This window comes from Ensifer sp. SSB1 (genome assembly GCF_016652895.1).
Taxonomy (GTDB): Bacteria; Pseudomonadota; Alphaproteobacteria; order Rhizobiales; family Rhizobiaceae; genus Ensifer.
The window spans coordinates 1-56,085 of sequence record NZ_JAEPRP010000023.1; the positions used below are offsets into that span (position 1 = coordinate 1).

Here is a 56,085-nt window from a genome sequence, read left to right on the forward strand (position 1 = left end):
CTAAGTTCATAACGCAGACCATTGCCTGCAAGCCATTGTGCCGATGTCAGCGTCATGGTTTCCGTCTTGGCGACGGCCGCACCTTCGATGATCAACCAGACACCGGAAGAGGAGTAGTCCTTGACGCGCCCGAAGCTCTCGACCTTGACCTGGCGCGCCAGGTGAACATTGGCCGCACCGAAGGCGAAGTCCTGGGTTTCCACCCGCTCGCCGGCTGCGCCGCGAATGGCGATCGGCGCGGTGATGTCGCCGTAGCCGGGCGTGCTGTTTCGCATCGCATAGAGCACGGCGATTGCAAGCCCACAAAGGAGCAGCGTGCGGAAAGCCGATATCATTGCTCCGTCGTCTCCGCAGCTTGGCTGACCGCCAATTCAACCACCGCAGCCTCGCCGTCGTCGAACCAGTTTGGGGCGCCGTAGAGGTTATCACGTGGCTTGTAGATCTGTTTGCCGATGGACAGCGAAAGCTTGTCCGGCTCCGGACGATCCGTCGGCCACTCCCACACCGCGATCAGCTTCTCCGGCATGTTCGGGTTGACCGCGCTGGCAATCCATTTGTCCCTGGCGAGATAATAGACCGGCTTCGGCGACACGACTTCCTGCCCGTCCCTGATCGTGATCAGGTTCATGAAGGCATTGCTGGTGGCGACCGATCGGTTGTCGAGGTCGAGATCCACCATCAGGAACCGCTTCGGCTCGAATGGCTTGTTGCCGGTCGGCGGCACGGAGGCCATGGTGGCGTCGTTGATCGTCACCAGCCACCGGCCGGTATCGACCGCCTCACCCTTGGCAGCACTTACGGTGGGCGCCGGATTGGCCGCATCATAGACTGCCGTCGCAAAGGAGACTGCAGCCGCCGCCATGCCGCCGATACCGGTGACCAGCATGATCAAAAGGCGCTGCCTGATTTTCGATCGTTGCACGACCGGCATTTGTCCTCCGTCCGCCCTCGGATGTTGCAACCGGAAGATAGGGAGGTTCGCGCGGAAAATCAAAACACGCGTATCGGGGCAAGCGCGTTTGTCGGACCGTCTCAGTTCATCAGTACCTAGATCCGTTGCATCTGGATCGGCACCACCTGACGGCGCGGGTCGGTGTTGGGCGGCCCTTTTTCGAAAGTCGCGCGAATGGGCAAAGGCTCACCGTTTGCTTGCGAGGCCACCATGTGCATCTGCAACCGCTCGCCGCGGCGAACGAACTGGATACTGAAAGGCTTCCCGCCGTAGATGCCGGAAACCGTCGGCATCCACCGCCCCTTGCCGACCGCAAGCTCCACGTCGGCGAACCCTTCAATCTTCACGACGGCCTGCCAGCCCGTGTTGCTCGTGACGGTCAGCAGGTCGCCGTGTCTGACAAAACCGATATAGCACTTGCCGCAGTCCCCGGCCGTCGACGTCAGTTGTCGCCATTGCCCGGCAAAGGCATGGCCATCCGCCTGCGCGGCCACTGCAAGCGCGAGGAACATTAGGCCGGCCATGCCGACCCTGCAGAGAAACTTCACGCCTCAACTCCCTGATCGTCGCTAACCGTCTTTGAGACCGCCATAGGGCACTGCTCGTACATGCACTGATTGCACGATACATCGACAGCAACCCAGATGGAATAGCCGAGATATGGATGCCTGCCTATCGCTTCCCAGGGCCGATTTCCCCCTGCATTGGCGCTTGCCTTCTTGCCACGACGGACGACAATCGAGTGGAGCGGAAAGGGTGAAACCAGATACCGTTTCATCCGCCGTCCTCCGCTTCATGAGGGAGGCCTTTGATGCGAAAGCTGCAATCGCAAGGGGTTCATCACATCACGCTCGTCGGCGCCGACCGACAGACGTCGATCGATTTCTGGGAGGGGCTTCTTGGCATGCCCTTCATCTTCGAGCAGCCGAATCTCGACCGGGCAAGCGAAAGCCACCTCTATTTTGACCCGGGCGATGGCCGGCTGATTACCATCTTCACCGACGAGAACCGCAAGCCCGACCCCGAGCGCACGCCGACGGATATCGGCTGCGTACACCACATCGCCTTTGCCGTTTCGCGCGCGACGTTTACCCAGGCGGTGGAGCGGCTCGACGAGCGAAACATCCGGCACAGTGGCGTCAAGGATCGCGGCTTCATGGATTCGATCTATTTCGAGGATCCGCTCGGGCTGCTAGTCGAACTTGCCTCCTATCGCTTCGAGCCGCCGCCCGGCCACAGCCACGCCGAGGTCCTGATGGAGGCACACAAAGTCAGGGTCGCTCGCGGCGACTACAACATCGCCGAGGTGCACCTGGCCGACGCCATCGAGGCGCTGGTCGAGCGTACCCGGCCGACGCTGTCGCCCGACCGGGAGCCGAAGGATCCTTATCGGTCGCGATAGGCCCTTGGTGGTCCACCGCCTGTCGTTCAACGCACGCGACCGGGCCGGCGAGCGAGCCGGAACCGCAGAATCGCGGGCAAAGGGAGGAGTGACATGTCTGCAATCAAGCTCAACGTGATCAAGCCCAGCGTCAACAACATGACGGCGCGCGTCTTCCTGAGGGCAGCCAAGCTCGATTTCAACGAGCAGGATGTCTACGGCCAGACGCGCACGGCCGAGTATCTGGCGAAAGCGCCTTCGCATCTCACGCCGATGATGGAGACTGCGGACCTGCCCAAAGGCGCACTGTGGGAGAGCTGCGCGATCATGCAGTACCTCTGCAACAAGCACGGGCTCGACCAGTTCTACCCGAAGGCCCCCGAGGCCCGCGCCATGATCGACAGCGCCATGTTCTATCTGATAGGCACCTTCTATCCCTACCTCGCCCGGGCCACCTATCCGGTTTTGAACTTCCCGCTCTATCCGGGCGAAGTTGGTTGCAGCGACGCGGACGCCGAGACGAAGGAGAAGGCGCGCCGCGCAGCAGTCGAGGCGCTTGCCGAGCCGCTTGACGTCTTTCGCACCTTCTATATCGGCGACAAACCCTTCATCGGCGGGGCCAAGCCCTCCATCGCCGACATCCGGCTGGCGGCAACGCTCGAATTCCTGGCAGCGATCGACTACCCATTGCCGGGTTGGGCGAGGACCTATGTCACGAATATGGAGGAGACACTTGGCGACGCCTACACCGGGCCGGCCGCCGATGTGCGCGGCTACATCAGTTACGTGAAGGGGCAAAACTAGACGGGCCTATGCGGGCTCCATCTGCGGCCATTTCCTCATTGAACCAGGAGCACGATGCCGGTTGCGCCGAGCGCCACCGTCCACAGGCGATCGAAGTTGATCCATGTCGAGCGGAGCACCGCAAGGCCAAGCCACTCGAAGACGGCGATCGCCACCACCGCGACGACGGCCAGCATTGCTGCGCCATGAACCGCGACGGCGGCGAACGCGACCGGAAGCGAGCCTGAGATTGCAAGATCGCCAGGGCGATCCGCCACGCAAAGGTTGAGGACCGCCGGCACCAGCATCAGGCCCGCCCCATGGCTCGTCGCCATCAGGAACGACCAGAGGCCGAGACCGGCCATGCCGACCCGCATGCCGACCCTCACCCGATGGCGGTGTCCGTAGAGCGCGCCATAGGCGGCGACACTGAGAATGAGCAGCGCCGCGACCAGCCTGAAATGGAGCGGCTCCAGCACTGCCCCGAACAGGACGACAACCGCCAGCGTCAGGCCGGCCGAGACGGTGTGCCCCACCGCGATCGGCGCAAGCGACAACCAGACGATCCGGCGGCTCTGGCGGTGAAGCCCGAGCGCAACCGCAAACAGCCAGCCCATCGCCGGATTGATGCCGTGAAAGGCGCCGAGGGCAACAATCGAAAGCCACGGCCAGATCGTCGTCATTCGCCCGGACGGCATCGCACGGCCGCCCCTCCCTTAGGGATAGCAATAGGAATCGGAAGAGCAGTCTCCGCCTTCGAGGCGAACCTGGTGCGGGCGATGGCCTTTCGGCCAGTCGACGAAAAATTTCTCGTCGAATCCTATGCCGCCGCCGTCGGCGACATCGAGTTTGACCATCCAGCCGTCGATGCCATCGGGATAGAACTGCGGATCGATGGCGCCGTAGAGCGAATTTGTGAAATAGACCCGCTTGCCGTCCCGGCTGACCTCGACCATTTGCGGCCCGCCGTTCAGGGCGCCATTCGTCGCCTTCGGGTGGCTCGCGCGCGAAACGATGCCGCCGATCCGCACCCGGCCCGTTTCCTTCGGGGCGAAGGGGTCGGAAACGTCGTACTGGATCATGTCGCCGGTGCCCCAGCAGGACACGTAGAGGAAGCGGTCGTCCATCGAGAGATCGATGTCTGTGACGAGCGGCGCAACGGCGCTGAAGCCTTTGAGGACGGGTGGCAGCAGATCCGGATCGGCAGGTTCCGCCGGGATCTCGATCACCTTCTTGACCGCCCAGCGTTCGCCTTCGCGATACCAGGTCCAGATCGATGCCGAGAGGTCCTTCAGGCTGATGACACAGCCGACGAAACCATAGGCCTTGGTCGGGTCGTGCGCCGGGCGCAGTTCGAAAACGAGCTGGTGTTCCTCGCCGAAATCGATCTCCTGCAGGTGCTTGCGCTTGTGCAGGTCCCAGAAATGCAGGCGGCGGCCATATTTCGAGCCGAGCAGCACCTCCGGAACCAGCCCGTTCTCGAAGGTATCCGGCGTACCCCATTCGCTGGTGATCATGGTGTCGTGGCCGAGATGCCACCAGAAATCATAGGCGAGCTTCTGCGGCCCCCTATCCATTTCCCATTGCCCGAGCACGTCGAAACTCTGATGGTCCAAGAGGAAGATGCCGCCTGGCGCCTTGCCGTCGCGATCGGCAAGCGCGTTGACATAAATGCCCTCGGGCCCGCAATGGGTAGTGTGCAGCCGCGAGTAATTTGCCTTCTCGGCGATCTCCGAGGGTTCGATCACGCGGACAATCTTCGGATTGTGCGGGTCCGGCTTGGTGTCGATGATGTGCAGCCGCGAGGACCTCAGCCCCGGCACGACCAGATAGCGGCGCTCGACATGCGGATGCGGTGCATTCGGGCAAAGGCAGGACGAGCACGCATTCCAGCCGAAGTGATGCAGTTCGTCGCCAACGTTCGGCATCTCGACCTGCCCGACGATCTGCGAATAGGTTGATGACGCCGGATCGACGTCGACAACCGCGATTGCATCCGGCCGCCTTCGTTCAGGATCGAACGCCGCAACATAGGCGACGGTTTCCTTTGGGGCCTTGGCCGCCATGCGCGGTGATGGATAAAAGGAAGGATCGGGTCGCCACGTCGCCATTTCCATTCTCCCCGGAGAATTCCCAATGCGCGGATCCTGATGCAGGCTCTGGTGATGCGGCAAAAACGCGTCGGAAATGCGGCCTAGCCGCCATATTTGCCCGATCGAGCGCTTGAAACCGGGTGTGGCGTTGTTGCTGTGGCAGCTGACGGCGCTATCCTATGTCTCGATCCGCAGCTTCATCCGGTCAGCGGCAAAACGGGTGCGCGAGTATTCGATCGGTTTGCCGTCGAGATCGGCGTTGAGCGATTGCGCCTCGAGCACGATTGCGCCAGGGGAGAGCTTCAGCATCGAAAGCTCCTCGGCATCGGCATGGCGGGCGACGATCTCCGTCGAGGCGCGTACATAATCATTCAGGCCGTGGGCTGCAAAGGCCTTGGTGACGGAGTGCAGCCGTTCGAATTCCTCGGCCATGCGCGGGAAGCGATGCGCAGGATAATAGCTCGAGGATACCGAGAGCGGTCGGCCATCGCCGCTGCTGACGGTCCTGAGTTCGATCACCGGATCACCGGGCCTGATGGCAAGCGCGCTCGCCACTTCGCCCGTTGCCAGCAACTCCGTGTGGCCGAGCAGCCGCGAGCCGATTTCCTTCACCTGCTGGCCGAGACCCTGTGAGAATCGCGTGCGCTTCGAGATCGGATAGCTCACCCTTTCCTTGCGCTCGATCATCGTGCCGCGCCCCTGGACCGCGCGCACCAGCCCCTCTTCGGCAAGCGCCGCCAGCGCGCTTCTGACCGTGTGCCGGTTGACGCCGAACTCACCGGCAAGCACCGTTTCCGGCGGCACCATGCCGGTCGCGTCATAGTCGCCATTGCTGATTGCCAGGCGGATCCGGTCGGCGATCTGCCGCCACAAAGCGACGCCGGTCTGGCGCTCCACCACTTTTCGCATTGCCGGGTCTTTTCGCATTGGCATGTCACAAGCCTGTCATTTGCGGACGTTATGGAAAAGTATAAGATGTACAGTTGTCTAGATCAATAGACATTTGAGGTGAAAATGATGGATGCGAAGCTGAAACAGGAAAGTCCGCCGGATCCGGCGCGCAAGAAGGCCATGGGGCTGCTCGCCCGCGCAACCCTCGACGAGCTCACCGCCGCCTGGGAAGCGCTGGCCGACAAGCCGGAGGTTCATCCGGTCCGCGGTCCGGAAACCGGTCTCGTCATGGTCCGTGGCCGCATCGGCGGTAGCGGCGATCCCTTCAATCTCGGCGAGGCGACAGTCTCGCGCGCCACCATCCGCCTTTCGACCGGCGAAATCGGCCACGGCCAGATGCTCGGCACGGATCGGCAGCGCGCACGGCTCGCAGCGATCTTCGACGCATTGTCCCAGCGTGACGGCGACAAGGTCGGCGTCGAGGCTCTGCTTGGCTGCGTTGCCGAACGGCTCGCGCAGGAAGAACGCCGCAAGGCGGAAGAGACTGCGGCAACCCGCGTCGACTTTTTCACCATGGTCCGGGGAGACGACTGATGGCCAGCCAATCGCAGATTTACGCCGGCGCCTTTGCCGATCCGGTCTTTGCTGCCCAATCCGTCTTTCGCGACCTGATGGACGGCTTCGCCCGTCCGGGCACGACCAAGCGCCTCGCTTCGACGAGCACACCGCCTGCTCCACTCGGTGCGGCCGCTGGCGCGGTTGCCCTCACGCTCTGCGACCATGATACGCCCGTCTGGCTGACGCCGGCGCTCGGCAAGTCGGCGGTTCCGCAGTGGATCGCCTTCCATACGGGTGCTGCGGTCACCACCAGCAAAACCGAAGCCCGCTTCGCCTTCATCGAAAAGGCCGCTGCCTTCCCGGGCTTCGACCAGTTCTCGCTCGGCACGCAGGAATATCCGGATCGTTCGACGACGCTCGTCATCGAAGTCGAGGCGCTGACCGGCGGCCAGGCATTCGTCGCCAAGGGTCCCGGCATCAAGGACCAGACGGAACTTGCCGTGAAGGGCCTGCCGGACGTCTTTCTCGAATTCTGGACCGCCAATCGCGCGATCTTTCCGCGCGGCGTCGATCTCGTGCTGACCGCCGGCGACAAGCTTGTCTGCCTACCACGCACAACCCGTCTTTCGCTCAAGGAGGCGTGACCCATGTATGTAGCCGTCAAGGGCGGGGAAGCCGCCATTGCCAATGCGCACCGCCTTCTCGCCGACCGCCGTCGCGGTGACCGCAATCTTCCCTCGATCACCATCGATCAGGTGGTCGAACAGCTGGGCCTTGCCGTCGACCGGGTGATGGCGGAAGCCTCGCTCTATGATCGCGCGCTCGCAGCCCTTGCCGTTCGCCAGGCCCGCGGCGACATGATCGAAGCGATTTTCATCCTGCGCGCCTATCGCACGACGCTGCCGCGCTTCGGCTATTCCGAGCCGGTCGACACCGCCAACATGAAGGTCGAGCGCCGCGTTTCGGCGACCTACAAGGATCTGCCCGGCGGCCAATTGCTCGGCCCTACCTTCGACTACACCCACCGCCTGCTCGATCCCTCCCTGATCTCCGAAGAAACCGTCAAGGAGCCGGCGGTCAAGGAGCCCGGCGAACCCGTTATGCGCGTTTCCGACATTCTCGACGGCGAAGGCCTGATCGAGGGTGACGGCCAGATGCCCGAGGGCCATGTCATGGGCGACCTCACCCGCGAGCCGATGGAGTTCCCGATGGCCCGGGACCTCCGCCTGCAGGCGCTCGCCCGCGGCGACGAAGGCTTCCTGCTGGCGCTCGCCTACTCCACCCAGCGTGGCTACGGCCGCACTCATCCCTTCGTCGGCGAAGTCCGCATCGGCGAAGTGGAGGTCGAACTCGACCTGCCCGAACTCGGCTTTGCCGTCTCACTCGGTTCGATCCGCGTCACCGAATGCCAGATGGTCAACCAGTTCAAGGGCTCTGCCAAGCAGCCGCCGCAGTTCACCCGCGGCTACGGCCTCGTCTTCGGCCAGAGCGAACGCAAGGCGATGTCGATGTCGCTGGTCGACCGGGCGCTCAGGACCGACGAGTTCAACGAGGACATCGTCGCACCCGCCCAGGATCAGGAATTCGTCATTTCGCATGCCGACAACGTCCAGGCGACCGGCTTCGTCGAGCATCTGAAGCTGCCGCACTATGTCGACTTCCAGGCCGAACTCGACCTCGTCCGCCGTATGCGGCGCGCCTACGAGTCGGCCAATGCCGGCGACACGGCGAAGGAACAGCGGGAGGCGGCCGAATGATCGGGCATACCGCCAGCCCCAGCGGTTCAATCGCCGCCACCATCTCCGCCGCCGCAATCGCCACCGTCAGCGGCGGGGGCGAACCCGGCATCTCCGGATCCGTCGTTCTTGCGCGCTCTGCTATCCAGTTCGCGCCGTGGCCGACGGGCTATGCCGAACAGGCCGGCAACCGCAGAGCACAGCACAAAGATCCCAACCACCCAGACGAAAATCTCGCTCAAATCCCGGCCCCATCCGCGGTCGACACACTCAAGGGTAATCGGCGATGAACGACCTTGCTACCTATAATTTCGCCTACCTGGACGAACAGACGAAGCGCATGATCCGCCGGGCAATCCTGAAGGCGATCGCTATTCCCGGCTATCAGGTGCCTTTTGCCTCGCGCGAAATGCCGATGCCCTATGGCTGGGGCACGGGCGGCGTCCAGGTGACGGCCTCGATCCTCGGGCCGCAGGACGTCTTGAAGGTCATCGACCAGGGCGCAGACGACACCACCAACGCGGTCTCGATCCGCGCCTTCTTCCAGAAGGTCGCCGATGTCGCCGTCACCACCCGGACGAAGGAGGCGACGATCATCCAGACGCGCCACCGCATTCCGGAGGAAAAGCTCTCCGAGGGACAGACGCTCGTCTACCAGGTGCCGATCCCGGAACCACTGCGCTTCCTCGAGCCGCGCGAGACCGAAACGCGCAAGATGCATGCGCTCGAGGAATACGGGCTGATGCATGTGAAGCTCTACGAGGACATCGCCCGCAACGGCCACATCGCAACGACTTATGCTTATCCGGTCAAGGTCGAGGGCCGCTACGTGATGGACCCGTCGCCGACGCCGAAGTTCGACAATCCGAAGATGCACATGTCGGAAGCGCTGCAGCTCTTCGGCGCCGGCCGCGAAAAGCGGATCTACGCCGTGCCGCCCTATACCGAAGTGGTCAGCCTCGACTTCGACGACCATCCCTTCGAGATCCAGAGCTTCGATAAGCCCTGCGCCCTCTGCGGCGCCGAGGACGTCTATCTCGACGAGGTGATCCTCGACGACAAGGGCGGGCGCATGTTCGTCTGCTCCGACACCGATCATTGCGAAGACCGCCGCGCCTGCGGCCATGCAGGTCACATGCTCGCCCGAAAGGAGGCCGCAGAATGAGTACGCTCCCGCTTCTGAAAGTGAACGACGTCTCGAAGTTCTACGGAAGCCGCATCGGCTGCCGCAACGTCTCCTTCGAGCTCTATGCCGGCGAAGTGCTCGCCATCGTCGGTGAATCCGGCTCGGGCAAGACGACGCTTTTGTCGTGCCTCTCGACCCGCCTGATGCCGACCTCCGGCATCGTCGAATACCACATGCGCGACGGCCAGTACCGCGATCTCGCCCGCATGGGCGAGGCCGAGCGCCGGTTCCTGATGCGCACCGACTGGGGCTTCGTGCACCAGAACCCGGCCGATGGCCTGCGCATGACGGTTTCGGCCGGCGCCAATGTCGGCGAACGGCTGATGGCCGTCGGCGATCGCCATTATGGCAATATCCGCGCCACCGCCAGCGACTGGCTGGAGCGGGTGGAGATCGGCGTCGACCGCATCGACGACCAGCCGCGCGCCTTCTCGGGCGGCATGCGTCAGCGCCTGCAGATCGCCCGCAACCTCGTCACCTCCCCGCGCCTCGTCTTCATGGACGAGCCGACCGGCGGCCTCGACGTTTCGGTTCAGGCGCGCCTGCTCGATCTGGTGCGTGGCCTCGTGCATGACCTTGGCCTTGCCGCCATCATCGTCACCCACGATCTCGCCGTCGCCCGCCTTCTCTCGCACCGCATGATGGTGATGAAGGACGGCGCCGTCATCGAACAGGGCCTGACCGACCGCGTGCTCGACGATCCGCGCGAGCCCTATACCCAGCTCCTCGTCTCCTCGATCCTGCAGGTGTAATCATGGCAACTCCTCTCGTTGTTTCCGAAGTCGCAAAAAGCTTCACCATGCACCTGCGCGACGGCGTCCGCCGGCCGGTCGTCGCCAACGTCTCCTTCTCGGTGAAGGCCGGCGAATGCGTCGTTCTCGGCGGCCCCTCCGGTGTCGGCAAGAGCTCGATCCTGAAAATGCTCTACGGCAATTATGGCGTGGACGAAGGCCAGATCCTGATGGATCACGACGGCAAACTCGTGAATCTCGCAACCGCCGAGCCGCGCACCGTGCTCGAAGTCCGGCGCACGACGCTTGGCTATGTCAGCCAGTTCCTGCGAGTCGTGCCGCGCGTCTCCTCCCTCGACATCGTCGCCGAGCCGCTGCAGGCCCGCGGTACGCCGATCGAGGAAGCCCGCACACGCGCAGCCGAACTCCTGAGCAAGCTGAACCTGCCGCGCGAACTCTGGGGCCTGCCGCCGGCGACCTTCTCCGGCGGCGAGCAGCAGCGCGTCAACATCGCCCGCGGCTTCATCACCGAGCACAAGATCCTGTTGCTCGACGAGCCGACCGCTTCGCTCGACGCGAAGAACCGGGCGGTCGTGGTCGAGCTGATTGCCGAGAAGAAGGCCAAAGGTACGGCACTGATCGGCATCTTCCATGACGAGGAAGTGCGCGATGCCGTTGCCGACCGCATCCTCGATGTCTCGGCCTTCTCACCGCGAAAGGCCGCCGCATGAGCCAGAAGCTCGGGCTCGAGCCCTTCATCCACCCGACAGCGAGCGTCAACAATTCGACGCTCGGCCGCTACACCGAAGTGCAGGAGCGCTCGCGCCTCGACGAGGTCGAGTTCGGCGACTACTCCTACATGATGCAGGACGGTTCGATCTGGTGTGCGACGATCGGCAAGTTCGTCAATATCGCCGCCGCCGTGCGCATCAACGCCACCAACCACCCGACCTGGCGCGCAACGCTGCACCATTTCACCTATCGCGCGCCGAATTATTGGGACGACACCGAACTCGACCACGACCTTTTTGCCTGGCGGCGGTCGAACCGGGTGACGATCGGCCATGACGTCTGGATCGGCCACGGCGCCACCATCTTGCCGGGCGTCACCGTCGGCAATGGTGCTGTCATCGGCGCCGGCGCTCCCCGGTGAAGGGCGCAGGCCCTGTTCACGGTAAATAAGGGGCTCAGCCCGTTGAAGNCGCCGGCGCGGTCGTCTCGAAGGATGTCGCCCCTTACACCATCGTCGGTGGCGTTCCGGCGAAGCTCATCCGCGACCGTTTCAACGAAGGCGTCGGCGAGCGGATGGACGCGCTTTCCTGGTGGGATTGGGACCACCAGCGCCTGCGCCGCGCACTCGACGATTTCCGCGAGTTGACAGCCGAGGAATTTTTGGTGCGTTATGCATAAGTGACCGGGCGCCGTGCGAAGGTTCGGCGCCCTTTCGAGTTAGGGAGGGCATCGATCTACGGCCCGTTCACCAGTCTCAGGATCAACTGGTGAATATTGCCGCCATCGGTCAGTTCCACCTGGTCGAACTCGCGGCTGCGCTGGCGCTGCGTCTGCGAGAGCGCACCGAGGCGCTTGGTCATTTCCGCCCGGATCTTCTGGCACTTCGGGTCGTCAGGAACGGAGAACCCCAGCGTTGCCTGCTCGATCGCGCGCACCATCTCCTTGATGAAATCGCCGTGCACGAGCTCATGCTTGCGAACGCCGTCAATGAAGATCTCCCAGTTTTCGCGTGTGCCCGAAGGCAGCGGCTTGGCGGGTTTCGGCAGCGTGTAGGTGATGATCAGCTTCGGCTTTGCCACCGTCAGCACACAGGCGCCGCTCTGCTGCTCATACTTCCGCGTCCAGGTCAGTTTGAAATTTGTATGGGCGATCGCCCGGCCGATTCCGGCTTTCGGACCACGTTCGCCGATCGAGGCGTAGAGCTCGGCACCCGTCTGGCCGTTGATGATGTAAGGCGCCTCCTTCTCGGCCGGCTGCCATTCGGCAGCTGCGAGCCGCGGCATGCAGGAAAGGCAAAGAGCAACGACGCCCAGACAAATGCTTTTGTTCAATCCGAACCCTCGACCCTTGCCCCTTTCGGCGCGCCATTCCCGACCGCATTCCTTAAACGCGAATCGGCGGATGGCAACAGGTCAAAATGCAAAGGCACCGCACGCCTTCTGAGCGCGCGGTGCCTTTGTCGTCTTATCCGGTCTTTGGCGCCCGTCGTGGGAGGTGCGACGTGTCGCCAACCGACGTTAGTTGACCGCAGTCAGCGTCATCGACGTGCCGGTTGCGGCGAGGTTGAGGCCGATCTGGCCGGTCAGGCTGATCGTCTGCAGATGGATCGAGCCGGACGTGCCGCCCACCAGGATGTTGGCGCCAATGCCGGCGCCGACGGTGGCTTCGGCGGTTGCCCCCTGGTAGAGGCCACCGAGCGAGCCGTGGTGGTAACCCGCCGTCGGCGCGAACACGGCCCAGATCAGGCGGCTCTGCGTCGTGAAGCCGACATCGACGCCCATCTTGCGGATGGCGCCGGAGTAGTGATCAGACGCTTCCGCGCCCATGGTCGAGCGGAAGACGCAATCGACTTCCTTGGCAGACCCAAGCACATAGCCGACACCGCCGGCGATGTTGCAGTCAAGGTAGCCGATCTTGACGCCATTGCTGGTGTCCGGCTCCGGCTGCGGTTGAACTGTCGCGAGATCGGCAGCATTTGCGGCGATCGCGCCAGCGAGAACCAGAGACGCTGCGGAAACCTTCACGGCAAAACTCTTTTTCATTCTTGTCTCCTTCTCGGAACGTCAGAAATGATTGGCATTTGACCGGCGGCACGCGAACTCAAGAACACTTAGCGCACGCCGCAGGAAAGCAAAGCCATAGCCCGCCTTCGGGCAATTCCGTGGCAAGTTTTGGTTAGCCGAGAAAATTGATGGGGTTTCCCCAACGATGACCAGAGATTGTGTTGAAAAAGCCACGACCGCGGGCGCGCTCCGGCGTGGTTTGCTATCCCCAAGGCCCGCAGAACAGGCCGTCCAAAGGCGGAAAGTTCGCCCTGGCAAAAAGGCGGCACTCACGCGCGCGATTTGCGACCGGACGGCGCGACTACCACCCGATCGCAGGTATCGAAACGTCAATCCTTAGCGGCGCTGCCCCAGGAAGCCGTCGGCAACACGGGCCGTCAGCGCCAACGAGACCGCGCCGGCGTCCGGATGGCCGATGCTCTTTTCGGCGAGCGGGCGCGCCCGGCCGAGCTTCGGCGTCAGACTGGAGGTCGCCTCGGCCGCATCGGTTGCAGCCTTGGCGGCAACCTGCCACGCCTCGATCAGGCGCTTGCCGGCAGCAAACTCGCGCTCCAGGGCCTCGACGAAGGGCACCAGCGCATCGACGAGCGTCTTGTCGCCGACGCGCGCACGGCCGAGGCGCGTGACGCCATCGAGCGCCAGGCGTGCGCCATCGACGATGGCAGCATCCGAAGGTGCCGTCTCGTCGTCAAAGGCATTGCTCCACGAACGCAGCAACAGGCCCCAGATCGCGCCCGACGTGCCGCCGGCGCGATCTGCCCAGGCATCGCCCGCCGCAGCCAGGACACTTGCTGCACCAGCGCCGGCAGCAACCGCCGCCTTTGCCGCCTCGTCGGCTGCGGCCGAACCGCGGCGCATGCCCTGTCCGTGGTCGCCATCGCCGGCGAAGGCATCGATGCGGCCGAGTTCCTCTTCGGCCTGCTTCAGCGCTTCGGCGAGCTCAGCGATCAGCTGCGCAATGCACTTGCCGCTTTCCTTCGAGGCATCGGAGGCAGGACCGAACGTCAGCGGGCCGTCCTCGTTCTCGATCTCGTCCGTTGCGGGCTCGGCCGCGATGATCGTGCCCTTGCGCAGCACCGGTGCGTCGCAGGCAGCGCACCAATAGGTCTCAAGTTCGTCGTTCAGCCACATCAGTGTCAGCGAGCAGCCCTGCATGTCCAGGCTGGTGACGAATTCACCGCATTCGGGATCGACGATCTCGAGGCCTGCCGCCTTCAGTTCCTTCTCGATCGCGACCCAAAGCACGAAGAGTTCCTCGTACTTCGTCGAACCGAGACCGTTCAGGAGAGGCGCAACCTTGCGGACATCCGCCGGACGCTCGGCCAGCAGCTTGCCGACAAGAAGCCTGGCGAACTCGCTCGCCGAAACCATCTTTTCTTCGCGGATGCCCGGCTCACCGTGGATGCCGAGACCAAGCGCCATCTCGCCCTTCGGCACGGTGAAGAGCGGCGCCTTGGCGCCCGGAAGTGTGCAGCCGCCGAAGGCGACCCCGAAAGAAACCGTGCGATCGTTGGCAAGGCGGGTGACGCGCTCGACCTCATCCAGATTGAGGCCGGCTTCCGCAGCCGCCCCCGCAATCTTGAAGACGACGAGGTCGCCGGCAATGCCGCGGCGCTTGGCCGGCGTTTCGGCCGATGCGCTGGCAACGTCGTCCGTCACCGGCACGATGCGCACGTCGATGCCTTCAGCGCGCAGGCGCTCGGCCGCGACACCGAAGTTCAGCACGTCGCCGGCGTAGTTACCGAAGCCGAGCAGCACGCCACCGCCCTGACTCGCCTGACGGCAGACGCGCGCAACGGCCGCGGTCGAGGGAGAAGCGAAAACGTCGCCGGCAACGGCCGCATCCGCCATGCCCGGCCCGACATAGCCGGCAAAAGCCGGATAATGCCCGGAGCCGCCGCCGATGACGACGGCGACCTTGCCCTTCGGCACCTTGGTCGAGCGTACGACGCCGCCCTTCACGAGACGGACATTGCGCGCGTAGATCGAACTGAACCCGGCAAGCGCGGTCGTGGCGAACTCTTCCGGTGCGTCAAAGATGGTGGTCATCGCGTCTCTTCCCTTATTCGCGAGGCAGGATGCGCCTCAGATAGTCCCGGTTGGCAGCGCTGACGGAGAGACCGTCGCCGCCGTAATGTTCGCAAAGGAACGGGCTGTTGTAGCCGTGGGCAAGCGCCATGCGGATCGCCGCGCGGTAGTTGATCACACCGAACTCCAGCGGCGCCGGATGGGTGACCACCAGGCCCGACGTCTCGTCCTCGGTGCGGTTGTAATTCTTGACGTGCCAATACTTGGCGAAGGGAGCAACCTTGGCCATCATCTGTTGCCAGTGCTCGACCGGACGGTGGAGACGAATGAGGTTGCCGAGATCGGCATTGATGCCGACATTCTGCAAGCCGACATCGGTAACGAAGCGGACGGCGCTGTCGGCCGAGCCGATATAGGTATCCTCGTACATTTCGAGCGCCAGCTCGATACCGAGTTCCTCGGCATGGCGGCCGAGTTCACGAATGCGCTGAACGGCCTTCTGCCAGATGGCGGGGTCTTCAGGGTTTTTCACGCCGTCGACCGTCCAGAACCAGAGCGCCTTCTTCTGTGCCTCTGTCAGCGGGCCAAAGAAGCCGAAGGAAACGGAGCCTGCGCCGATGGCCGCCGCGGTTTCGATGACCCGGTGGCCGTAGGCGAGGTACTCGTCGCCATGCTCCGGGTCGATCACGCTACGCCGCGACGTCGAGATCGCCGGCATGGTGAGGCCGAGGTCACGGGTCAGCTTGACGAAACTATCGAGCCGCTCCGACGAGAGATCGGCGAGCCGGATCCAGCTGTCGGTCGGGTCGAGTTCGGTGAAGCCTGCATCAACGACGTCGGCCAGCGTTTCGGCCCATTGTTCGGCTGATTGCTCCTGCACCGAGCTGCCGTCCGCCAGCACGTTCGGATACTGGATCATGGCGGCCGCGATCGGCCAGGTTTCACGGGTCCATTTGCGCGATGTGTTCGCCATGGCTCTCTCCTCGCCATTCGCAAGATCATTTCAACGCTTCAGCGAAACGATGAAATGATCCAACTCTTTGAAGCAACGCAACTGCGAATGGAAAGCTGCGAGACTTTTTTTCCTGGAATTGCGTGTGGTCGTCGGGGTGCGACGGCTCCGTCAAGCCGCCGCGCTGCCGTCACCATGCGGGTGGGCGTCATGCTTGCGCTTGCGAACCAGGCCGATCAGTCCGAAGACGAGCGGCGACAGCAGAAGGGCAAGGGCAAGCGCCATCAGCGAGGAAACCAGCGGGTTCGACCAGAAGATGTTCAGGCTACCGCTGGAGAGAAGCATCGACTGGCGGAAGGCATCTTCAGCCTTGTCGCCAAGCACCATGGCAAGAACCAGCGGCGCCAGCGGGTAATCAAGCTTCTTGAACACGTAGCCGAGCAAGCCGAAGCCGATGACCAGGAAGATGTCGAAGACCGAATTTGCCACCTGGTAGGCGCCGGAGAAGATGACGGCGACGATGATCGGGCCGATGATCGCAAAAGGCACGCGCAAGATCGAGGCATAGAGCGGCACGGTAGCGATCACCAGGAAGACGGCGACCACGTTGCCGAGATACATCGAGGCAATGAGGCCCCAGACGAAATCCGGCCGCTCGGTGAAGAGCATCGGACCGGGCGTCAGGCCCCAGATCATCAGGCCGCCCATCATGACGGCGGCCGTTGCCGAACCGGGGACGCCAAGAGCCAGCATCGGAAGCAGCGCCGATGTGCCGGCGGAATGGTCGGCGGTTTCGGGTGCGACGACGCCACGCGGATCGCCCTTGCCGAACTTCGACTTGTCGCGCGCCGAGCGGCGGGCAACGCCGTAGCTCATGAACGAGGCGGCCGTCGGGCCGGCCGGCGTGATGCCCATCCAGATGCCGATGATCGTCGAGCGCAGGATCGTGAACCAGTAGCGTGGGATCTCGACCAGCGTGCGGCCGATCTCGACGAGCTTGACGCGCGCCTTGATGCCCTCGAAGCGCAGGCCTTCTTCCGTCGTCAGCAGGAGTTCGCCAATGCCGAAGAGGCCCATGACGGCGATCAGGAAGCTGACGCCCTTGATCAGGGTCGGGATATCGAAGGTGAGGCGCAAGTCGCCGGAGATCGTGTCCATGCCGATGGAGGCAAGCGCGAAGCCGAGCATCATCGAGACGAGCGTCTTGAAGGGCGATTGCGCACCCATGGAAATGAAGCTTGCGAAGGCGAGGAAATAGACCGCGAAATATTCGGGCGAAGAGAAGCGCAGCGCGAAGTTTGCGACCCAGCCGGAGAGCAGCGTGATCATGACGACGCCGGCGAGCGCGCCGATGCCGGCCGACACGAAGGCGAGCGTCAGGGCACGACTTGCCTGCCCGGCTTTCGCCATCGGGTAGCCGTCGAAGGTCGTCGCCACCGACGAGGGTTCGCCGGGAATGTTGAAGAGGATGGATGTGGTCGACCCGCCGAAAAGTGCGCCCCAATACATGCAGGAGAGCAGGATGATGGCGGAGATCGGGTCCATCGAGAAGGTCAGCGGCAACAAGAGCGACACGCCGTTCGGCGCGCCGAGGCCCGGCAGCACGCCGACCAGAATGCCGAGCGTGACGCCGACCATCATCAGCAGGATATGGTTCCAGCTGAGGATGTGGCCGAAGCCATCGATCAGGAGACCGATATTTTCCATGTCATTCCTCCCGGGGCTCAAAGCGCGTCGCGATCTCTCGGATCCGCTCCCTGCGCTTTAAGCCTTTGATTGTCTGCGTGTCGTTATTTGCGCGACATGCCCTGCACGGTCGGGATCAGTAGATTCCGAACCAGGCCTCAACCGGCCCCTTGAGCAGCGGAACCTTGAAGCCGATCTCAAATACGACGAAGAAGAACAGCGAGACCGCGACGCCGGACGGCAAGGCGATCCACCATTTGTAGCGCCCCTGGAAGAGCATCGTGCCTGCGATGTAGAGCGCCGTGCCGACATAGAGGCCGAGCCAGGCGGAAACGCCGGCAAAGGCTATCAGCGGCAGCAGAAACGACGAGACCACCCTGGCGCGGTGACCATCGATGAAGATTTCGCCCGTGCCGCGATGCTTGACGAAAGCGTGGATGGCGTTCGCAACGCTTCCAAGAAGGATCAGCAGACCGACATAGAAGGGAAAATAACCGGCTTCCGGCCCGAATTCGGTCCATCCCGCACCGATATCGAGGGATCCGTAGCAGACCGCCGCGCCAAAGGCGCCGGTCAGCGCAGCAACGCCAAGCTCAACCGCGAAGCGGGAGACCCCATTCGCACCGTTCTCGCTCATGATCGTGACCTTTCAAAGCGAATGACGGGCGCCCGAAGGCACCCGCCTCAATGTCCCGCCTTAGTTGGCGAGCCAACCTTCGCGCTTCAGCACTTCGCCGACAGCAGCACCATCCATCTCGATGGCGGCCTTGAAGTCGTCGCCGGCAATGTAGGCAGGCGACTGCGAGGTGTCGGCGAGGTACTTCGCCCATTCCGGCGTTTCCGAAACCTTGCGCATCAGGTCCGCATAGAACTTGACCGCATCCTGGTCAACGCCGGCCGGCAGCCAGACCGTGCGCGGCATGGAGTAGTTGTCGATGGCGATGCCCGATTCCTTGCAGGTCGGAATATCGCTCCAGGCCTTGTCGCCGGCGACCTTGGTCTCGTTGGAAAGCTTGACGCTCTTGAAGACGCAGAGCGGCTTGACCATGCCGGCCTGCCACTGGCCGAGGTTTTCGCTCGGGTTGTTGACGTTGGCGTCGAGGTGTTCGCCGGCAAGCTGAACGGCCGCTTCGCCACCGCTCTTGAACGGGATGTAGTTGATCGTAGAGCCAGTCGCTTCGTTGATCATCGAGGTCAGGATCTGGTCGACATCCTTCGACTGGCTGCCACCGATCTTGAGACCACCTTCCTTCGCCTTGGCGGCGAAGTCTGCCGCGGTGTTGTAGGACGCCTTGCCGTTCACCCAGAGAATGAACTCGTCGGAAGCGAGCGCCGCCACCGGCGTCAGGTCTTCAGCCTTGTAGGGAACCTTGGCGCGAACCGGCAGAAGGTAGGCGTTGTTGGTGCCGAATGCGAGCTTGTAGGCGTCGCCCTTGTTGGTCGCCGCGTAGACGAAACCTTCGGCGCCGCCGGCGCTGCCCTTGTTGGTGACGACAACAGGAGCCTTCATCAGCTCGTACTTGCCGATGATCGCCTGGATCGTGCGGGCGAAGATGTCGGTGCCGCCGCCCGGACCGGCGGTAACGACGAATTCAACCGGGCGATCGGGTTCGAAGGCCGCGGCCGGAGCGGCAACGCCGAAAGCGGCTGCCATGATGCATGCGATAGAGACGGATTTCTTCATGTCTGGTCCTCCCGTTATTTGGGTTGCGGCGCAAGACCTCCTCCTGCGCCGTTATTGCGTGAAAGCGTGCGAAATCAGGCAGCAGCCTTCAGAGCCGCCTTTTTCTTCGCCATGCGCACGGCAAGCAGCAGCGCTTCGCGGCTGGCGCCGACGTCGGCAATGCCCTTGCCGGCGATGTCGTAGGCGGTGCCATGGGCCGGCGTGCAGAGCGCGAAGGGCAGGCCACCCATCATCGTCACGCCCTTGTCGAAGCCCATCAGCTTCATCGCGATCTGGCCCTGGTCGTGGTACATGGTGAGGACGGCGTTGTAGCCTTCCTTGAGAGCCCGACCGAAAACGGTATCCGCCGGGAACGGGCCTTCGACGTTGAAGCCGAGCGCCTTCGCCTTTTCGACGGCGGGCTCGATGATGTCGATCTCTTCCATGCCGAAGCTGCCGCCATCACCGGCGTGCGGGTTGAGACCGGCGACCGCGATCTTTGCCTCATCGTGACCGGCTTCCTTGAGGCAGGCCCGGGTCAGCTCAAGCTCGGCGATAATGCCGTCGACTGAAAGGTTGTCAGCCACTTCCTTCAGCGGAATGTGCGAGGTGACGCGTGCGTTCCAGACCTTTTCGAGGACGTTGAACTCGCGAACCTTGCCGGTGAAGCCGAGAACATCGGCAACGAAACGGATTTCGTCGTCATAGCCCGGATAGGCAAACCGCATGGCCTTCTTGTTGAAGGGCGTGAAGCAGACGGCGTCGGCCTTGCCCGCATGCGCCAGCTCGAGCGCGGTGCGGAAGTTGCGGGTCGCAAAGGTGCCGCCCGCAAGCGTTGCCTCGCCGCGAACGACGTCGGCCGGGTCGAGATGAGCGAGATCAACGAATACGTGGCGCGACGTACCCGCCTTGTCGAGATCTTCGAGGCTGGACGGCTCGAGATCGAGCGTCACGCCAGCAGCCTTCGCACCTTCGTCCAGAATCCGGCGATCGCCGACGGTGATGATGTGCGCAGCTTCACGGATATCGGAAAGCGCCAACAGCTTGGCCGTGAGCTCCGGGCTGATACCCGCCGGATCGCCCATGGCGAGCGCAATGACAGGACGCGCGCCATTACCGGCAGCACCGTTGGTCGTCATGAGAGATGTCCTCCACTTCATTCTTTCGGCTGCCGTCATACGTTATTCAAAATTCTGCATCAAGTCTTTTGTATTCTGTATGCAGCATTTTCTGTTGACGGTGGCGAAGCCCGTCTCCATGCTTTAATGAGACAGCGCTGATTCAATCGGCGCGAACGGGAACAGACGGTCGACACCCAGTCGCCAGACGCAGAAGCAAAACAATGAACGAAATCACATCTCTGGAGAGGCGGCCGGACGGCGGCCCAGGCCCGATCAGGCGCACGGCGCTGCATGACACGCTGGTCAGCCACCTGCGCGACATGATCATCGAAGGCGACCTGTCGCCCGGTACCCGCCTGCATGAAGGCCAGCTTGGCGAACAGCTCGGCGTGTCCCGCACGCCACTGCGCGAAGCCATCAAGTATCTGGCGAGCGAGGGGCTGGTAGAGCTCGTTCCGAGCCGCGGCGCCGTCGTCAAGCGCTTCAGCGCCAAGGACGTGCACGACATGCTGACGGTCCTGCAGACGCTGGAGGAGCTGGCCGGCAAGCTTGCCTGCGACGCGGCGAGCGATGCCGGCATTGCGGAAGTGCGCGCACTCCACGACGAAATGGTCCAGCGCTACAAGGCGAGCGACCGCCTGCAGTATTACAAGCTCAACCAGCAGATCCATTCGGCCATCGTCCAGCTCGCGGCAAACGCCGCCTTGGCCGATATGCACGCGGTGCTGCAGACGCGGTTGAAGCGCATCCGCTTCATCGGTCACGAAGGACCGGAGAAATGGGCAGCGGCCGTTGCCGAGCACGAGGAGATGATCATCGCGCTCGAAGCCCGCGACAAGGCAAAGCTATCCGAGGTTCTCGGCCGTCACCTGATGAATGCCTGGGAGCGGGTCAAGGCTTCCGTCTGATTCTTCCGCGGGGCAGCAACCGCCCCACCTACGGCAACTCCGAGGGCGCCCGACGGGCGCCCTTCGTCATTCGGCGCCCCCAATTTTGCAGCAATGCGAATAGACCACCAATCGCTGTTTCCCGAATAAGACACATTGCTTGGAAAACAACTTAGAATATTCGAACACTATTGACTTTGACCTGGTCGAAATTCACTGAATCCACGGTGGGGTGGAGACGGGAACTAAGATGGGGCGGCAAAGACGTCGGGTACTGCTCGCTACGGCAGCGATACTCAGTCCAAGCATGGTATTCGCTGAACCGGTCCAGCGTACGCCGCCCGTTGCCGGATCGGTGATCGCCCGCAAATCCGGCGAAGAAGTTCGTTTCGTCGACGTCTCCAACTGGCGCTTCGTCGATCTCGCCCAGGACTTGCTGTCCGGAGACGTGCTGCGCACCAACGCGACCGGTGCACTTGCCGTTCTCTTTTCCGACCACACGCAGATCCGGCTTGGCCGCAATACCGCCTTGCGCGTCAAGCGCATGGGCACGGGCGGCGACACCAATCTCGAACTGCAATCGGGTACGATCTGGGCCCGTGCGGAACGCGGCGGCCAGGGCCTCACCATCGATACGCCGGCGGCAACGGCCGCCATTCGCGGCACCGACTGGACACTGACGGTTGCCGGTGACACGACCTCGCTGACCGTGCTTGAAGGCGTGGTCGAACTCAGCAACGAGCTTGGCAGCGTCACCGTCGCTCAAGGCGAAGGCGCAGTCGCGGCGATCGGCAAGGCGCCGTCCAAAGTCGTGGTCGTGACGCCGAAGGACCGCGAACAGATGCTCTTCCATCTGTCGCTGCGCGATGCGTTCGCCTTGATGCCGCCGACGCCGCTGAAGGTGCGTGACATGCGCAACCAGCGCGAACGGATCGAAGCCAAGCCGGAGACGTCCCGTTCGGCGGAAGATTGGCTGACGCTCGCCGAAATCCAATTGCAGTTCGACGGGCGGGCGCAGGCCACGGCCGCGCTTCAGCAAGCGCGGCGTCTAGGCCTCAACCGATCTCAAGCCGCACGCGCCTATCTCGTCGAAGCGCTGATTGCCGGCTCCGAGAACCGCTACAACGATGCGGCACAGCTCTTTGCCAAGGCCGCTCCGGGGCTCGACGCCAATCGCCGCTCTGTCGCTGCCTATGGCGGCTATTTTGCACGCGCTCTGGCAAATCCGGATCGCGTCGAAGAGCCACCGTCTCAGGCGGCGGGGGCTTACGGCGCCTTTGCCGCGGCCTGGACCGCGGGCTTCCGCACCGACATCCGCGCGGCAATCGACACGATCAAGAAAGCGGAAAAGCAATATCCCGACGATCCGTTCCTTCCAGCGGCTCGCGCGCAATTCGCCATGCTGCTCGACGATCGCGACGAAATGCGTGATGGCATCGAAAAGGCGCTGGCGAACGATCCCGACGATCCAACCGCACTTGAATCCCGTGCCAAGTATCGTTTGCTCATTGAAAATGATCGGCGCGGCGCACTGGCAGACCTTGAGCGCGCCGTCGAAATCACGCCTGGCGACGCGTCCATCTGGAACTGGATAGGCTTGGCAAAGAGCGATCGGGGCGACAATCGCGGCGCCGAAAAAGCGTTCCGCAAAGCGGTCGAACTCGACCCGGCAGACCCGCTCTACCACGCCAATCTCTCGATCCTCTATCTCGACGAAAACCGGATGAAGGAGGCCAAGGCTGAGATCGACGCGGCCCTGGCTGCCGATCCTTCCTTCGACATCACCCTGGTCGCCCGCGGGCGCTACCACATGCAGACCGGCGAACTCGACAAGGCCCTGAACGACCTGCTTGCCGGCGCGACCGCCAATCCCGCCTATTCCAATGCGCAATTGCTGCTGGCAGGCGCCTACTACGAAAAGGGCGACCGCATCCCCGCCGCGCAAGCGCTCGACAATGCCGATCGCCTCGATCCGAACGATCCGGTCATCATGCAGATGCGCACCGCCATCGCGATCGACGAATACGATTCCGATGCGGCGATCCGCTATGCGCAGGAGCTCATGCGCCGGACCCGGGCGCGCGGCGGCGAAAGCGCGCCGCTTGGGGCCAACCAGGACGCCGGCTCGACGCTCAACGATGCCTTCCGGCTGCAGGGGTTGAACGCGTGGGGGCAGTATTACGGCGACGCCGTCTTCGACCCGTTCACGGGATCGAGCTATGTCGACCAGGCGATCCGCGGCAGCGTCAATCCGCTGTTCAACGACTATGACTCCGATGGCAGCCCGGTCGTCAACACTGCCAACCCGCAAAGCTTCTCCGCCTTCTTCCAGGGCCTGCTGATCGAACCGCACATGCTGGCGAGCCGCGAGCGCACGGCCAACATTGTCCAGCGGCCGTTCTTCGAAGCCGCGCTTGGCGGCGGCATCATCGCCGACAACGATCACACCGGCTGGATCGGCGAAGCGGAACTGCGTGGGCTGACCTTTTCGCCCTTCCCGATCAGCGTCTATGGCAATCTCCACTGGGAGGAGCCGCGCGACACCATCGACCTCGGTCAGGGCGTGGCGATCGAGCGCGAGACACGCCTGCTCGGTGGCAACGGCTATCTGACCGCCTCGCCGACGCCAGACGACCGGATCATCGCCTATGCCAATTATGGCAAGTTCGATGACGACAAGAGCGTCCTCGACTATCCGGCCACCGGCTTCGACAACTTCCTTGACGACAAGGCCGACCGACTTTTGTCCGGTGTCGCCTGGAGCCACACCTTCGGCTATCGCAACATCGCCAATGCAGCCTTTTTCTTTTCCGATCAGGACGTCGTGCAAAACGAGAAGGTCAGCGGCTCACGCCTAAGCATCCCCGACCTCGCCACCATTCGCAGCGAGGACAGGCAGAAAACCTATATTGCCGCCGTCAACCACCTTTACGGAGACGGCGACTTCACCTGGCGCTACGGGATCGAAGGCGGCGTCGTTCGCTCCGACAGTTCGTTCGATATCTTCGATCCGCTGGCGATGAGGGTCGGCAGCGGCAATACCCCCTTCATCGGATCCGGCTCGTCCTCAGCGACACAGACCGTCGCCAAGGCCTACGTCGATACGATCTACGAAATCACGCCGGACCTGAAGACGGAAGGCGCGCTGTTTGCCCGCTACATCGAGGATGTCAGCGACGGCGATGTCCGCCTTGAGCCGAAACTCGGCATTGCCTGGGCACCGGCGGAAGGGCATTGGCTGCGCGCCGCCGCCATGCGCGACGGCCTGAATTTCGACGTCGCCACCCTCGCCCCGATCGGCATCGTTGCCCTGCAGCCCAACCAGCTTCGCTTCGGCGCGGAAGGCTACGCCGACACCCTGGCACTCCGCTGGGATGCGGAGTGGAACAACTGGCTTTTTACTGCACTCGACTATCAGCACCAGGAAGTGCACGAACTGTCGCTCAATGTCCCACTGTCCCCGGTCAATCTGGACTACGAAAAGGTCGGGCTGGACCGGGTGGCCGCGACGGCAAACTTTGCGATCGGTCACGGCTTCGGCCTTTCCCTGACGGCCGCCCATACGGAAGCCGACGTCAAGGAGCACACCGTCAACCAGTTGGACGAACTTCTCTTCGTACCCGAAAACACCGGCCAGGTGGCGCTGACCTGGGTCAACACCGCCAACGTCAAGGCGACGATCGCCGCAAACTATATCGGCTCACGCCCGGCTGGCGGGGTTACGCTTGACGATTTCTGGACGCTCGACGCATCGCTGCAATGGGAGCCCTTCGACAAACAGATCGAAGTCGACCTTGCGGCCTTCAATCTGCTTGACGAGGACTTCGAGCTTAGAGACGGCATTCCCGGCTGGGGGCCGACGTTCAAGGGCACGGTCAAGGTGCGGTTCTGATCAGGGAGCACGTCGCCGTGCAGGCATCGGGCAGCCGATACGGACAGTCGGATAGGCGTCGCCTGGCGCTGCGGCGGCTGAAGCTGCTGGCTCTCGCCGCCTTCGTCAGCATCGCGCTTTCGCTTGCGACCTTGTCCAATGCCTGGCTGCTCAACGAACTGCGCAGCTTCGATTATCTGTCAACCGTCGGCACGCCGTCGCTTCCAGAAAACAGCCCCATCGTCGTTGCCATCGACGAGCCATCCATGGCCGAGATCGGCCAGCAATGGCCGTGGCCACGGGCGCTGCACGCCCGCCTCATCGAAGCACTGCGCAAGGCCGGCGCCCGCGCGATTGGCGTCGACGTCATTTTCGCCGAGCCTTCTGCCGATCCGGTCAACGATGACGCGCTGGAGAGCGCGCTTGGTACCGACGTCGTTCTCGCTGGCGACCAGACGCTTGTGGAAGCGCCACAGGCCGACCAGTTCGTGCGCACCGAGCCGCTGGCTCGTTTCACCGCCAAGGGTGCCAGCACCGGGATTGCCTCGGTCAATCTCGGCGGCGACGGTACGCTGCGCTCGATCCCGGATTATCCCGACGGGTTTGCCGCCGTTCTGGCCGGGATCGCGGGTACGCGGACGCAAGCTCCTCCGGCAGATGCCCTCATCCAGGTCTTCGGACCGGCGCGGACCTATCCGACCGTCTCCTATTACCAGGCACTCGATCCCGCCAACTTCCTGCCCGAGGGCACTTTTCGCGATCGGGTCGTGCTTGTCGGGCTCAGCCTGCAAAACGCGCCGTCGATCGCCGATGGTGGCGCGGACGCATTCGCGACGTCCGATACCGTCCATTCGAACAAGCTCGTCTCCGGTGTCGAGATGCAGGCGACGATCTACGACAACCTGGCGCACGACCTTTTCATTCAGCGGGCTCCGCGGCCCGTCGTGATTGCGGCGATCGCGTTTGCCGCCATTTTGGCCGCCTTCGCAGTGCTGAGGACAACGGGATGGCGCACGCTCGGATACACAATCGTCGCGCTGAGCCTCATCGTTCTTGCGAGTTATGTGGCCATGCGCCTCGGCCATGTTTTCCTCTCGCCGCTCGGCCCGGGGCTGGCCTTCGGGACGGTGGCTGCCGGCCAGGCGGGCCTGGACTACGCCGACGAGCGCCGACGGCGCCGCGAAATCACCCGCGCGTTCCAGCAGTATCTGTCCCCCGCCCTTGTCGAACGGCTGGCGAAAGACCCGTCGCATCTGAAGCTCGGCGGCGAACGGCGGACCCTGTCGATCCTCTTTTGCGATATCCGCGGCTTCACCACCATTGCCGAGGAAATGAAGGACGACCCGGAGCGGCTGACGACCCTCGTCAACCGCTTGCTGACGCCACTATCGGATGCGGTGCTGAAACAGGGCGGTACCATCGACAAATACATCGGCGACTGCCTGATGGCCTTCTGGAACGCGCCGCTTGACGACCCCGACCATGCGGTCCACGCCGTGCGCGCAGCACTCGACATGCTTGCGGCACTGGCGCGGGTCAACGAGGAGCTGGAGACCGAGGCGAAGCGGGATCGGCGGCCTGCACAAACGCTACGGATCGGCATTGGCATCAACACCGGCGAATGCGTCGTCGGCAACATGGGCTCGCATCAGCGCTTCGACTATTCCGCCCTCGGCGATGCCGTCAATCTCGCCTCGCGTCTCGAAGGTGCATCGAAGGACTACGGCATCTCCCTGCTTCTCGGCGAAGAGACCGCGCGTCTCGTCGAGAAGACCTTCCCGATCGCGGAACTCGACCGGATCACTGTCAAGGGGCGCAGCACCGTGTCCCCCGTCTTCACGGTCGCCGTCGGCGCCAAGAAGGAAGCGCTCGAGCGGCACCGGTCTTTCGTGCAAGCCAAATATGACGGCGCGCTGCAGATGCAGGACGGAGTTTTCGACCAGCTGAAAAATGCCCTGCCACCGCTCGCGCGCTACTACGAGCGTGAGCGCAGCCGTCTCGATGTCCTCAAACAAGAACCGAAGTGAGCCGGCTCCGGTTCAGTGCAGGCCACCGACCCCCAGCAGCCGCTCGACCGCATCGTGATCCCCCGCAAGCGCCTCTGGCGTTCCGCTCCAGGCGATGCGCCCACGCTCGAGCACGATCACCCGATCGGCAAAGTCGAGCGCGCTCTGGATGCGCTGTTCGACCAGCAGGATGGTCATGTCCCCGATCTTGGCCAGTTCGGCAAAGGCCTTCATCAATTCCTCGCAAATGACAGGCGCCAGGCCCTCCAGCGGCTCGTCGAGAAGCAGGATGGACGGACGGCCAAGGATCGAGCGCGCCGTCGACAGCATCTGCTGCTCGCCGCCGGAGAGTTGGCTACCGAGATTGCGCCGGCGCTCGAAGAGACGCGGAAACATGTCGTAGGCTTCCTGGATCGCGCTTTTCGGTCGGCTCTTGAGGCCGACGAACAGGTTCTCCTCGACGGTCAACGTCGGGAAGACGCAACGCGCCTGCGGCACGAAACCGAGACCCTGCATGGCGCGTGAAGCGCTCGGCAGCGCGGTGACATCCGTGCCGCCCATGCGGATGCGTCCGTCATAACGCCGCGTCTGGCCGGCAAGCGTCGCAAGCAGCGTCGTCTTGCCCATGCCGTTGCGGCCGAGCACGGCTAGGCGGGCGCCAGCCGGAACGGCGAATGAGACGCCTTCGAGCACGCGCGTCGGGCCGTAGCCGGCGGACAGGTTTTCCACCTCAAGCGGCGTGGCTGGCATTGGCATAGCTCCCCAGATAGGCTTCCCGCACGCGCGGATCCTTCGTCACGTCAGACGGCGAACCGTCGAAGATGATCGCGCCCGCAGCCAACACCACCACGCGCTTGGCAAAGCGGAAGACGAGATCCATGTCGTGTTCGATCATCAAGACGGCGAGATCGGCCGGCAGGTCGGCGAGCGCCTGCTCAATGCGACCGGTGTCGCTCTGCGGCACGCCGGCGGCGGGTTCGTCGAGCAGCAGCACCCTCGGTTTCAGCGCCAGCGCAACGGCGATCTCCAGCAGGCGTTGCTGGCCATAGGCAATCTCGCTCACCTTGCGGTGCATCAACTCGTTGAGACCGAGCTTGCCGAGAAGCTCCCGGACCTCGGCCATGACGTCGGGCATGCCGAGAAAATTGCCGAAGAGGCGGCCGGCGCGGCCGCTCCGCTGAAGTACGGCAAGGGCAACATGCTCGGCCGGCGTCATGTCGGCAAAGAGGCGGGTCACCTGGAAGGAGCGCACAAGTCCGCGACGCACGCGACCAGTGGAATCGACACCGGTTACGGTATCTCCGCCGATCAGCACTTCGCCGGAGTCAGGCCGAAGGTTACCGGTGACCAGGTTGACGAAGGTAGTCTTGCCGGCACCGTTCGGCCCGATCAGCGCGACCCGGTCTCCGGGTGCCATGCTGAGGCTGACGTCATTGGTGACCGCAAGCCCACCGAAGGCACGCTTCAAGTTGCGGACTTCGAAGATCGGCTGCATCACTGGGCCTCCTTGCGGCGGGTAAGGAACGCAGCGGCGGTGCCGTAGATACCCTTCGGCGCGAACAGCACGACGGCGATCAGCAGCGCTCCGACCATCGTCAGCCAGTGGAAGGGATTGGCCGCCGAAACCACGTCCTCGAAGAACATGAAGACGACTGTCCCCGTCAGCGCGCCGAAGAGAGAGCCGGTTCCGCCGAGCACCAGCATGACCAGGCTTTCGGCCGACATGGTGAAGGAGAGGCTGTCGAGCCCGACGACCTGGGTAGAGATCGCATTCAGCGCGCCGCCGACGCCGGCAACGGCACCGGAGATCACGTACATCTTCGTCAGCGCGATCTTCGGAGACGCGCCCATGGAGCGAATGCGGATCGGATCTTCCTTGATGCCGCGGCACAGCATGCCGAACGGCGAGCGCACGATCAGCCGCAACAGCACGAAGACGATGGCGAGTAGGACGACGCCGAAGACATAGGCCGTGCGCCCCCAGAGGTCGAACTCGTAGAGCCCGAGAAGTGCCGTTGGCGCAATGCCTGAGAGCCCGTCGCTGCCGCCGGTCCAGGAGGAGGCCTTGTTGGCGAACTCGTGGAAGAGATGGATGAGCGCGATCGACAGCACCAGTTGCGGCAGCCCGTGGGCGCGCAGGATGACGACCCCACAGATAAGCCCGGCCACCGCGCCGGCGACGATGCCGAAGGCCAGCATCGCCAGCGGATCGTTGATGCCGTAATGCGCCGAGGCGATGCCCGCGGCATAGGCGCCGGCGCCGAAGAGGGCCGCATGCCCGAGCGTCGCGACACCGCAATAGCCGGTGACGAGATCGAGCGACAACACCAGGAGTGCCGCTGCGATGATCCGCGTCAGAAGCGCCAGATTGTTGGGAAAGAGGAAGTAGCCGATCACCGCAACCAGCAGGATCACCGCCAATCCGATGAGGTCTCCACCGCCGAACCGCCGGCGCACAGGAGCGGTCGCGATCAAGTCGTCCGTCGTCGTCATGGTCATCCCTTGGCCCTCCCGGCGAGCCCGCGCGGAAAGACGCAGATGATCGCGATTACGGCCAGATAGAAGAAGAATTCGCCGAATTCCGGCATGAGATAACGGCCGGTCGTATCGATCGCGCCGAGCAGCAGGCAAGCGACGAGCGCGCCCGGGATCGAGCCGGCGCCGCCGACGGAGACCACCACCAGGAAGGTCACCATGTAGCGCAGCGCATAATAGGGTTCGACCGGCAGAAGCTCGGCACCGACGACACCGCCGAAAGCGGCAAGCCCGACGGCGACCGCAAAGCTTACGGCATAGACGATCTCCGTGCGGACCCCGAGGGCGGCGGCCATCGCGGCATTGTCGACGGAGGCCCGCAGCTTGACGCCGAAGGCGGTCTTTTCGATCGCGTACCAGAGACCGGCGGCAACCGCGAGGCCGCAGACAATCGCGAAGATGCGGTGCGTGGCGATCGCCCGGAAGCCGAGATCGACCGAGCCCTGCAGTTCGCCAGGCAGTGGCACGGTCTTCAGCGTCGGGCCGAAGACATAGTTGGCAATACCGATGATGCAGAACGTAATACCAATGGTCATCAGCACCTGGGTCAGTTCCGGTGCGCCGTAGATCCGCCGGTAGAGCAGCCGCTCGATTGGCACGGCGATGATGATGGTGCCGAAGATCGCAAGCACGACGGCAAAACCATAGGCAAGGCCGAGATCGCGCGCCGCATAGGAGGCGATGTAGCCGCCGATCATGGCAAAGGCGCCATGCGCGAGATTGACCACGCGCATCAGGCCCATGGTGACCGAAAGACCGATGGAGATGACGAAGAGCACCATGCCATAGGCAAGGGCATCGATCGCAATGCTGAGGACGGTTTGCATGGGGCTATCCGTTGCCCTTTCTTCCAAATTTGGCTGCGCCGGATCAGGTGCGCATACTATGCGCGGAGCGGCAGTCAGGCGCCAGCATTCGCGGCGCCGCAGGCGCGCCGGTCGCTCTCAATAGCAACCGGTCAACGCATCATCGGTGTCGGCGGGCGCGTGGGCACCCGCCCCAGGTCGACTACTTCAGCGCAGCGAGACCGGGATCGCCCTGCTTCTCGAAGGTCTGGATTTCCTTGTTGTAGTAGGTGCCGTCATCGGCCTTGGCGACTTCACGCAGATAGATGTTCTGGGTGATGTGGCGCGATTCCGGATCGATGGTCACGGGGCCGCGCGGGCTGACCCAGGAAAGGCCCTTCACGGCTTCGACCGCCTTGGCCGCATCCTGCTTACCGCCGGTCGCCTCGATCATCTTGTAGATCACATGCATGCCGTCATAGGCGCCAACCGAGGGGAAGGAGAGTTCGGCCGGGTTGCCGATCGCCTTGCCGGCCGCCTCGACGAAGGCCTTGTTCTCGGGCGAGTCGTGCGACACGGCGTAGTGGAAGGTCGTCTGAATGCCGAGCGCGGCGTCACCGAGCGCCGGCAGGTCGGATTCCTGCGTCAGATCGCCGGGCGCAAAGAACTTGATGCCGCCGTCCTTCAGGCCGTTCTCCTTGAACGCCTTGACGAAGCCGAGCGTCGTCGGACCGGACGGCAGGAAGGCAAAGACGCCCTCGGCACCGGAATCCTTGATGCGCTGCATTATCGGCGAGAAGTCGTTCGTCGCAAGCGGCATGCGGATCGCTTCGACCACCTGTCCGCCGGCCGCTTCGAAGCCCGCCTTGAAGGCGTTCTCGGCGTCCACGCCCGGGCCGTAGTCGCTGACGACGGAGATGACCTTGGAAACGCCGGCGTCCTTGGCAACCTTGGCGATCGGCGTCGAGGTCTGCCAGGTGGTGAAGGAAGTGCGCACGACGAGCGGGCTCTTGGTGACGATCGCCGAGGTCGCCGCGTTCATGATCACGAGCGGCACGTTCGCCTGGGTGAGCAGCGGTGTGACCGCCATAGCATCCGGGGTGAAGTAGAAGCCGGCGAGATACTGCACGCCTTCCTTCACCACCAGTTCCTGCGCCAGCGCCTTGGACTGGGCGGGATCGGCCTGCGGCACGTCACGATAGATGATCTCGACATCATCGTCGCCGACCTTGCTGCCGTTCAGTGCCATATAGGCATCGATACCGGCCTTGAAGTTCTTGCCCTGAAGCGCGAACGGGCCGGAGAAGGGTCCGACAACACCGATCTTGATCGTGTCGGCATAGGCAGCACTGCTCATGGCCAAAGCTGCAACCGCAGCCAGAATCATCCGTTTCATGTTTCCTCCCTGCGACGCCGATCGCTCCCGAACCCGCATCGTCTTCGCAAACCCCGTTGATTTGATCGCAGTCAACTTGCCATGCAAAACGGTAATGTAAAAATGAAATATGGGGCCAAAATCATAATTCAACGGTTATGTTTTCCGGCAAACCGTCGCGCCCGTGTGAGCTGCGCACCGTGGTGACGGTGTCACCCTTCACGTTGATTTCCAAAGGAACAATATGGTGGCAAGTCGGTCGCGCCCACAGTCGATCCACTGTATCGGTCGAAAGGATAGATAGGGACCACAGGCTGTCGCGTCGCAACGTCCAGCGGAGAAACGAGGCCAGGACAATGTCCTAACCTCGCACCTTCTACACGCTTCACAAGACGGCTCTGCGCGCGCCAACCACATTCAATCGCTGAAGACGGTCACTCGACGGTAATGAGATTGTCGAGGCCAAGCGTTGCAGTCCGCGACGTCAGAGAGCCACCATAGACGACTTCGACGGCGCCCGTGACCTCCTCGAAGTCGAGCACGGCTCCGGTCTCGTAGTTGCCGAAAACCACCCAATAGTTCGGGTGCGGCGTGAAGACAGCCGTCATGTTCGGCGCTCCCTGCACAACGAACGTGCCGGAGCCGGCCATTCCGATCCCAACGGATGTCCGGTTGGGAACGACGTTCGACAGCTGTTCTATCGTAAGCGACCCAGGCGTCCCGCTGGCGCCCGGATTGCTGAAGGTCGTCGCTCCGACTGCATCCTGGGTGAGCTGAATCAGGTTTTCACCGCCGGGGTCGGCCGGTTTCACCTGCGATGCCGAGAACGAGATGCCCGGCTTCAGCAGACCGGTCTCCGACCAGATGAAACAATAATCGGGGCTCCATGCGAAGGTGACGCGGCTGTCGGGCGCGGTCGGCCGGGCCAACCAGGCAAGCGATAGGACGTCCGTCGGGCCCATGGTTTCGGGCGGCCTCTGGAAGACGGCGAAACTGCCCGAAAGCTGCGAGTTGTTTACGCATGTCAGAGTGTATGACGTCATCGGTTCTGCCCCCGGCTTTTGCGTTTCCCCTCAAGGATGCAGAACAGCTAGCAGCTTTTCCTATGGTTGTCTTCAGGCCAGATTTCGCCAAATCTGGGATGATCATCCGAGGCCTTCAAAAGCTGTCGGGCACTGCCGACGGTTTCCACCGTCGCACGAATGCGAGGGTGGAAGCGCTCGCCATTCACGCTCAGAGGGCGCTGGCCGCCACCACAATCGAATCCGACAGGATCTCCAGCCCGCGATCGATTTCTTGCGGCGTTACGGTCAAAGGCGGGGCGATGCGAAACACGCCGCCCATGCCGGGAAGCTTGACGATGTTCATGCTGAGGCCGCGCCGCATCGCTTCTTCCATAACCCTTGCACCGAGCTCGAAGCCCGGAGCCTTCGTCTGCCTGTCCGCGACAACTTCGAGCCCAAGAAGAAGGCCGCGTCCCCTGATATCGCCGACGCATTCGAATCTTTGCTGCAATGATCGAAGCCCCTCGCGCAGCCGCTCGCCGCGCGCAATCGCCTGTTCCACAAGGCCATCCCGTTCGATCACATCGAGCACCGTAACGCCGACCGCCGCCGGCAACGGGTCGGAGACATGGGTGGTATAGAAGAGGAACCCACTTTCATGGGCCTTCTGTTCGATTTCCGCCGTCGTCATCACGGCGGCAAGCGGCAGTCCAGCGCCCAAGGTCTTCGACAGAGTGAGAATATCCGGCGTCACGCCGTCGCGCTGGAAGGCAAACATATGCCCCGTCCGACCGATGCCGGTCTGCGCCTCGTCGAGAATGAGCAGCATGCCGCGTTCTTCGCACTTGCGCTTGAGTGCTGAGAGATACCCCGGCGGAAGTTCGAGGACCCCGCCGCTTGAAAGGATCGGTTCGGCGATGAACGCCGCAAGGCTGCCCGTCGACTGCCGGTCGATCAGCGAGAAGGCGTCATCGAGTTCCGTCTGCCAGTCGTTGCTGCCATCCGGGTGGGTGAAACGCGGCCGATAGGAATTCGGCGCCGGTATCACGAACGAGCCGGCGGCCGCGGGACCGTAGCCCTTTCGCCCGGCGCTATAGGTCGCCGAGGCGGCAGCGCCCGTCATGCCATGCCAGCTCTGCGCAAAGGCGACGACTTCGTGCCCGCCGGTCACCAGCTTGGCCATGCGAATAGCCGCCTCGTTAGATTCAGCGCCGGTCGTCAGCAGTTGAACCCGGTCGAGCCCCGGCGCAAGTGCGGCAAGGCGCGTGGCAAGTTCGACGACGGGCCTCGACAGCATGCCGCTGAAGAGATGGGCGACCGTCCGCATCTGCCGCTCGACGGTCGCAACGATGTCCGGGTGGGTGTGGCCGAGAACACCGCTCATCTGTCCGGAGGTGAAATCCAGAATGGCGCGACCGTCCGCATCGTAAACGAAACTTCCTTCCGCCCGCTCCACGATGATCGACTCGAAACCGGGGCCATAGCGCGTGAGGTGTTTGTTGGCGGCGGCCCAGAACGCAGGATCGGAATTCAGCGACATCAGATTTCTCCTCGTTGGCGGTCCTCACTGGCTAACGGGCATTTCAGCTTCAGGCAAATTGATAGTATTCCGCTCCGGTATCGGATATTTTGATATCATGAGAAACCTCGACCTTGCCCTGCTCAGGAACTTCGCCGTCATCGCGCGGACGGGCTCCATCAGCCTTGCCTCCCAGCAGGTCGGGCGAACGCAATCGACGCTCAGCATGCAGATGCAGCGCCTTGAGGACTTTCTCGAACAAGCTCTCTTCCACCGCACCGGATCGGGTGTGCGGCTGACGGCTGCGGGTGAAAAGCTGCTGGTCCATGCCGAGTACCTTCTTGCCGGGCACGACGAAATCCTGGCGGAGATGGAAGGCAAAGGCCTCAAGGGCTCCGTTACCCTGGGTTGCCCGGAAGATTACTCGATCGCTTTCCTTCCGGGGATCATCGAGCGCTTTCTCGATCAGCACCCGGAGGTCGAATTGCGCATGGTCTGCGCTCCGACCACGGAGTTGCGCCCGATGCTGCTGCGGCGGCAGGTCGACCTGGCGCTCGTTTCCATCGCCGACGCCGCAAACGGCGAGGTCATTCGAACCGAAGACTTCGTGTGGGTCGGCAAGGTTGCGGAGCCGGAAATCCTCGACCGTGTCGCCCTGCCCCTGGCCTTGTCGGCCCCGACGACGCTCGACTACCGGGCAGCCTGCGATGCGATGGAAGCGATCGATCGACGGTACCGTGTCGCCTTTGCAAGCAACAGCCTCGCCGGGCTTATCGCATTTGCCCGCTCCGGCCATGCTATCGCCGTCCTGACGAGAACCGCCGTCCCCTCCGATCTGCACATCATTTCGGCCGGATTGCCGAAGCTGCCGACGATCGGCATTGCGCTGGAATTTGCCGAGCCGCGCCCGTCATCTGCGGTGAAGGCGCTTGCGGATCATGTGCGGGCAGTACTGCCCGCCATTTGAAAGTGCCGCGGGGGATGGTCACCGCCCAAAGCCGGTGGCCAGTTTGAGCGCGGTCGTTCCCAGTCGCGCGGCCGCAGCCCGCAGCGCACCCGTTTCATATCCCGAAAACCCGAGGATGAGCCCTTCGGCATCGCTTCGCTCCATGAAGGTTTCGGACAATAGCACCGCGTCGATTTTCGCTTCCGCTCGGATCACTTGCGACAGGCCTGGCGCCAGCCCGTCGCGCGGCCGGACGATCATGTGAAGGCCCTGCTCAGGGACATCCGGGCACAGCGTCCCGCGGGACGTGGTGCTGACGATTTCGGCCAGTTGATCGCGGGCGGCACGGTAGCGCCGCTGGCTCTTGCGCAATTGGGACGCGACCGATCCGTCCGCCAGGAGATCGGCCACGGCGTTCTGCAGGAACACCGGCATGAACCGGTCAAAGGCGGCGCGCCGCGTCAGGACCCGCTCCAAGGCTCCCGGAGGCACCACGACGTAGCCCAGCCGCAACCCGGGAAACAGCGTCTTGGCGCAGGTTCCGAGATAGACGACGCGGTCCGGCGCAAGCCCCGCCAGCGCCGTCAGCGGCGGACCCGAATAGCGAAACTCGCTGTCGTAGTCGTCCTCGAAGATCCAGGCGCCGGCTGCCTCCGCCCATTCGATCAGCGCCACACGCCGGTCCATCGCCATCTTCACGCCGGTGGGAAACTGGTGCGACGGCGTGACATAGGCGGCGCTGGCGCGAGGGTTTCGCGCAATGCCCACGGCAACATCGATCCCTGCCCCGTCGACCGGCACCGGCACGGGCCGCATTCCCGCCGCCATGAGTGTCGAGCGCGACGCACCATAGCCGGGCTCCTCGACCCATGCCCAATCTCCAGGCTCAAGCAGCGCATCGACGCAGAGCCTCAGGCCGTGCTGAGTGCCGCTGACGATGACGACGCAGCCGGGATCGCAGCGGATGCCTCGGTTGACGGCCAGGAAGTCTGCGATCTGTCGCCGCAAATGCAAGCTGCCGCGCGGATCGCCATAGGCAAGGTCATCCGCGCTCGCTTCGGCGATATGGCGCCGGGTTGCCGCGGCCAACCGCGCAAGGAAGGCCGGCTCCACATGGGTCTGGCCAAGAGCAAAGGGCGGTCGGCCGCCAAAGGTCAGCGGGATATCCGGCGCCGCCGCTATGGATGGCGGTGTCGGCAGGCTGGACGAGACATAGGTGCCCGAGCCGTGACGGGCTTCGATCAACCCGTCGTTCACCAGGTGCTCATAGGCGGCCACGATCATGTTGCGGCCTATGCCAAGCTGGCTGCAAAGCTCGCGGCTCGATGGCAGGCGGGAACCGGGCGGAAGCAGCCCGTCGACGATGGCGGCGCGCAAGGCGCTATGGACGCGAAGCCCCTGGTTGCGGATCGTGCCGTCGAGTTCGATCGGCGGAAAGGCCGATTCCTGTCTTGGAAGAGAAGTGGTTGGCATGAGGCGATCGGAAGTGGACCTATTTCAAACCAGTCTGCGCATGCGAACCTTCAAGAAGCAAGCCTGAAAGGAACCAGCCGTGACCGAACATTCCGCTCCCACCTACCCCGTCGATACGGTCAACCGCGTCAAGCGCCGCCATGATCGTGGCTTCTATGACCACGAGACCGTGCACAGACTGCTCGACGCGGCAGCTCTCGCCCACGTCGCCTATGTCATCGGCGGTCAGCCTTTCTGCACGCCGACGCTCTTCTGGCGGGAAGGACGGCACCTCTATTGGCATGGCAGCAGCGCCAGCCGCATGCTGCGCAACCTCTCCGCAGGCGAGCCGGCCTGCCTGACGGTGACCCATCTCGACAGCCTCGTGCTTGCCCGCTCCGCTTTCAACCACTCGGCCGATTACCGCTCGGTCATGGCGTTCGGTACCGCCCGTCTGGTCGAGAACCAGGAGGAGAAGCTGCGCGCCTTGACGATGATGGTGGATCGGTTCTTTCCGGATCGCACCGCAACGCTGCGCCCGAGCACTGCGCAGGAGATCAAGGCAACAGCGGTGATCGTCATGGAAATCGAACGGGCTTCGGCCAAGATCAGGTCCAAGGGCCTGATCGACGATGAGGAGGACTACGACCTGCCCGTTTATGCGGAGCGCCTGCCGGTGCACACCGTCCTCGGCGCCCCCGAGCGCTGTTCGCGCCTCGATGCCAGCATCGTGCGACCGGCGACGCTTTCTCCTTATCGCGCGGGGCGCTCGCTGGATGAGGCCGTCAGCGAGGCCTACACTCTCGCCTATGCCGATAAACCGGAGGCCTGACGACGCAGGTCCGATTTCCTGAAGGGGCGGCTCTATCGCTTTCCAGCCACGACGGCCCGGGCGGGCCAGCCGGAAGTGGTTTCGCGAACCACCAGCGGCCCGTCGACCTTGATCGTCATCGGGCGCATATGCTTGCCGTGGATTGCCATGTCGATCAGGATCTCGGCGGCCCTCTGCCCCATCTCGTAGTTGGGCAGCACCAGCGTCGAGAGCGGCGGATGGGTGTAGCGCGCCAGTTCCTGGTCGTCATAGCCCATGACCGAGAGATCGGCCGGCACGCGCAGCCCCTTCTCCTGGGCCGCCTCCATGACGCCGATCGCCATCAGGTCGTTACCGCAGAAAATGGCGGTCGGCGGATTGGGCATTGAGAGCAGATCCAGCCCGGCCTCGTAGCCGCGCAGCGGTAGCCAGTCGCCGTCCCTCACAAGCGCCTCGTCGAAGGCGATGTCGGCGGAAGCAAGCGCCTGCTTGTAGCCCTTGAGACGATCTGCAGCCGCATCCATCCAGCGCTCACCATTGATGAAACCGATGCGCTTGTGGCCGAGCGCCGTCAGATGTGCGGTAGCGGCAAAACCGCCGGCGACCTCGCCCGGAACGACGGCCACATGCTGACGCGGTTCGCAGTAGCAATTGAGAAGCACGGTCGGCAGCGGCGCCAGCGCCTCAGGCACGGCAACTTTACGGGTAAAGATCGTTGCGTAGATGACGCCGGCGATCGAAGGGTCTCTCAAGACCGAGCGCAGCACCGCCTCTTCGAGTTCCGGATTGGAGCGGGTCACATGCGCCGAAACCAGCATGCCTTGCTCGAAAGCATAGTCGCGGATGCCGTCGAGGCTGACGACCGGGTGCGGGCTGGTGGAGATTTCATCGACGATGAAGGCGATCGTGTCCTTCTCGACCGCCGGCGCCGCTGCAACCGGGCCTCGGGTCGCCGGCAATTTATAACCGATTTTATGAGCAGCTTCGCGCACCTTCTGCTGCGTTTCGGGCGAGATGCGCGAACCCGACATCTCGTTCAGCACCAGGGAAACGCTTGACTGGGAAACGCCGGCTATCCTGGCGACATCCGTCATCGTCGGGCGACCTTCGCCCCTTTTTTCCGGACTGCGCCCGTTTCCCTTGGCCATGCGTGCTCCTTACCCTCATGCGTGCATTGCACTGCACGCGGGCTTTTGCAAGTGCTCATAATTTTTGGCCTTGACTGCTAATATTATTAGCGCAAGATTTGGAGATGTGAAGCCCAAAATGCTCACGTCCGGTAGAGGAGCACCGGCCAAATCTGGGAGGAGAACCCGATTATGACTACGATTTCGCGTCGTACTTTCATGCTTGCGGCCACGGCCGTCGGCGCGCTAGCCCTTGCGGGCGTCGCGATCGCCGAAGTGCCGAAGCTCGAGCAGAAGGACAAATACAAGGTCGGCTTCGCGCAGACCGAATCCAACAATCCCTGGCGCATCGCCCAGACGAACAGCATGAAGGCCGAAGCTGAAAAGCTCGGCTTCCAGCTCGTCTATACGGATGCTGCCGGTTCCGCCGCCAAGCAGGTCGCCGACGTCAACTCGATGATCGCTCAGGGCGTCGACGTGATCTTCCTCGCACCGCGCGAAGAAAAGCCGCTGATCCCCGCCGTCATGGCCGCCAAGAAGGCCGGCATTCCGGTGATCCTGCTCGATCGTTCGGTCGATCCGTCGCTGGCCAAGGCCGGCCAGGACTATCTGACCTTCATCGGCTCGAACTTCGTCGAGGAAGGCAAACGCGTTGCCGAGTGGCTGGCAAAGAACGCCAATGGCAAGTCGAAGATCATCGAACTCGAAGGCACGACCGGATCGTCGCCCGCCAACGACCGCAAAAAGGGCTTTGACGAGGCGATCAAGGCGGCCGGCGGCTTCGAGATCGTCGCATCGCAGACCGGCGATTTCGCCCGAGACAAGGGGCGCCAGGTGGCCGAAGCCCTGCTTCAGGCCCATCCGGATGCGGACGTGATCTACGCCCATAACGACGAAATGGCGATCGGCGCGATCGCCGCCCTCGAAGCGGCCGGCAAGGTCCCCGGCAAGGACGTTCTCGTCCTGTCGATCGACGGCGGCAAGGAAGCCGTGCAGGCGGTCGTCGACGGCAAGATCGCCGCGGTCGTCGAGTGCAACCCGCGCTTCGGACCGAAGGCCTTCGAGACGATGATGCGCTACGCCAAGGGCGAGAAAATCGACGCGATGATCATCAACGACGACAAGTTCTACGACGCCTCCAACGCGGCTGCCGAACTCGCCAACGCCTATTGATCCATTCTCCCCGAGCCTCTGCGGCCGGGACGGCACAACCGTCTCGGCCGTCTTTTTGACGACAGCGGTCCCGGCATGACCTTCGGCCCGTTCACGTGTAGGCTGATGACGCCCACCCTCAGGGGCGGCGGATGGCGAAGATAGGGAGGAGACCCATGCTTCTGTCCATGCAGGGCATTTCCAAAGCGTTCGCCGGCGTTCCGGCACTGAAATCCGCCTCGCTCGACGTCGAAGCGGCAGAGGTCATGGCGCTCGTCGGCCAGAACGGCGCCGGCAAGTCAACGCTCATCAAGATCCTGACCGGCGTCTATCGCCGGGACGAAGGTAACATCACCTTCGACGGCCAGGATGTCGATTTCTCGATGCCCGCGCAGGCGCAGGCCGCCGGGATCGCCACGATCTACCAGGAGATCAATCTCGCCCCGCAGCGTTCGGTGGCGGAGAACATCTACCTCTCCCGCGAGCCCAAACGCTTCGGCATGATCGATCATGGCGCCATGCGGCGCGGCGCCGAAGCGGTGCTCAAAACCTTCAACCTGACGATCGACGTCGATCGTCCGGTCGCGCATTTCGATGCGGCGACGCGGCAGATGGTGGCGATCGCCCGCGCTGTGACGCAAAGCGCCCGCCTCGTCATCATGGACGAGCCGACCTCCTCGCTCGACGAGCGCGAGGTCGCGATCCTGTTCGAGACGATCCGCACGCTGAAACGTTCGGGCGTCGCCGTCATCTTCATCGGCCACCGGCTCGACGAACTCTATGAAATCTGCGACCGGGTGACGATCATGCGCGACGGGCAAACCGTGGCCAAAAGCCCGATGGCCGACATGCCGAAGATGGCGCTGGTGCGCCATATGCTCGGCAAGGAGCTTGCCGCCTTTCAGGCGATGGCGCCCGAAGCCGAGACCGTTGAACGCCCGGTTCGCCTCGAACTCGACAACGCCGGCGCGGGTGTGCGCGTGCGCGACGTCAGCCTTGACGTGCGAGAGGGCGAGATCTCCGGCCTTGCCGGTCTGCTCGGCTCCGGCCGCACGGAAACGGCGCGCCTGATCTTCGGTGCCGACAGGATGGAGCGCGGCACGATCCGCATGCAGGGACGGGATCGCAGCTACCGCGAACCGGCTGACGCGATCGCCGACGGGATCGGTCTCGTATCCGAAGACCGAAAGATCGACGGCATCGTCCCTGACATGAGCATCCGCGAGAACATGACGCTCGCCTTGCTGCCCAAACTCAAGAAAGCTGGCATCGTCGACCGTGCCCGGCAGGACGAGATCGTCAGCCGCTATATCCGCGCCCTCGGGGTCAAATGCGCCTCCCCCGATCAGCCGATCAAGGAACTCTCCGGCGGTAACCAGCAGAAGGTGCTGCTCGCCCGCTGGCTTGCCACCGACCCACGCGTCCTCATCGTCGATGAACCGACGCGCGGCATCGACATCGGCGCGAAATCGGAAATCCTGAAACTTCTGCGCAGCCTCGCCGACGAGGGCTTGAGCCTGCTGATGATCTCCTCGGAACTCGAGGAACTTCTCGCCGCTGCCGACCGTGTGACGGTCTTGAGCGACGGCACGTCGGTCGCGACCCTGCCGCGCAAGGATTTGAGCGAGACTGCGCTGCTTGCCGCCATGGCCCACCAGGAAGAATGACATGACGACGATCGAGACCCCAGCCCCACAACCATCGGGAACCCTTTCGTCCGGTAGCCGGCTCATGACACTGGCGAGCCGCTACGGCACCTTCGTCGCTTTTCTCGCGCTGATCCTGTTCAACGTCGCTGTCACGCCGAACTTCCTGTCTCTGCAGACGCTGAATGTGAACCTGACCCAGGTTGCAACCATCGTCATCGTCGCGACCGGCATGACGCTGGTCATTGCCACCGGCGGCATCGACCTATCCGTCGGCTCGCTGATGGCGATTGCCGGCGCCCTGGCGCCGATGATCTTCATGGGCCAGTTCTGGCCGGTGGAAAACATGGCGCTGGCAGTCACCCTCGCCTTCCTCCTGCCGGTTGCTGCCGCCGCCCTCTTTGGTCTCTTCAACGGCTTCCTCGTTACCCGCTTTTCGATTCAGCCGATCATCGCCACGCTTGTGCTTTTCATCGCCGGCCGTGGCATCGCCCAGGTGATGACCAACGGCAATCTGCAGGTCTTCAAAAATGAAGGCTTCCAGTTCATCGCACTCGGGCACATTGCCGGCGTTCCGGCCCAGGTCTTGCTGATGATCGTCATCGTCGCGGCGGCTTTCGCAATGATCCGCTACACCGTGATCGGCCGGCAGATCATCGCCGTCGGCGGCAACGAGAAAGCCGCCCGTTTGACCGGCATACCGGTGAAACGGGTCAAGCTCTTCGTCTACATGACAAGCGGCGCGCTTGCCGGCGTAGCCGGCCTCATCGTCGTTGCCCGCAACTCGGCGAGCGACGCCAACCTAGTCGGCCTCGGTATGGAACTCGATGCGATCGCTGCGGTCGCCGTCGGCGGCACGCTTCTGACCGGCGGGCGGGCCAACATCATCGGCACGGTGCTCGGCGCATTCGTCATCCAGCTGGTGCGCTACACGCTGCTCGCCAATGGCGTACCGGACGCGGCGGCGCTCATCGTCAAGGCCGGGCTGATCGTCACCGCCGTCTTCATCCAGCAGCGCGCCGGCAGACACTAGGGGCAACCACGATGCAAACGATCCTTCGCCTCTTCCTGGTCAAGAATTCCGGCGACCTCGCTCGGCTCGGCGTCATCCTGGCGCTCGCCGGCCTCATTCTCTTCGGGGCGTTGCGCTACGACAACTTCCTGTCGCCCTACAACATCCTGAGTTTCCTGCGCTACAACTCGATGTTCGCCTTGATCGCGCTCGGCATGGCCTTCGTCATCATGACAGGCGGCATCGACCTGTCGGTCGGCGGCACGGCGGCGATGGCAAGCGTGGTCGCAGCATTGCTCTCCCCCTATCATTGGGCTGCCGGGCTCTTTGGCGGCATGGCGGCCGGCTTCGCCGTCGGCGCGCTCAATGGCTTCATCATCACGAGGATGCGCATCCAGCCCTTCATCGCCACGCTCGCGACGATGCTCGCCGCCTACGGTACCGGCCTTTTGCTGGCCGACAACCAGTCGGTCTCGGTTTCCTACGACACCGGTTTCACTGTGATCGGCCAGGACGATTTTCTGGGCTTCCCCATCCCCGCCTGGATCGCACTTGCGGCCTATGTGGTCGGCTGGATCGTGCTCGAGAAGCTCCCCATCGGCCGCCATATCCTGGCGATCGGTGACGGCGAGGCGACGGCGGGCCTGATGGGCCTCAAGGTCGAACGCGCGCTTGCCGGCGTCTATCTCGCCTCAGGCACGCTCGCCGGTCTTGCCGGCGTCATCCTTGCCTCGCAGTTCGGCGCCGGGCAGCCGACGGAGGGTGTGGGCTGGGAACTCTTCGCGATCGCCTCCGTTGTCGTCGGCGGCACGCTGCTGTCGGGCGGTTCCGGTTCCGTCGGCGCCACCTTGGCAGGCGCGCTACTGCTCGCCATGGTGTTCAACATCCTGAACTTCGAAAATGGCCTCGGCTGGATATCGCTTTCGGCCTACTGGCAATCGGTCATCCGCGGCGGTTTCCTGCTCGTCGTGGTGGTCCTGCAGGCGAATTTGATGGCGCGGCACCGGAGTAGCTAGACGCCCTGCAACGCGGGTCGGCGCAATTGCGAGACAAGTGCGAGAAAACGGCTCGGTCGGCCCACTTTGCTTGCCTCCATCAAGGAACGGCGAACGTCCTGACCGCTCGGACGGTTGACTATCGCACGCCCAGGCATTCTGAATGCCTCTCGTCAAAATCGAAATGACCGCATCGGACCGCCTGCATGAACGAGATACGCCCCCCGAACGAAACGACTGCGATGGCGCCCACTCTCTCGGAGCAGGAAAAGAACGTCATCATCGCGGGCGTGCTCCTCTCCATGCTCCTGGCCGCACTCGACCAGACGATCGTGGCGCCCGCCATGCCTACGATCGGCAAGGCGCTCGGGCACAGCGACTATCTGCCGTGGGTGGTGACAGCCTATCTCCTGACCGCGACGGCCATGGCGCCGCTTTACGGCAAGATCTCCGACATTCACGGTCGGCGGCCGACGATCTTCGCCGCCGTGATCATCTTCCTTGCGGGATCGCTGATCAGCGCGCTGGCGCCGAACATGCTGACGCTGATCATCGGCCGCGCGGTCCAGGGCCTGGGCGGCGGCGGTCTCTTCGCCCTCTCGCAAACCGTGATCGGCGATCTCGTTCCTCCGCGCGAGCGCGCTCGCTATGCCGCCTGGATATCCGGGACATGGGCGGTGGCCAGCATCGCCGGGCCACTGCTGGGCGGCACCTTCGCCGAGCACCTGCACTGGTCGCTGATCTTCTGGATCAACATTCCGCTCGGGCTTGCGGCCATGGCGATCATCAGCAATCCGCTGAAGAAGCTGCCCGTCATAACCCGAGCACACCGGATCGACGGGGCGGGAGCTACCTTGCTCGTCGCCGCAACGGCACTTCTGCTGCTGGCTCTGAATTGGGGCGGCAGCCGCTATGCGTGGCTTTCGCCGGCGATCGCCGGATTGCTCGGTTCTTCGGCCGTTCTTTGGACTGCGTTTGCCCTGCGCCTCCGGCGAGTGGCCGAACCCCTCATCTCGCTCGAAGTGCTCAGCAATCCCATCGTGCGCTTCGGAACCCTGGCAATGTTTCTGGCGCAGGGCGCCAATGTCGGCCTGTCCGTCTATCTCCCCGTTTATGCGCAGTCGTTCCATGGCCTCACCGCCGGCGGCTCGGGGCTGATCATGCTCGGTCTGCTGCTCGGTACCGTGTTTGGAGCTACGACCAGCGCGCGGACGATACCGCGCCTAGTCCACTACAAAAGGATGGCGGTCATTGGCAGCCTACTCAGCTTTATCTGCCTGGCGGCGCTCGCGGCTCTTGCCGGGCGCACGACGCTGCCCGTGCTGGTGCTGCTGACCTCGGGCGCGGGTTTCGGCTCCGGCATGACCTTTCCGGTCGCAACCATTTCCGTCCAGAACGCCGTCGACCAGGCGCATCTTGGCGTCGCAACCGGCGTTCTGACTTTCCTGCGGTCCCTGGGTGGCGCCCTCGGCGTTGCCATCCTCGGCGCTATTGCGCTCGGCAATGGCCTGCCGCTCGGTGGCGAAGCCATCCAGACGATCGGTGCCACGACTGCCTCGGCCCTGCCATTCGCCTATATTTTCGCCGCTTGCACCGCGGCGATGATACTGTCGCTGGCGATGTTCCATCAGATGCCGGAGAAACCGTTGCGCGGCCGCGCCGAGACGGAGATGCCCGCCGTCGTCGAGTAAAGGCGCACCGCAGGAGCGCCCAGACGGTCGCTCCCCGAGAGTATGCCTGCGCTTCAACGACTGGCAATAAACACGCCCGCTCCGGATGACACAGAGGAGGCGCCGCGGAAATCCGCAGCGCCTCCTTTTAGTCCTCGGGTGGTTCTGCCATTCAAGGCAGCGGCACCCACGCTGCCTCAGTTCCTAGCGCAACGGAAAGGCGACGGGGCGGATCGGGGCGGCATCCGCCCCGCGGAACTTGAGCGATGCGCCGACAAAAGCGAACTCGTAGACCCGGTCCTTCGACAGTTCTTCGAGATTGATGAGCTCGATGATCGGTGCACCCTGCTGGGCCAGGAGATAGGTGTGGACCGGGATGTAATTGTTTGCGGTTTCGGCCGGGAACGCTTCGAAGCTCAGATTGTCGGCACCGACGACCATGGCGCCGCCGTCTTCGACCAGGAACTTCGCCGCGTCGAGGCTGAGCCCGGGCGGATTGCTCATGTAGGCGGACTTGTCTTCGTAATGCTGCATGCGCCCGGTGCGGATCAGCGCCACATCGCCTTCCTGAAGCTTGACGCCCTGCCTTTCGAGCGCCTCCTGAAGCTCCTTTCGGGTGATGCGGTAGTTCTCCGGCAGCATCTGCATGCCCTTCGCCGCCGCGACATCGATCAGAACGCCGCGCGCTACGATCGGCGGCAACTTCTCCGCACCGGTGACGGTCCAGCCCTGGTCTCCGAGGTGATCGGCCGCCGCATAGCCGTTCCAGATCTTGCCGTTCAGGCCAAAATGATTGAGTGCATCGATATGCGTGCCCATATGCGCGTACATCGAAACGGCCGAACCGGAATAGCTGACGTGCTGGTTCATCTCCTTGCCGACCTTCATCGGATCGGAAACGGCCGTGCCATGCGGCGTGTGCGTCATCCACATCTGGTATGGCGGATCGCCGGCCGCCTCCCAGCTTGGCATACCGATGAAGTATTCGACGGCAAGGTCGTAGGACCTGGCACCCTCGATACGCGACAGGATCGCAGCGCGGGAAGCGGGCGTAATCAGGTTGAGGCGTCCGATCTCGTCTTCCGGCCCCCAGGGGCTCTTGCCGACATCCTGCGCGAAAGCGGCACTTCCCAGCAAGCCGGCCACGAGGGAGACCGCCACCGTGCGGCCAAGCGTTGCGGTGTTGAACATGGTGAACTCCTTTTCTGCATTTCCCGAACATCAGGAAGCTGGACGCACCTTATTGCTGGCCGGATCGCGAATAATCAGCGATACGGAGAATAGATATTTTACTCATAGGAAATTATGGACTTGTTGGCGGGCAACGCTCGTTTCGGCGCCTTGCCGTCCTTTATCGCCGACCCGCTGCTCGCCGAAGGCAAGCTCCGACCGATCCTGCCGTACCACAAGCTCGCTGAGCGCGGCGTCCACATCGTCTATCCGACCAATCGATTGCTGCTGCCGAGGGGTAAAGGTCTTTGCCGGTTCCTTCGTCGGCGAACTGCGGCTAGCCGGGCTCTAGGGCGGCGGGGTCGCCGCCCTAGAGCCCATCGAGTCGCCCGGAATAATACCGTCACAGTTGTTACTCCCGGCATTTGATCGGTGGTGCCAAACTACCCTCGATGACGGCGCGATGACCTGTATTCCGGCGCTCCGGCCGCGCGATACGGGCTTCGGCAAAAACGAGGAGATTGAACGTCATGAACAAGACAGTCGAGAATCCGACCGCCCAGCCCGCCATGCAGAAGCCGCAGGTGGTCTCGCAACAGGCCTGGGAAGAGGCGCGCCAGAACCTGCTCGTCAGGGAAAAGGCACACACGCATGCCCGCGATGCGCTCGCTGCCGAGCGCCGGCGCATGCCATGGATGGCGGTCACGAAGGAATATGCCTTCGAAGGGCCTGCGGGTAAGGAAAGCCTGCTGGATCTCTTTGCCGGCCGGCACCAGTTGATCGTCTATCGCGCTTTCTACGAACCGGGCGTCCATGGCTGGCCCGAGCACGCTTGCCGCGGCTGCTCCATGGTCGCCGACCAGGTCGCGCATCTCTCCCACCTCAACGCCCGCGACACCACGCTGGTCTTCACTTCGCGCGCGCCGCAGGCGGACATCGCGCGGTTAAAGGCGCGCATGGGCTGGACGATGCCGTGGTACACCATCACCGACAGCTTCGACCTCGATTTCGGTGTCGACGAGTGGCACGGCCACAACGTGTTCTTCCGCGACGGCGACAGGTTGTTTCGGACCTACTTCATCAACAACCGTGGTGACGAACAGATGGGCGGCACCTGGAACTATCTCGACATCACGCCGCTTGGCCGGCAGGAAGTCTGGGAAGACTCTCCCGAAGGCTATCCCCAGACCCCGACCTACAAGTGGTGGAACTGGAACGACAGCTATGTCGAAGGCGCCGCACCCGATCGGCGCTGGGTCGAGGTCTCGGATGCCGGCGAGGCAGCGATGCGAAGCCAGGGCGCGAGCTCGGCGCGATGAGCGCGAGCCTCTCTGTCGGCGCACGGGATCTTCCCCGGACGGCCGCACGGAGGGTGGCCGACGGGCTCGCCCTTGCGGCCGCACCGACCTTCGCGCTGATGGCGATCCTGGTCGGCGCAGGCGGCTCGGACGTCGGGCAGATGCTATGCGCCGGCGAGCAAGGACTGCAGATCGGCGGGATGACGGTGATGTACATGCTGATGAGCGTCTTCCACCTGACCCCATGGCTGCGGCTCATCCAGAGCGGCAAGCGCGAAGCAGCCTGAAGGCGACTGAGCATATCCCCTGGCAAAGCATCTGATCGGCCCTACTTGAAGGCGAAGTGGGGCCGATCTTGTGGACACTCAAAAGGTGTGGAAACGACCGGGACCGTATGTCCCTGATACCGGCGAATGGGCATGCTGCTGATTCGGAGAGGTCATGACGTCTTCGATCTAAGCAGGGAACGTATCCGCAAGGCAGATCCGGCCGTCCACCAACAGCATTGTCTGTAATGGCCGCCGGGGCCTCGCCTGAGAACGGTCTCGATGGACGTATTGATCAAATCGGGGAAACGAACGTGAGTGTTGCCACACCTCAGCCGACGCCAAAGGGTTTCAAGGTGCGCCTGGTGCCAGCGCTGGTCGGCGCCTTCCTCGGCGTCGCCGCCCTTGCGTCGTCACTCTACTATCTCGTTGGTCCCCGAAGCGCTCCCTCGGAAGTGGCCGCGATCGAGCCGTCGACCGATGCAGGCGCTTCCCCGAACAACCCGCCAGCCTTCGAGATCCTCTATAGCAACGGCGATCAGGGGCTGATGGTGTACGAGGGCTACGTCTATGTCGTGCGGCTCGGCGACAAGTTGCCGAACGGCCGCCGCATGATCGGTTTCCAAAAACGGGACGGAAACTGGAACGCGGTGACGCTTTGAGGCCTTCTGCCGGTCGCGCGTTGTGGATGTTAACTGTTTGTTAACGCTCGCTTGCGAGGCAGGAAGAACCCCCATTTAGCCACGGTTGCTACCCAGGGCGAACTGGCGCAACTCTTTGTTAAAGAGTCGTGAATCAGTGCTTTGGATGGTGCAGAATGATTAACAAGAAGCTACAGGATGAGCTGGTCGAGCTCGATGAGAGCCCTGCGCTTGAGAGCCGGTCGGTAATGAGCGAGCGCGCGGTCCAGGGTATCCCGCTGGCGATCGAGGCAGTCATTGGTCGCGCCAAGCTGACCGTCTCCCAGATCTCGAAACTCCATCCTGATGACACGATCCATCTCGACCGCAATTTCGGCGATCCGGTCGAGCTCAAGGTCAACGGCATGGTCATCGGCCGAGGCGAGATCGTCTACGACGAATCCAGCAACGCTGTCGGCATCAAGATCATCGAGATAACGCCGATCGCGCAGCGCTAGTTGCGATTTTGCGCGTTCCATGTCGGCAACCTCTCGAAGTCCTTCCCGTTTTGGCTGGTGGTCCGATTTAAAGGCGGCTTGCCGCCAATTGCCTGTGGAACAGCAACCAGAACGCGCAAGGGTTAATCTGTTGTTAGGAAATACCGAACAATTTTAGCCGCACAGGCAAAGCCTATCCTCTTTTAATACCCACCCGACTGCCTTCTTCGGTGTGCCGGCTGGCAGACCGATCCCGTGGCTTCGGTTGGCTTAGATCTGGATGCGTTCGGAATGACATTGATCTCTCTCGCCGTCCGGCTGAAAAGCCGGGCCCATTTTTCCCTGAAACGAAACGTCAGTGGCAAAAGCGGAGCGGTCGTCGGCACCACGCTGGGCCGGAGAACACAGGCCAGGCAACGGCTCGGCATCATCATCGCCGGTTTTGCCGTGATCTTTCTGGTGATCGTGGGCCGCCTGATCCAGTACGGACTGGAAAAACCGGTCGATACGGCGTGGATCAACGCCACCAACCATGCCGTCGCCTCTCGCCCTGACATCATCGACCGGCATGGAGAGCTGCTCGCCACCGACGTCAACATGGAGTCGCTCTATGCCGAGCCGCGGAAGATCGTGGATGCGGACGAAGTCGTCGAGAAGCTCTCGACCGTCATCCCCAATCTCGATTGGCGCGACACGCACCGGAAGCTTCGCTCCGGCACCGCCTTCCAATGGTTGAGACGGCAGCTCACGCCACGCCAGCAGGCCGACATCCTGGCGCTCGGCATTCCCGGCATCGGCTTCCGGCCGGAAAAGCGGCGCTTCTATCCGGGTGGCTCGACGGCATCGCATATCCTCGGGCACGTCAATGTCGACAATCAGGGCCTGCAGGGCATGGAGCGCTATATCGATCAGCAGGGCCTTGCCGACCTCCGCGCGGCAGGATTGACCGGCAACACCCCGCTCGAGCCGGTCAGGCTCTCGATCGATCTTCGCGTCCAGAGCATCGTCCGAGAAGCGGTTGCCCGCGCCATGATCGACTATCAGGCAGAAGCCGCCGGCGCCGTGGTTCTGGATGTAGAGACCGGTGAAGTCGTCGCGATGGCTTCGGTTCCCGACTACGATCCGAACCAGCCTTCGCGGACACTGCCGGACGGCAAGGTCGACAAGGAATACGAAAAGGGCTGGTTCAACCGGATGAGCAATGCGACGTTCGAGATGGGCTCGACGTTCAAGAGCTTCACGCTGGCAATGGGCCTGGACGCCGGCAAGATCAGCCTCAACTCCGTGGTCGATGCATCGCGACCGATCCGCATGGGCGGTTTCACCATCAAGGATTTTCGCGGCAAGTATCGCCCCCTCACCATTCCCGAAGTCTTTCAGTATTCCTCCAATATCGGAACCGCCGCCGTGGCGGACATGGTCGGCATCGAAGGACACCAAGCCTTTCTCACCAAGCTCGGGCTTCTTTCCAAGATGGAAACCGAGCTGCCGGGTGCCGCAACGCCGACGCAGCCGCGCAGCTGGAAGAAGATCAATTCGGTGACCATATCCTTCGGGCACGGCGTCGCGACCACACCGCTGCAAACCGCCGTCGCCGCTGCCGCTCTCCTGAACGGTGGCAACCTGATCTCGCCGACATTCCTTCCGAGGTCCGCCGAGACGGCGAAGGCACAGGCGCAGCAAGTGCTGCAGGCGACGACGAGCGCCGACATGCGCTATCTTTACAACCGCAACGGCCAGGTGGGCTCCGGCCGCCACGCCCAGGTGCCCGGCTTCCATGTGGGCGGCAAGACCGGAACCGCCGACAAGGTCATCAACGGCCGATACGCCACGAACCTGAACTTCAACGCCTTTCTCGCCGGTTTCCCCATGGACAACCCACGCTACATCGTTCTTTCGATCGTGGATGCGCCGCTGACGGGCGAGAGAGGGGGGCGTCAGGCAGCCCACACCGCGGCTCCGGTCGTCAGGGAAATCATCAGCCGCGCCGGCTCCTTCCTCGGCGTCCAGCCACGCTTCGGGCCTGAACGCGAGCCGCACCTCGTTGCGGACTTCTGAGAGCCGCTTGCTGGACCGGAACAACGCGACATCACTGCACTTGGCTTCACGTCCCGGCGAGGTTATGTCGTAGCGACACGATCCGGTACGGGAGGAGCCTTGCATGCTGATCGATGGAAAAGTCTTTATTGTGACCGGTGGCGGTTCGGGCCTTGGCGCTGCCGTCGCCCGGCGGCTGCATAGCGAGGGTGCTCGCGTGGTGCTTGCCGACGTCAACGCCGAGGCCGGCCAGAAGATGGCCGAGGAACTCGGCAGCAACGCCCTCTTCCAGAAGACGGATGTCACCAATGAAGCGGATGGCGCCGCCGCCGTTGCCGCGGCGCTGGGTCGCTTCGGTCATCTCCATGGGCTGGTGAACTGTGCCGGCATCGCGCCCGGCGAAAAGGTGCTCGGCCGCGACGGCCCGCATCGGCTGGAGAGCTTTTCGCGCGCGGTTGGTATCAACCTGATCGGCACCTTCAACATGCTGCGGCTTGCCTCCGAGGCGATCCAGCGGGAGGAGCCGGGCGAGGACGGCGAGCGCGGCGTCATCGTCAACACCGCATCGGTTGCAGCCTTCGACGGCCAGATCGGCCAGGCGGCCTATGCCGCATCCAAGGGCGGCGTCGTCTCGATGACCTTGCCGATCGCGCGTGAACTCGCGCGCCACGGCATCCGCGTCGTTGCCATTGCGCCTGGCATCTTCGAAACTCCGATGATGGCCGGCATGCCGCAGGACGTGCAGGATTCGCTCGGCAAGAGCGTGCCCTTCCCACAGCGCCTCGGCAAACCGGACGAGTTTGCGGCACTCGTGCAGCACATCTGCGAGAACCGCATGCTGAACGGGGAAGTCATCCGCCTCGACGGTGCCCTGCGCATGGGCGCGCGCTAACGGGAACAGATTTGACGCAGCGCCGGCCTTCGGCCCGGCGCTGCGTCAGCCCTTGTCGCCGTGGTTCAGGCGGCGCGATCCGCCAGCCTGACGATATAGGCGCAGCGGCGCGCGCCGGCGAGAATATGCTCGGCGCGCTCGACCTCGACACCGGGGCCGAGCACCGCGCGGAACACGCTCAACTCCGCCCGACAGAAGCCCTGGCAACTGGTCGCGGCGGCACAGATCGGACAATGGTTCTCGACGAACAGCAGCGTACCGTCACCAGGATCCTCGCAGGCAGCCATATAGCCTTCCTGCGACCGTAGCCGCACCAGCTCGTCGACCCGTTCACGCAGGCCCGCCTTCTCCGCCATCGCCGCGCTGTAGTTTTGCCGGGTCTCGTCCTCGCGCGCTGCGATCAGCCGGTCGATCGCCCCCTCGCCCAGCGTCTGCCGGATCGTCCGCAACAGCTGGACGGTAAGCTCCGCATGCGTATCGGGAAACTCCGCATGGCCGACTGCAGTCAGCCCCCAGAATTGCGAGGGACGACCGACACCTTTCGCCTCCGACCATGAGACGACGAAGCCATCTTCGGCAAGGCGGACAAGCTGCTGGCGCACGGCCTCGCCGGTAATCGTCAGACGCTTGCCGAGCGCAGCCGCCGTCTGCGGGCCATGCAGCTTGAGCGCCAGCGTGATGCGCTCGCCCGGCGTGCGGCCGCTGCTTTGCTTCAAATTTAACAAGGGATCGCTTGACATATTTCCGCGTGCGGTTTTACAAAGAATTGTCTTGCTAAATACACTCTCCTCCGTTCGCAGACAAGAGATCCGTCGAGAGTGTCCCGCCCGCAAAGGAATTCATCATGGCCTTCGAACTTCCCGCCCTTCCCTATGCTCCCGGTGCGCTCGCCGAAAACGGCATGAGCGCCGAAACGATCGAGTTCCATCACGGCAAGCATCACCAGGCCTATGTCACGGCCCTGAACGGTTTTGTCGAGAAAGACGCATCGCTCGCCGGCCTGTCGCTGGAGGAGATCATCCGCCTCAGCCACGGCAAGGCGGAGCTCGCCCCGGTCTTCAACAATGCTGGCCAGCACTGGAACCACATCCTGTTCTGGAACAACCTTTCACCGAAGGGCGGCCAGATCCCCGGCACGCTCGAAAAGAAGATCACCGAAGACTTCGGCAGCGTCGCCAGCTTCAAGGATGCCTTCAAGGCGGCCGCAACCGGCCAGTTCGGCTCGGGCTGGGCCTGGCTCGTGCTCGGCACCGACGGTAAGCTCAAGGTGACGAAGACCGCCAACGGCTCCAATCCGGTCGCCACCAACGAAGGCAAGGCGCTGCTCGGTCTCGATGTCTGGGAACACGCCTATTACATCGACTACCGCAACCGCCGGCCAGACTACACGTCGAACTTCCTCGACAAGCTTGCCAACTACGAGTTTGCCGAGGCGGAATTGAAGTCCGCCTGACGGACCGCCGAGCGCCGCGACGCCGGAACTGGCTTGCGGATCGGTTGGCAGAGAATTTGCAGCAGCCCTCTCGCCCCCGCCTGAGCCTGGGCTTCTGCAGACCCCGTGGCGTCTCCCCGCCGCCACGGGTTATCCTCAGTTGGAACAAGACCTATGCGCCAGACACCTCCGCTTTCCGTCGAGATCGACGCCCACGCCGACATGGCCGTGTCGAAACCGGAGTTCGCCAACACCCTGTCGCATCTCGCCGCCACGGTCTGCGTGGCAAGCGCCGGCAAGGGAGCAGACAGTCTCGGCCGCACGGTGACGGCCACCTTCTCGCTTTCCGCCAACCCGCCGTCGATCGTCGTTTCGATCAGGGCGGACAGTCCTCTTGCCGCACTGATCGCCGCAGAACAGGGGTTCTCGCTTGCCATGCTGGCAGAGGGACAGGACCTGATCGCGGATGCTTTCGCCGGCAAGATCGAAGCGTCCAAGCGCTACCTCATCGGCGTATGGGCCGACTGGCCGAGCGGACGGCCAAGGCTTCTCGGAGCCGCCGCTGCGCTCGACTGCCTGCTCAGCGCCTCGATCGAGGTCGGCGACCACATGCTGTTCGTCGGAACAATTGTCGCAACCGAGACTTCCACCCATGCCGACCCCTTGATCTGGAGCCGCCGGCGATATCAGTCTCTCGACAGGGCGAGATCGTTGCCGACGCAGCCGAGCAACGGGCATGCGACCATGGTCCCAAGCAAACCTGCGGCCTGAACGGTCGATCACGTAGGAGGACGCAATGCGGCAAGTGCTCGAAAAGCTCTTACAGGACGGCCGGGATGACGCCCTGTTGCGTTTCACACTCGGCAGCATCTGCCTTCAGGAGGCAGATCTCGATACCGCACTTGCCCATGCCGAGCGGGCGATCGCCTTCGACCCGGACTATTCGGCAGCCTGGAAGCTGCGCGGCGCAATCCTGCACAAGCTCGGCCGTCACCAGGAGGCCATTCAGGTCTGGCGCGAGGGGCGAGCGGTTGCGGAGCGGAAGGGCGATCTGCAGGCAGCAAAGGAAATCGGCGTCTTCCTGAAGCGCCTGGAGCGGCAGTGCGCGGCCGCCAACGGAAACGAATAGCCCGCCCACCGCAAGCGTAGCTCGGGCCCGGCAGAGATACCGAGCCCGGATAAAGCGCGAAGGGTCAACTCACCGGAAGACCGAGGGCAGCCACAGCGACAGGGCCGGAATGTAGGTCACCGCCATCAGCACCGCGATGCTGGCACCGAAGAACGGCCAGATGGTGCGCATTGCCTCGCGAATGGAAATCCCGCCAACGGCGCAGCCGACGAAGAGCACCGTACCCACCGGCGGCGTGTTGAGGCCGATGCCAGCATTGAGGATCATCACCACCCCGAAATGCACGGGATCGATGCCGAAGGCCTTGACCACGGGAAGAAGCACCGGCGTGCAGATGATCACCATCGGCGCCATGTCCATGAAGGTGCCGAGGAACAGCAGGATGATGTTGATCACGAGCAGCACGATGATCGGGTTTTCCGAGATCGCGCCGATCGCGCTGATCATCAGCGCCTGCACCTGCAGGAACGCCATCAGCCAACCGAAGGACGCCGCCATGCCGATGACAAGCAGCACCATGGCGGTGGTCCGCACCGCCCCCATCACCGCCTCGATAAAGCCTGCCCAATCCAGTTCGCGATAGACGAGCATGGCGACCAGGAAGGCGTAGAGCACCGCGATGCAGGAGCTTTCGGTTGCCGTGAAGACGCCGGAGCGCACGCCGCCGAAGATGATGCCGATCAAAACGATGCCGGGGAAGGAGGCGAGCAGATAGTAGAAGAGCTTGGAAAAGCCCGGAAAAGGTTCTGCCGGATAGCCGCGACGCCTCGCGACGACGTAGGCCGTCGCCATCAACGCAAGCGCCAGCAGCAGCCCCGGAATGATGCCGGCGGTGAAGAGATCAGCGACGGAGACGTTGCCGCCGGCTGCGATCGAATAGAGGATCATGTTGTGCGACGGCGGGATCATCAGCGCGATGATCGCTGCGTTGACCGTGACGTTGACGGCATAGTCGCGGTCATAGCCGCGCTTTGCCATCTGCGGGATCATCAGACCGCCGACCGCCGAGGCATCCGCCACCGCCGAACCGGAAATGCCGCCGAAGAGCGTAGAGGCGACGATGTTGACCTGGCCGAGACCGCCGCGCAGGTGGCCGACGAGCCCGGCGGCAAACTGGATCAGCCGGTTGGCGATGCCGCCACGCACCATCAGGTCGCCGGCGAAGATGAAGAACGGGATCGCCATCATGGCGAAGATGTTCATGCCGGAATTCAATTGCTGGAACACCACCACCGGCGGCAGGCCGAGATAGAGCACGGTGGCAAACGACGCGATGCCCAGGCAGAAGGCGATCGGCATGCCGATGAACATCAGGAGGGTGAAGACCCCGAAAAGAATAGTGTAAGCCATTCAGGCCATCTCCTGCAGGACAACATCTGCTGCGACGTCGACACC

At 63.3% G+C, this 56,085-nt stretch carries 54 protein-coding genes and 2 pseudogenes (1 of these 56 only partly in view); 29 read left to right on the plus strand and 27 right to left on the minus strand.

Annotation, left to right across the window (positions count from 1 at the left end; genetic code table 11):
- The 3 genes and pseudogenes from I8N66_RS08205 to I8N66_RS08215 form a co-directional block, all read right to left on the minus strand.
- Positions 1-335 (minus strand): annotated as a pseudogene (locus I8N66_RS08205) (hypothetical protein); the annotation flags it as partial.
- Complete coding sequence (locus I8N66_RS08210; RefSeq protein ID WP_291151985.1) at positions 332-922, minus strand: hypothetical protein; 591 nt, start codon at positions 920-922, stop codon at positions 332-334. The gene I8N66_RS08210 and the pseudogene I8N66_RS08205, both read right to left, overlap by 4 nt.
- Positions 923-1,047: 125 nt before the next feature.
- The gene (locus I8N66_RS08215) at positions 1,048-1,464 is read right to left on the minus strand and encodes a hypothetical protein (RefSeq protein ID WP_291151988.1); all 417 of its coding nucleotides are present in this window, start codon (positions 1,462-1,464) and stop codon (positions 1,048-1,050) included.
- Positions 1,465-1,763: 299 nt separating this feature from the next.
- On the opposite strand from I8N66_RS08215, the gene I8N66_RS08220 reads away from it, so the two are divergent.
- Positions 1,764-2,354 carry a VOC family protein gene (locus I8N66_RS08220; RefSeq protein ID WP_291151991.1) on the plus strand — a complete coding sequence of 197 codons (591 nt, stop codon included), beginning with the start codon at positions 1,764-1,766 and terminating at the stop codon, positions 2,352-2,354.
- Positions 2,355-2,447: 93 nt separating this feature from the next.
- Complete coding sequence (locus tag I8N66_RS08225; protein WP_291151994.1) at positions 2,448-3,137, plus strand: glutathione S-transferase family protein; 690 nt, start codon at positions 2,448-2,450, stop codon at positions 3,135-3,137.
- A 35-nt stretch (positions 3,138-3,172) separates the two neighbouring features.
- On the opposite strand, the gene I8N66_RS08230 is transcribed toward I8N66_RS08225, so the two are convergent.
- From I8N66_RS08230 to phnF, 3 genes are all read right to left on the minus strand, one after another.
- Complete coding sequence (locus tag I8N66_RS08230) at positions 3,173-3,799, minus strand: hypothetical protein (protein ID WP_291152128.1); 627 nt, start codon at positions 3,797-3,799, stop codon at positions 3,173-3,175.
- Between the two features lie 33 nt (positions 3,800-3,832).
- On the minus strand, positions 3,833-5,227 hold the full coding sequence (locus I8N66_RS08235) for a selenium-binding family protein (protein ID WP_291151997.1): 1,395 nt from the start codon (positions 5,225-5,227) through the stop codon (positions 3,833-3,835).
- Between the two features lie 159 nt (positions 5,228-5,386).
- The gene (gene phnF / locus I8N66_RS08240; RefSeq protein ID WP_291152131.1) at positions 5,387-6,118 is read right to left on the minus strand and encodes a phosphonate metabolism transcriptional regulator PhnF; all 732 of its coding nucleotides are present in this window, start codon (positions 6,116-6,118) and stop codon (positions 5,387-5,389) included.
- A gap of 108 nt (positions 6,119-6,226) precedes the next feature.
- Here phnF and phnG point away from each other — a divergent pair, with 108 nt between their 5' ends.
- The 8 genes and pseudogenes from phnG (at position 6,227) to I8N66_RS08280 (ending at position 11,721) form a co-directional block, all read left to right on the plus strand.
- Entirely contained in the window at positions 6,227-6,694 is a 468-nt protein-coding gene (phnG, locus tag I8N66_RS08245) for a phosphonate C-P lyase system protein PhnG (protein ID WP_291152134.1), read from the plus strand.
- Positions 6,694-7,302 carry a phosphonate C-P lyase system protein PhnH gene (gene phnH, locus I8N66_RS08250; protein ID WP_291152000.1) on the plus strand — a complete coding sequence of 203 codons (609 nt, stop codon included), beginning with the start codon at positions 6,694-6,696 and terminating at the stop codon, positions 7,300-7,302. Before phnG ends, phnH begins: the two co-directional genes overlap by 1 nt.
- Before the next feature lie 3 nt (positions 7,303-7,305).
- A complete protein-coding gene (locus I8N66_RS08255; protein ID WP_291152003.1) occupies positions 7,306-8,415 on the plus strand; it encodes a carbon-phosphorus lyase complex subunit PhnI in 1,110 nt (369 codons plus the stop codon).
- Positions 8,412-8,684 (plus strand): hypothetical protein, encoded by a 273-nt coding sequence (locus I8N66_RS08260; RefSeq protein ID WP_291152006.1) that lies wholly within the window; start codon positions 8,412-8,414, stop codon positions 8,682-8,684. Before I8N66_RS08255 ends, I8N66_RS08260 begins: the two co-directional genes overlap by 4 nt.
- Positions 8,681-9,559: an alpha-D-ribose 1-methylphosphonate 5-phosphate C-P-lyase PhnJ gene (locus I8N66_RS08265; protein ID WP_291152009.1), complete on the plus strand. Its 879-nt coding sequence runs from the start codon at positions 8,681-8,683 to the stop codon at positions 9,557-9,559. Before I8N66_RS08260 ends, I8N66_RS08265 begins: the two co-directional genes overlap by 4 nt.
- Positions 9,556-10,332 carry a phosphonate C-P lyase system protein PhnK gene (gene phnK, locus I8N66_RS08270; protein ID WP_110880800.1) on the plus strand — a complete coding sequence of 259 codons (777 nt, stop codon included), beginning with the start codon at positions 9,556-9,558 and terminating at the stop codon, positions 10,330-10,332. Before I8N66_RS08265 ends, phnK begins: the two co-directional genes overlap by 4 nt.
- A gap of 2 nt (positions 10,333-10,334) precedes the next feature.
- Positions 10,335-11,042: a phosphonate C-P lyase system protein PhnL gene (gene phnL / locus I8N66_RS08275; protein WP_291152015.1), complete on the plus strand. Its 708-nt coding sequence runs from the start codon at positions 10,335-10,337 to the stop codon at positions 11,040-11,042.
- A pseudogene (locus I8N66_RS08280) lies at positions 11,039-11,721 on the plus strand (DapH/DapD/GlmU-related protein). Before phnL ends, I8N66_RS08280 begins: the two are co-directional and overlap by 4 nt.
- 56 nt (positions 11,722-11,777) lie before the next feature.
- Here I8N66_RS08280 and I8N66_RS08285 read toward each other — a convergent pair.
- From I8N66_RS08285 to I8N66_RS08320, 8 genes are all read right to left on the minus strand, one after another.
- Positions 11,778-12,326, minus strand: coding sequence for a DUF922 domain-containing protein (locus I8N66_RS08285; protein ID WP_113538796.1), 549 nt, complete (start codon positions 12,324-12,326; stop codon positions 11,778-11,780).
- A 234-nt stretch (positions 12,327-12,560) separates the two neighbouring features.
- Positions 12,561-13,085, minus strand: coding sequence for a DUF992 domain-containing protein (locus tag I8N66_RS08290; protein WP_113538756.1), 525 nt, complete (start codon positions 13,083-13,085; stop codon positions 12,561-12,563).
- Between the two features lie 357 nt (positions 13,086-13,442).
- Positions 13,443-15,155, minus strand: coding sequence for a dihydroxyacetone kinase family protein (locus I8N66_RS08295; RefSeq protein WP_291152020.1), 1,713 nt, complete (start codon positions 15,153-15,155; stop codon positions 13,443-13,445).
- A 13-nt stretch (positions 15,156-15,168) separates the two neighbouring features.
- Positions 15,169-16,107 (minus strand): sugar phosphate isomerase/epimerase family protein, encoded by a 939-nt coding sequence (locus I8N66_RS08300; RefSeq protein ID WP_113538758.1) that lies wholly within the window; start codon positions 16,105-16,107, stop codon positions 15,169-15,171.
- Positions 16,108-16,257: 150 nt separating this feature from the next.
- A complete protein-coding gene (locus I8N66_RS08305; RefSeq protein WP_291152025.1) occupies positions 16,258-17,793 on the minus strand; it encodes a tripartite tricarboxylate transporter permease in 1,536 nt (511 codons plus the stop codon).
- Positions 17,794-17,908: 115 nt separating this feature from the next.
- Positions 17,909-18,409 carry a tripartite tricarboxylate transporter TctB family protein gene (locus I8N66_RS08310; RefSeq protein WP_113538760.1) on the minus strand — a complete coding sequence of 167 codons (501 nt, stop codon included), beginning with the start codon at positions 18,407-18,409 and terminating at the stop codon, positions 17,909-17,911.
- Positions 18,410-18,469: 60 nt separating this feature from the next.
- Positions 18,470-19,456 carry a tripartite tricarboxylate transporter substrate binding protein gene (locus tag I8N66_RS08315; protein WP_113538761.1) on the minus strand — a complete coding sequence of 329 codons (987 nt, stop codon included), beginning with the start codon at positions 19,454-19,456 and terminating at the stop codon, positions 18,470-18,472.
- A 74-nt stretch (positions 19,457-19,530) separates the two neighbouring features.
- Positions 19,531-20,574, minus strand: coding sequence for a 4-hydroxythreonine-4-phosphate dehydrogenase PdxA (locus I8N66_RS08320; protein ID WP_291152031.1), 1,044 nt, complete (start codon positions 20,572-20,574; stop codon positions 19,531-19,533).
- A gap of 203 nt (positions 20,575-20,777) precedes the next feature.
- Here I8N66_RS08320 and I8N66_RS08325 point away from each other — a divergent pair, with 203 nt between their 5' ends.
- The 3 genes from I8N66_RS08325 (at position 20,778) to I8N66_RS08335 (ending at position 27,341) form a co-directional block, all read left to right on the plus strand.
- Positions 20,778-21,464, plus strand: a complete 687-nt coding sequence (locus I8N66_RS08325) for a GntR family transcriptional regulator (RefSeq protein WP_291152034.1) — start codon at positions 20,778-20,780, stop codon at positions 21,462-21,464.
- A gap of 286 nt (positions 21,465-21,750) precedes the next feature.
- Positions 21,751-25,335 (plus strand): FecR domain-containing protein, encoded by a 3,585-nt coding sequence (locus I8N66_RS08330; RefSeq protein WP_291152037.1) that lies wholly within the window; start codon positions 21,751-21,753, stop codon positions 25,333-25,335.
- 17 nt (positions 25,336-25,352) lie between these two features.
- Positions 25,353-27,341: a CHASE2 domain-containing protein gene (locus I8N66_RS08335; protein ID WP_291152040.1), complete on the plus strand. Its 1,989-nt coding sequence runs from the start codon at positions 25,353-25,355 to the stop codon at positions 27,339-27,341.
- 12 nt (positions 27,342-27,353) lie between these two features.
- Here I8N66_RS08335 and I8N66_RS08340 read toward each other — a convergent pair whose 3' ends face one another.
- The 7 genes from I8N66_RS08340 to I8N66_RS08370 all read right to left on the minus strand — a co-directional run bounded on the left by I8N66_RS08340 (position 27,354) and on the right by I8N66_RS08370 (position 34,559).
- On the minus strand, positions 27,354-28,070 hold the full coding sequence (locus tag I8N66_RS08340) for an ABC transporter ATP-binding protein (protein ID WP_291152043.1): 717 nt from the start codon (positions 28,068-28,070) through the stop codon (positions 27,354-27,356).
- Positions 28,051-28,815, minus strand: coding sequence for an ABC transporter ATP-binding protein (locus I8N66_RS08345; protein WP_291152046.1), 765 nt, complete (start codon positions 28,813-28,815; stop codon positions 28,051-28,053). Before I8N66_RS08345 ends, I8N66_RS08340 begins: the two co-directional genes overlap by 20 nt.
- Positions 28,815-29,813: a branched-chain amino acid ABC transporter permease gene (locus I8N66_RS08350; protein ID WP_291152140.1), complete on the minus strand. Its 999-nt coding sequence runs from the start codon at positions 29,811-29,813 to the stop codon at positions 28,815-28,817. The genes I8N66_RS08345 and I8N66_RS08350 overlap by 1 nt, the downstream gene beginning before the upstream one ends.
- Before the next feature lie 2 nt (positions 29,814-29,815).
- A complete protein-coding gene (locus tag I8N66_RS08355) occupies positions 29,816-30,682 on the minus strand; it encodes a branched-chain amino acid ABC transporter permease (RefSeq protein WP_113538768.1) in 867 nt (288 codons plus the stop codon).
- A gap of 181 nt (positions 30,683-30,863) precedes the next feature.
- On the minus strand, positions 30,864-32,036 hold the full coding sequence (locus I8N66_RS08360) for an ABC transporter substrate-binding protein (protein ID WP_291152050.1): 1,173 nt from the start codon (positions 32,034-32,036) through the stop codon (positions 30,864-30,866).
- A gap of 413 nt (positions 32,037-32,449) precedes the next feature.
- A complete protein-coding gene (locus I8N66_RS08365; protein ID WP_291152053.1) occupies positions 32,450-33,058 on the minus strand; it encodes a protein rhiA in 609 nt (202 codons plus the stop codon).
- A gap of 190 nt (positions 33,059-33,248) precedes the next feature.
- Positions 33,249-34,559, minus strand: a complete 1,311-nt coding sequence (locus tag I8N66_RS08370) for an aspartate aminotransferase family protein (protein ID WP_291152056.1) — start codon at positions 34,557-34,559, stop codon at positions 33,249-33,251.
- A 97-nt stretch (positions 34,560-34,656) separates the two neighbouring features.
- Here I8N66_RS08370 and I8N66_RS08375 point away from each other — a divergent pair, with 97 nt between their 5' ends.
- Positions 34,657-35,505, plus strand: coding sequence for a LysR family transcriptional regulator (locus tag I8N66_RS08375; protein WP_291152059.1), 849 nt, complete (start codon positions 34,657-34,659; stop codon positions 35,503-35,505).
- 18 nt (positions 35,506-35,523) lie between these two features.
- On the opposite strand, the gene I8N66_RS08380 is transcribed toward I8N66_RS08375, so the two are convergent.
- The gene (locus tag I8N66_RS08380; protein ID WP_291152062.1) at positions 35,524-36,957 is read right to left on the minus strand and encodes a PLP-dependent aminotransferase family protein; all 1,434 of its coding nucleotides are present in this window, start codon (positions 36,955-36,957) and stop codon (positions 35,524-35,526) included.
- Positions 36,958-37,036: 79 nt separating this feature from the next.
- Here I8N66_RS08380 and I8N66_RS08385 point away from each other — a divergent pair, with 79 nt between their 5' ends.
- A complete protein-coding gene (locus I8N66_RS08385; RefSeq protein ID WP_291152065.1) occupies positions 37,037-37,768 on the plus strand; it encodes a pyridoxamine 5'-phosphate oxidase family protein in 732 nt (243 codons plus the stop codon).
- A 32-nt stretch (positions 37,769-37,800) separates the two neighbouring features.
- Here the strand turns inward: I8N66_RS08385 and I8N66_RS08390 are convergent, their stop codons facing one another.
- Positions 37,801-38,895, minus strand: coding sequence for a LacI family DNA-binding transcriptional regulator (locus I8N66_RS08390; RefSeq protein ID WP_291152067.1), 1,095 nt, complete (start codon positions 38,893-38,895; stop codon positions 37,801-37,803).
- A gap of 171 nt (positions 38,896-39,066) precedes the next feature.
- Between I8N66_RS08390 and I8N66_RS08395 the strand changes: the two genes are divergently transcribed.
- From I8N66_RS08395 to I8N66_RS08415, 5 genes are all read left to right on the plus strand, one after another.
- Positions 39,067-40,047 carry an ABC transporter substrate-binding protein gene (locus tag I8N66_RS08395; protein ID WP_113538775.1) on the plus strand — a complete coding sequence of 327 codons (981 nt, stop codon included), beginning with the start codon at positions 39,067-39,069 and terminating at the stop codon, positions 40,045-40,047.
- 155 nt (positions 40,048-40,202) lie between these two features.
- Positions 40,203-41,693 carry a sugar ABC transporter ATP-binding protein gene (locus I8N66_RS08400; RefSeq protein ID WP_291152071.1) on the plus strand — a complete coding sequence of 497 codons (1,491 nt, stop codon included), beginning with the start codon at positions 40,203-40,205 and terminating at the stop codon, positions 41,691-41,693.
- Position 41,694: 1 nt separating this feature from the next.
- Positions 41,695-42,705 (plus strand): ABC transporter permease, encoded by a 1,011-nt coding sequence (locus tag I8N66_RS08405; protein WP_291152074.1) that lies wholly within the window; start codon positions 41,695-41,697, stop codon positions 42,703-42,705.
- Between the two features lie 11 nt (positions 42,706-42,716).
- On the plus strand, positions 42,717-43,700 hold the full coding sequence (locus I8N66_RS08410; RefSeq protein WP_113538778.1) for an ABC transporter permease: 984 nt from the start codon (positions 42,717-42,719) through the stop codon (positions 43,698-43,700).
- Positions 43,701-43,885: 185 nt separating this feature from the next.
- Entirely contained in the window at positions 43,886-45,370 is a 1,485-nt protein-coding gene (locus I8N66_RS08415) for an MDR family MFS transporter (protein ID WP_291152079.1), read from the plus strand.
- Between the two features lie 183 nt (positions 45,371-45,553).
- Here I8N66_RS08415 and I8N66_RS08420 read toward each other — a convergent pair whose 3' ends face one another.
- The gene (locus I8N66_RS08420) at positions 45,554-46,540 is read right to left on the minus strand and encodes a cyclase family protein (protein WP_291152082.1); all 987 of its coding nucleotides are present in this window, start codon (positions 46,538-46,540) and stop codon (positions 45,554-45,556) included.
- 509 nt (positions 46,541-47,049) lie between these two features.
- On the opposite strand from I8N66_RS08420, the gene I8N66_RS08425 reads away from it, so the two are divergent.
- From I8N66_RS08425 to I8N66_RS08450, 6 genes are all read left to right on the plus strand, one after another.
- Positions 47,050-47,838, plus strand: coding sequence for a DUF899 domain-containing protein (locus I8N66_RS08425; RefSeq protein ID WP_291152085.1), 789 nt, complete (start codon positions 47,050-47,052; stop codon positions 47,836-47,838).
- Positions 47,835-48,104 (plus strand): hypothetical protein, encoded by a 270-nt coding sequence (locus I8N66_RS08430; protein ID WP_291152088.1) that lies wholly within the window; start codon positions 47,835-47,837, stop codon positions 48,102-48,104. The genes I8N66_RS08425 and I8N66_RS08430 overlap by 4 nt, the downstream gene beginning before the upstream one ends.
- A gap of 293 nt (positions 48,105-48,397) precedes the next feature.
- Positions 48,398-48,745: a hypothetical protein gene (locus I8N66_RS08435; RefSeq protein WP_291152091.1), complete on the plus strand. Its 348-nt coding sequence runs from the start codon at positions 48,398-48,400 to the stop codon at positions 48,743-48,745.
- Between the two features lie 155 nt (positions 48,746-48,900).
- Entirely contained in the window at positions 48,901-49,221 is a 321-nt protein-coding gene (locus I8N66_RS08440) for a FliM/FliN family flagellar motor switch protein (protein WP_291152094.1), read from the plus strand.
- Between the two features lie 270 nt (positions 49,222-49,491).
- Positions 49,492-51,258 carry a penicillin-binding protein 2 gene (locus I8N66_RS08445; protein ID WP_291152097.1) on the plus strand — a complete coding sequence of 589 codons (1,767 nt, stop codon included), beginning with the start codon at positions 49,492-49,494 and terminating at the stop codon, positions 51,256-51,258.
- Positions 51,259-51,361: 103 nt separating this feature from the next.
- Positions 51,362-52,129 (plus strand): 3-hydroxyacyl-CoA dehydrogenase, encoded by a 768-nt coding sequence (locus I8N66_RS08450; RefSeq protein ID WP_291152101.1) that lies wholly within the window; start codon positions 51,362-51,364, stop codon positions 52,127-52,129.
- A gap of 65 nt (positions 52,130-52,194) precedes the next feature.
- Here I8N66_RS08450 and I8N66_RS08455 read toward each other — a convergent pair whose 3' ends face one another.
- Positions 52,195-52,854: a metalloregulator ArsR/SmtB family transcription factor gene (locus I8N66_RS08455; protein ID WP_291152104.1), complete on the minus strand. Its 660-nt coding sequence runs from the start codon at positions 52,852-52,854 to the stop codon at positions 52,195-52,197.
- 119 nt (positions 52,855-52,973) lie between these two features.
- Here I8N66_RS08455 and I8N66_RS08460 point away from each other — a divergent pair, with 119 nt between their 5' ends.
- The 3 genes from I8N66_RS08460 (at position 52,974) to I8N66_RS08470 (ending at position 54,690) form a co-directional block, all read left to right on the plus strand.
- Positions 52,974-53,582, plus strand: a complete 609-nt coding sequence (locus I8N66_RS08460; RefSeq protein WP_291152107.1) for a superoxide dismutase — start codon at positions 52,974-52,976, stop codon at positions 53,580-53,582.
- Between the two features lie 153 nt (positions 53,583-53,735).
- Positions 53,736-54,332 carry a flavin reductase family protein gene (locus tag I8N66_RS08465; RefSeq protein ID WP_291152110.1) on the plus strand — a complete coding sequence of 199 codons (597 nt, stop codon included), beginning with the start codon at positions 53,736-53,738 and terminating at the stop codon, positions 54,330-54,332.
- A gap of 25 nt (positions 54,333-54,357) precedes the next feature.
- The gene (locus tag I8N66_RS08470; RefSeq protein WP_113538788.1) at positions 54,358-54,690 is read left to right on the plus strand and encodes a tetratricopeptide repeat protein; all 333 of its coding nucleotides are present in this window, start codon (positions 54,358-54,360) and stop codon (positions 54,688-54,690) included.
- A 69-nt stretch (positions 54,691-54,759) separates the two neighbouring features.
- Here I8N66_RS08470 and I8N66_RS08475 read toward each other — a convergent pair whose 3' ends face one another.
- Together I8N66_RS08475 and I8N66_RS08480 are read right to left on the minus strand one after the other, a co-directional pair.
- Entirely contained in the window at positions 54,760-56,040 is a 1,281-nt protein-coding gene (locus tag I8N66_RS08475) for a TRAP transporter large permease (protein WP_291152115.1), read from the minus strand.
- On the minus strand, positions 56,041-56,085 hold the 3' end of the coding sequence (locus I8N66_RS08480) for a TRAP transporter small permease (RefSeq protein WP_291152118.1). 477 nt of this gene lie beyond the right edge of the window; only the last 45 of its 522 coding nucleotides appear in the window; the start codon falls outside the window, past its right edge; the stop codon is at positions 56,041-56,043.

Excerpts from the sequence above, each read along its gene's own strand:
- I8N66_RS08215 (WP_291151988.1), bottom strand. The coding sequence starts at position 1,464 with ATGTTCCTCGCGCTTGCAGTGGCCGCGCAGGCGGATGGCCATGCCTTT.
- I8N66_RS08220 (WP_291151991.1), top strand. The coding sequence starts at position 1,764 with ATGCGAAAGCTGCAATCGCAAGGGGTTCATCACATCACGCTCGTCGGC.
- I8N66_RS08225 (WP_291151994.1), top strand. The coding sequence starts at position 2,448 with ATGTCTGCAATCAAGCTCAACGTGATCAAGCCCAGCGTCAACAACATG.
- I8N66_RS08230 (WP_291152128.1), bottom strand. The coding sequence starts at position 3,799 with ATGACGACGATCTGGCCGTGGCTTTCGATTGTTGCCCTCGGCGCCTTT.
- I8N66_RS08235 (WP_291151997.1), bottom strand. The coding sequence starts at position 5,227 with ATGGCGACGTGGCGACCCGATCCTTCCTTTTATCCATCACCGCGCATG.
- phnF (WP_291152131.1), bottom strand. The coding sequence starts at position 6,118 with ATGCGAAAAGTGGTGGAGCGCCAGACCGGCGTCGCTTTGTGGCGGCAG.
- phnG (WP_291152134.1), top strand. The coding sequence starts at position 6,227 with ATGGATGCGAAGCTGAAACAGGAAAGTCCGCCGGATCCGGCGCGCAAG.
- phnH (WP_291152000.1), top strand. The coding sequence starts at position 6,694 with ATGGCCAGCCAATCGCAGATTTACGCCGGCGCCTTTGCCGATCCGGTC.
- I8N66_RS08255 (WP_291152003.1), top strand. The coding sequence starts at position 7,306 with ATGTATGTAGCCGTCAAGGGCGGGGAAGCCGCCATTGCCAATGCGCAC.
- I8N66_RS08260 (WP_291152006.1), top strand. The coding sequence starts at position 8,412 with ATGATCGGGCATACCGCCAGCCCCAGCGGTTCAATCGCCGCCACCATC.
- I8N66_RS08265 (WP_291152009.1), top strand. The coding sequence starts at position 8,681 with ATGAACGACCTTGCTACCTATAATTTCGCCTACCTGGACGAACAGACG.
- phnK (WP_110880800.1), top strand. The coding sequence starts at position 9,556 with ATGAGTACGCTCCCGCTTCTGAAAGTGAACGACGTCTCGAAGTTCTAC.
- phnL (WP_291152015.1), top strand. The coding sequence starts at position 10,335 with ATGGCAACTCCTCTCGTTGTTTCCGAAGTCGCAAAAAGCTTCACCATG.
- I8N66_RS08285 (WP_113538796.1), bottom strand. The coding sequence starts at position 12,326 with ATGCCGCGGCTCGCAGCTGCCGAATGGCAGCCGGCCGAGAAGGAGGCG.
- I8N66_RS08290 (WP_113538756.1), bottom strand. The coding sequence starts at position 13,085 with ATGAAAAAGAGTTTTGCCGTGAAGGTTTCCGCAGCGTCTCTGGTTCTC.
- I8N66_RS08295 (WP_291152020.1), bottom strand. The coding sequence starts at position 15,155 with ATGACCACCATCTTTGACGCACCGGAAGAGTTCGCCACGACCGCGCTT.
- I8N66_RS08300 (WP_113538758.1), bottom strand. The coding sequence starts at position 16,107 with ATGGCGAACACATCGCGCAAATGGACCCGTGAAACCTGGCCGATCGCG.
- I8N66_RS08305 (WP_291152025.1), bottom strand. The coding sequence starts at position 17,793 with ATGGAAAATATCGGTCTCCTGATCGATGGCTTCGGCCACATCCTCAGC.
- I8N66_RS08310 (WP_113538760.1), bottom strand. The coding sequence starts at position 18,409 with ATGAGCGAGAACGGTGCGAATGGGGTCTCCCGCTTCGCGGTTGAGCTT.
- I8N66_RS08315 (WP_113538761.1), bottom strand. The coding sequence starts at position 19,456 with ATGAAGAAATCCGTCTCTATCGCATGCATCATGGCAGCCGCTTTCGGC.
- I8N66_RS08320 (WP_291152031.1), bottom strand. The coding sequence starts at position 20,574 with ATGACGACCAACGGTGCTGCCGGTAATGGCGCGCGTCCTGTCATTGCG.
- I8N66_RS08325 (WP_291152034.1), top strand. The coding sequence starts at position 20,778 with ATGAACGAAATCACATCTCTGGAGAGGCGGCCGGACGGCGGCCCAGGC.
- I8N66_RS08330 (WP_291152037.1), top strand. The coding sequence starts at position 21,751 with ATGGTATTCGCTGAACCGGTCCAGCGTACGCCGCCCGTTGCCGGATCG.
- I8N66_RS08340 (WP_291152043.1), bottom strand. The coding sequence starts at position 28,070 with ATGCCAGCCACGCCGCTTGAGGTGGAAAACCTGTCCGCCGGCTACGGC.
- I8N66_RS08345 (WP_291152046.1), bottom strand. The coding sequence starts at position 28,815 with ATGCAGCCGATCTTCGAAGTCCGCAACTTGAAGCGTGCCTTCGGTGGG.
- I8N66_RS08350 (WP_291152140.1), bottom strand. The coding sequence starts at position 29,813 with ATGACGACGACGGACGACTTGATCGCGACCGCTCCTGTGCGCCGGCGG.
- I8N66_RS08355 (WP_113538768.1), bottom strand. The coding sequence starts at position 30,682 with ATGCAAACCGTCCTCAGCATTGCGATCGATGCCCTTGCCTATGGCATG.
- I8N66_RS08360 (WP_291152050.1), bottom strand. The coding sequence starts at position 32,036 with ATGAAACGGATGATTCTGGCTGCGGTTGCAGCTTTGGCCATGAGCAGT.
- I8N66_RS08365 (WP_291152053.1), bottom strand. The coding sequence starts at position 33,058 with ATGACGTCATACACTCTGACATGCGTAAACAACTCGCAGCTTTCGGGC.
- I8N66_RS08370 (WP_291152056.1), bottom strand. The coding sequence starts at position 34,559 with ATGTCGCTGAATTCCGATCCTGCGTTCTGGGCCGCCGCCAACAAACAC.
- I8N66_RS08375 (WP_291152059.1), top strand. The coding sequence starts at position 34,657 with ATGAGAAACCTCGACCTTGCCCTGCTCAGGAACTTCGCCGTCATCGCG.
- I8N66_RS08380 (WP_291152062.1), bottom strand. The coding sequence starts at position 36,957 with ATGCCAACCACTTCTCTTCCAAGACAGGAATCGGCCTTTCCGCCGATC.
- I8N66_RS08390 (WP_291152067.1), bottom strand. The coding sequence starts at position 38,895 with ATGGCCAAGGGAAACGGGCGCAGTCCGGAAAAAAGGGGCGAAGGTCGC.
- I8N66_RS08395 (WP_113538775.1), top strand. The coding sequence starts at position 39,067 with ATGACTACGATTTCGCGTCGTACTTTCATGCTTGCGGCCACGGCCGTC.
- I8N66_RS08400 (WP_291152071.1), top strand. The coding sequence starts at position 40,203 with ATGCTTCTGTCCATGCAGGGCATTTCCAAAGCGTTCGCCGGCGTTCCG.
- I8N66_RS08405 (WP_291152074.1), top strand. The coding sequence starts at position 41,695 with ATGACGACGATCGAGACCCCAGCCCCACAACCATCGGGAACCCTTTCG.
- I8N66_RS08410 (WP_113538778.1), top strand. The coding sequence starts at position 42,717 with ATGCAAACGATCCTTCGCCTCTTCCTGGTCAAGAATTCCGGCGACCTC.
- I8N66_RS08415 (WP_291152079.1), top strand. The coding sequence starts at position 43,886 with ATGAACGAGATACGCCCCCCGAACGAAACGACTGCGATGGCGCCCACT.
- I8N66_RS08420 (WP_291152082.1), bottom strand. The coding sequence starts at position 46,540 with ATGTTCAACACCGCAACGCTTGGCCGCACGGTGGCGGTCTCCCTCGTG.
- I8N66_RS08425 (WP_291152085.1), top strand. The coding sequence starts at position 47,050 with ATGAACAAGACAGTCGAGAATCCGACCGCCCAGCCCGCCATGCAGAAG.
- I8N66_RS08430 (WP_291152088.1), top strand. The coding sequence starts at position 47,835 with ATGAGCGCGAGCCTCTCTGTCGGCGCACGGGATCTTCCCCGGACGGCC.
- I8N66_RS08440 (WP_291152094.1), top strand. The coding sequence starts at position 48,901 with ATGATTAACAAGAAGCTACAGGATGAGCTGGTCGAGCTCGATGAGAGC.
- I8N66_RS08445 (WP_291152097.1), top strand. The coding sequence starts at position 49,492 with ATGACATTGATCTCTCTCGCCGTCCGGCTGAAAAGCCGGGCCCATTTT.
- I8N66_RS08450 (WP_291152101.1), top strand. The coding sequence starts at position 51,362 with ATGCTGATCGATGGAAAAGTCTTTATTGTGACCGGTGGCGGTTCGGGC.
- I8N66_RS08460 (WP_291152107.1), top strand. The coding sequence starts at position 52,974 with ATGGCCTTCGAACTTCCCGCCCTTCCCTATGCTCCCGGTGCGCTCGCC.
- I8N66_RS08465 (WP_291152110.1), top strand. The coding sequence starts at position 53,736 with ATGCGCCAGACACCTCCGCTTTCCGTCGAGATCGACGCCCACGCCGAC.
- I8N66_RS08470 (WP_113538788.1), top strand. The coding sequence starts at position 54,358 with ATGCGGCAAGTGCTCGAAAAGCTCTTACAGGACGGCCGGGATGACGCC.
- I8N66_RS08475 (WP_291152115.1), bottom strand. The coding sequence starts at position 56,040 with ATGGCTTACACTATTCTTTTCGGGGTCTTCACCCTCCTGATGTTCATC.